Origin of the sequence: Kribbella sp. NPDC049174 (assembly GCF_043197365.1) — a bacterium.
Classification (GTDB): domain Bacteria; phylum Actinomycetota; class Actinomycetes; order Propionibacteriales; family Kribbellaceae; genus Kribbella.
The window spans coordinates 279,990-335,703 of sequence record NZ_JBICSZ010000001.1 but is presented as its reverse complement, the minus strand read 5'-3'; the positions used below and the strand labels follow the sequence as shown (position 1 = coordinate 335,703).

The following is a 55,714-nucleotide window of genomic DNA, read 5'->3' as shown; positions in this document are numbered from 1 at the left end:
CGCTCGCGGGCAGTGTCACCTTCATCGGGCAAGAGTGACACCTCCAATACCGTCGTCATAGCTCCTCTCTCATGCCCGCTCGAGTCGATCGGGCAGCGCAAACCTTGCCATACGGCACGGACGGTCCTCGAATATCCGTGCGAACAATATGGTAAAGAGTGCATCAAGCGCTCACGCATAGTAACCGATCGGTAGTCTCAGCCTGTGGAAAACTCTCCCGTGGCGAGGGGTCAAAACGCAGTGCCGGGCATAGGGTCGCCATAACCCTGCTACCCCTGGAGGACCAGGATGGAAACTCGCCGACTGGGCAGACTCGGGCACGACAGCTCGGTCCTCATCTACGGCGCCGCGTCACTCGGTGGGGTCGACCAGGATCGGGCCGATGCCTCGATCCAGGAGGCCCTCGATGCCGGTATCAACCACTTCGACGTCGCGGCCGACTACGGCGACGCCGAGATCCGGCTCGGTCCGCGGATGCCGGAGATCCGCGACCGCATCTTCCTCGCGACCAAGACCGGCCGCCGGACCAAGGAAGAGGCCTGGGCCGAGATCAACCGCTCGCTGGAGCGACTGCAGACCGACCACGTCGACCTGATCCAGATGCACGCGGTCTGCGATCTGGAGAATCTCGATCTCGTCACCGGCACGGGCGGTTCGCTCGAAGCGGCGATCCAGGCCAAGGAACAGGGTCTGGTCCGGGCGATCGGGATCACCGGGCACACCGCGCAGGCGCCGGCCGTCCACACCGAGGGACTGCGCCGGTTCGATTTCGACAGTGTGCTCACACCGCTGAACTACCGATTGTCGACGGATCCGCAGTACGCCGCCGACTACGCTGCCCTGGTGGACGCGGTGAAGGCGTCCGACGCCGCGCTGATGACGATCAAGATGATTGCCCGGCGCAACTGGCACGACGGCGAGGAGAAGGCGTACGACACCTGGTACCGGCCGTTCGACGAGCAGCGCTACATCACCGCGGCGACCGCGTGGCTGCTCAACGGGCACCCGGAGATCACCGGACTGGCCACGGCCGGCGAGACCCGGTTGCTGCGTCAGATGGTCGTCGCCGAGCGCGACCGGGCCGAGCTGACACCGGAGGCCGCCGCGTCGATCCTCGACGAGGTCCAGGACTATGCGTCACCCTTCGTGGACATGCCGATCTGATCTGGACGTGTGCCAGGTCACACCCGCTGCTCCGCATTTCGGTCACCTGCCGATACGGTCAAACGCTTGTACGTCGTACCTGCTGTCACCGGCCGGTACGACGTACCTCGGCCGGGAACACCCGCGGCCGGTTCGGTGTTGTAGAGGCTGTATTCGTCTAACTTCGGAGGTCGTAGTGGCAACGGTCGAGCTGTCCCAGGAGAACTTCAACGAGGTCGTCAGCGGTGACGGTCTCGTGCTGGTGGACTTCTGGGCGGAGTGGTGTGGCCCGTGCAAGATGTTCGGACCGGTGTACGAGAAGTCGTCCGAGGCGCACACGGACATCACCTTCGGCAAGGTCGACACCGAGGCACAGGTCGAGCTCGCCCAGGCGTTCGACATCCGTTCGATTCCGACCCTGATGGCGGTCCGCGACGGCGTCGTCCTGTACTCCCAGCCCGGCGCGCTGCCGGCGCCCGCCCTGGAGGACCTGATCGGCCAGCTCCGCGCTGTCGACATGGACGAGGTCCGGGCCCAGATCGCCGCTCACGAGGCCGAGCACGGCACCGAGCCGCACACTCACTGAGTCAAATACCTGTCTGACTGTGGGCTCAGCTCACAGCAAGCTGTCCAACGAATCCGGGCACTCAACGACTGAGTGCCCGGATTTGTTGTGCGATCTCAGCCCTTGCGCTGCCGTCCCTGAGGTTCGGACTGGCATCGATCGCCGACCGCAGGGCGGCATGGTCGACCGGCGACAGGCGGTGCCACTCGTCGCGGACCAGCCTGAGCGCGTGGTACTGCTCGTTGCCGGTCAGCGAGCGGCTGACGGCCTCGAGCAGGATCTCGCCGTCGATCAGGGAGGGATCGCCCTCCATCAGCCCCAGGGCGAGCACGCGCACGATCGGCGTACCTTCGCGGAACATCGCCTTGACCTCGTCCTGGTCGAACTTCTCGACCACCGCCGCGCTGGATACCCGCTCGATGATGCGGTCGAGCACCATCGCGCGGACGTTCCTCAGTTCGGGGCCACGTAGCTCGGTGTAGACCGTGGCGTACGCGTCGAGCTCGCGGCCGAGACCAAGTCGCTGCAGCGTGTTGGCAGCGTCGCGGGCGGTGGCGGCGACTTGGCGGATCAGTTGCACCTCGAACTGGCCGAGTCTCATCGCCCGGATCCGGTCGACGATCGACGGCGCGATGAGCAGCAGGACGCCGAGAGCCAGCACCAAGGCCAGAACGCTTTCGTCGACGTCGGAGAAGAGCCCCACAAGGCCGGTGACGAGCAGACCCACGCCCGCCAGCAGACAGACGACCCGAGCCGCGACGTCGAGAACCCGCGGTGCCTGGTCCAGCCAGGAGCTCCGCCGCGGAGCCGGGCCGCGCGGAACGGGCACCTGAGGAGCCATCTGGGGCTGACTGAACGGCTGTGGAGCGTGGCGGCCCGAACCTGACTGCCCTTCGTTGCTGTCGGACATCGCCCCGGCCTCCCAGGTCGTTGAGGGTGTCAACGATGGTGCTCCGCGCCGAGACGTTCGGCAACACCCCGGCCAGGCTCAGGTTGTCAGCCGGGCGTCGCTGGTACGGCGCATGAGGAGGGAGCGGCCGACCTCGTCGGTGAAACCCCACTGGCGGTAGAACGGGACCAGTTCTGGCTGGCAGACGAGTTCGAGGCTGCGGACGGTTGCCAGCGCGGGGTGGTGTACGACGGCATCCAGCAGCCGAGCGCCGAGGCCGGAGCCGCGGTGAGCCTCGGAGACGACTACGTCGAGAACCAGGGCGACGTACGTGTAGTCGGTGAGGACTCTCGCGAAGCCGACCAAGCGGTTCGTCGGGCGATCGGTCAGAACGGTGATGATGTCCGACTGCTGCAGCATCTGAGCCACCTCGTCAGCACCCCGGTCCGCCGTCCACCATGCCGAGCGGAACAGCTCGAGAAGGTCAGGCAGCCGTTTGTCCTCTACTGCCGATCCGATGGCGACGTCCATGGGCAAACACCCTGTCACAACGTGATGGGAGCGGGCCCTGGGCAGGAGAACGTGGCCAGGGCCCGCTCCGGGCTGACCGGAGGCGGCGGCAGGTGAGCCACTGTGGCGCAGGGCGGGTGAGGCAGAACCGCCCGGGTCACCTGGAGTGCCGCTCGAGGCGTGGGTCAGCGCAGGTGGAGGGACCGTGTCGTCGGGGTCCCTCCCGTTGTGGTCAGCGGAGTGGGTTGAACGGTGCCAGCTCGCGCGGAGTGCGGCCGGTGGTGATGGTCTCGGCCAGCAGCTGTCCGGTGATCGGGCCGAGGGTGATACCCCACATACCGTGACCGCCGGCGGCGAAGACGCGCGGTGACGCGGTGGCGCCGATCAGCGGGAGACCGTCCGGGGTGCACGGGCGCGGGCCGACCCACTCGAAGGTCCGGGCGTCCAGGTCGGCGTCGCGCAGCAGCGGCCGGGCCGCCTCGACGATCGCGTCGATCCGGCGCGGGTCAAGCTTCGCGTCCGGCTTGCGGAACTCCATCATCCCGGCGACCCGGAGCCGGTCACCGAGCGGCGTGCAGGCGATCCGCTGCGCCGGGAAGTACACCGGCCCGGCCGGTACGTGCGCGATCGGCACGCTGAAGCTGTAGCCACGACCCGCCTGGACGACAGTGCGAACGCCGTACTGCCGGGCCAGATCGCCGAGCCACGCGCCGGTCGCCATCACGACGGCGTCGAACGGGTCGGTCTCACCGTCGCCGGTGACGAGGCGCACGCCGCGGATCTCGTCGATGATGTCCTTCACGACCACTCCGCTGATGATCTGCCCGCCGCGGGCGATCACCGAGTCGGCCAGCATCTGCACATAATCGCCGGGGTTGATGAACCGCTGCCCGTGCAGCCGGATCGCGGCGCCGATCTGGTCGGACAGCGAGGGCTCGATCTCGCGGGCGTCGTCACCGCTGATCGGCTCGAACTCGATGCCCTGGCCGGCCGCGTGGATGTGCTCGATCTCCTCGAGCAGCACGCTGCGCTCGGCCTCGGTCCGGTACGCCGCCAGGAACGACTTGGCCTCGTACGTCTGCGCCTCGACGCCGGCCTTGGCCAGGAAGTCGAACGCGGTCAGGGCCTGCCGGTTGATCGGGACCAGCGACTCCATCGCGGTCTTCCAGCGTCCGGCGGTGCTGTTGCGAGCGAAGCGGGTGAGGAAACTGAGGAGCCGCGGGCTCGCGGTCGGTGGAACGTACACCGGTGAGGAGGGGCTCAGCACCGCGCGGACGCCGTACTTGAGGACGGCCGGTTCCGGCAGCGGGGTGGCCAGGCCGGGCGTGAGCCAGCCGGCGTTGCCCCAGGACGCGCCCGCGGCGACGCCTTCGCGATCGAGCACGGTGACCTCGACGCCGGCTTCCTGGAGGAACCAGGCGGTGGCGAGTCCGACCATGCCCGCGCCGACGACGGCGACGCGATCGGGAACGATGTGAGTGGAACCAGCAGCGACCATGTATCGATGGTGCGGCCGCGAACGGCCGCTGTCATGGTGCGATCACACCACAGAAGAGACAAATGACTGTGCGCAGAGCACAATAACCCCATGATCACCGCGCCTGACCTGATCGTCGCCGTCGGCCCTGCCCTGTTCGAGGTGGTGGTGACCGGCAAGGGCGACGGAGAGGTCCGTGACGTCTTCCTCGCCGACCCCCAGGAGCCCGCGACCGGTCAGCCCGGCGATCTGGTGCTCGGACTCGGTCTGCGTGACGCAGAGGACGCTGTGGAGCTGGTAGAGCGCTGCGCCGCCGGCAACGCGTCAGGAGTCGTTCTGCGTACGACGCTCGCCCACGAGCCCACTGTGGTCGCGGCAGCCGAGCGCTGGTTGCTCACACTCGTCGCATTGCAGCCGAGCGTCACCTGGGCCCACGTGGTCTGGCTGCTGCGCGGTGTCATCGACAGAGCCGGTGCACCCGACTCCCCTGTCGCTGGAGACGCCGGAGTGCACCAGGAGTTGTTCGCACTCGCAGACGCGGCCGCAGCGATCGTGGACGCACCCGTCACCATCGAGGACAACCAGTCACGCGTGCTGGCCTACTCCTCCGGCCAGGACTTCACCGACCCCACCCGTGTCTCCACCATCGTCGGCCGACGCGTCCCGGCCGAGGTGATCGCGCACTTCCGGGCCCGTGGCATCTTCCGCCGGCTGGCGCGGTCCAGCGAGCCGTTCCTGGTGCCTAACGGTCCGAACGGCATCCGCCCGCGTCTCGTCGTACCTGTGCGGGCTGGTGGTGAGTGGCTCGGGTCCATCTGGGCTGTCGTGGACGGACCGGTCAGTGACGAGGTGACGGCCGAGCTGAGCAACGCTGCGTCGGTGCTGGCACTGCATCTGCTGCGGCTACGAGCACAGGCGGACGTTGCACGGCGGAGTGCCATCGACCGGCTGCGGACGATCCTCCGGCAGTTCTCCCCCGACAATCCGATCGACGTACGGCTACCACCCCAGCCCTGGCGGGTTGTCGCACTCGGCTCGCCAGACGGGTACGACGTACCGCAGCAACTCGATCTGTGGGAGTCGACCGGTCGTCGGCACGGGTGGAGCGAGCCGCAACTCGCAGACCTCGACGGCACCGTGCTGGCTGTCGTCACAGACGCGGACGGCCCCGGCTCGTGGAACTGGCTGCGCAAGCTGGTCGCCGAGCAGGCCAGGACCGCTCCCGGCACCATCGCCGCGGCAGGCGGTCCCGCACGTGGTCCGGCCGACCTGCCGAGCTCACGCGCCCAGGCAGTCGAGTTGCTGGGCCTGGTACGGCGGGGAGCCGCACCCGGACCCGCATTACGCGTGGAAGAGGCCTGGCATGTGCTGACTGTTCACCGGGCCGTCACCTCGTTGGACACCAGCAAGCTGGACGGACCGCTCGCCACACTGCTGCGACACGACATCGAGCACGACACCGGGTTCGTCGACACGTTGCAGGCGTGGCTGGATTATCCGGGTCAGCCGCAGCGTGCGGCGCGAGAACTTCACTTGCACACCAACACATTGCGGCACCGGATGAAACGGATCGGTGAGATCGCCGCGTTGGATCTGTCGAATCCGCGCGAGCGGCTCGCCTTGCAACTGCAGATCGCGGCGGTGCGAACAGAGCACTGAGATGTTCGCCACAGCCCTCCGTAACAAGGCTTCACATTCCGGCAACTGTTGGGCAACATCCGCCTGATTAAGTCTTCCTCAGAAACACCGAGCAACACCCCCAAGGACTGTCCCAGCTTTTCACCAGGAAGCTGGGGCACCGTTCCAGCCTTTCACCAGGAGGCTGGACCGGCCGGTCCGAGCTTTTCACCAGGAAGCTCGGGCTTCTCGTGGGCCCGGCGGTTGTCTGAGCGATCGCCGGGCCCCAAGAGAATTCCCTGCTCCGACAGGGAAATCAGGACGACGGGGACATCAGGCCAGCCGGTTGACGATCTGGGCATAGAGACCCGGAAGCAGCGCGGCGGCCGGCACGATACGGGGTGCGAGCAACGATCTGTTGCGGGCCCAGAGCAACGATCCGGTCAGCAGCCGGCACTCCCAGGACACCCGTCGCCAGGCCGCTTCATAGTACTCCGGGCGATCCTGTTCCACACAGCGGACCAGCTCCGCGGAGGTTCGCAGCGCGACCGCGATGCCCTCACCGGTGAGCGCGTCGACGTACCCGGCTGCATCGCCGACGAGCAGCACCCGCCCGGCCACGCGCGCACGTACTCTCTGGCGTAGTGGCCCGGCTCCCATCACCGCGTTCGCGGGGCAGGCGCCGCGCAGCCGCCGCTTGAGCGCCGGGAAGGCGTCGAGGTGGGAGTCGAAGGTCCCCCGGGCTGAGGTGAGGATGGCGACGCCCACGAGGTCGTCGGCAACAGGTGTCACGTAGGCCTCCCCGAGCGATGACCAGTAGACCTCGACGAGGTCGGTCCAGGGAGACACGGAGAAGTGCTGGCGCAGTCCACGGCGTACGCCGCCTGCGGCGCCGGAGCTGGGGGCGAGGCGAGCGGCTCCGGGACGGCTAGGGGTGAGGGCGAGGCGAGCGGCCGCTGGAAGGCTGGAGGGGGTGGCGGTGAGACCTAGTTGGCGACGGATGCCAGAGTGCAAGCCGTCGGCAGCGGCCAGGTAGCGGGCGGTGTAGCCGGCGGCGGTGACCGAGGTGGTGTTCTGGGTGATGGGGCCGACACGAGCCTGGACGACCGGGATGTCCAGTTCGGCGAGGCGACGCATCAGCCCTTTGTGCAAGGTGGTGCGACGGACGCCCAGACCGGGGCCTGCCCGGAAGCGGGCATCGACCTGGTGGTTGGCGTCCAGGTATCTGATGCCGTGAAACGGACGGCCGGACAAGTCCACCCCCAACCGGCCCAGATACTCGACCGCGCTGTGGGCGATGCCTTCACCGCAGGCCTTGTCGATCGGGGCTGACCGCGGCTCGACGACCACCACCGACATGCCGGCCATAGCCGCCCGGATCGCGGTCGCGGCACCGGCCGGACCGGCGCCGGCCACCAGCAGGTCGATCACTTCTGCAGGGCGGAGTTCAACGCCGCCTCCTCGGCCCGGATGCGGACCGCCAGCAACGGGATGTTCAGCACGGTGAAGACCAGTGCCGTCACCCAGGCCGTGTGGACCAGCGGCAACGCGATGCCCTCGGCAACCACGGCGACGTAGTTCGGATGACGCAGCCACCGATACGGGCCGCCCGCAACCAGCCGCAGCCCTGGTACGACGATCACGCGCGTGTTCCACTGACGGCCGAGCACCGCGATGCACCACCACCGCAACCCCTGCGACAGCAGCACCACCACGAACATCGTCCACCCGAGCCACGGCACGAACGGCCGGTGAGCCGCCTCCACCAGACACCCGACCAGCAGCCCGGTGTGCAGCACCACCATGAACGGATAGTGCCCGCGCCCCGACTCCACGCCGCCCTGCGCGAAACTCCACCGCGCGTTCCGCAGCGACACCACCAGCTCAGCCACCCGCTCGAACCCGACCAGCACCACGAGTACGACGTACCAGGTCATGGGGCCTCCCGGCCTGGACTGAGGAGCGGAGGGAGCGCAGCGACTGGAGTGACGAGGGAAGGCCGGGAGCCAAGGCCCCATGACCACGCCGGCGCCGGAGGCCCGGCCAAAAGCACTGTCACGGCCACTCCAGTAGGACGAGTTCCGAGCAGAATCCCGGGCCCATGGCCAGTAGCAGTCCCATCCCGACAGGATCCCGTCGCAAGGTCTCACCCAGCACGTGCAACACCGATGACGACGACAAGTTGCCGACCGCATCGAGCGACTGCCAGGTCAGGTCCAGCGCGCCCGGCCGCAACGACAGCGTCTCCGCCACCGCCTCCAGCACCTTCGGTCCGCCCGGATGGCTCACCCAGGTCCCGATCTCCGGCACGGTCAACCCATGACCGGACAAGAACTCGCGCACGTCCCCGCCGAGGTACGTCCGCACCACGTCCGGCACGTCCGCCCCGAGCACGATCCGGAATCCGCCCGACCCGACATCCCACCCCATCACCCGCTCGGACTCCGGATACAGCCGGCTCCGCGTCGCCACCACCGACGGCCCGGACGCCAACGGATGCTCCGACCCGGTCATCACCACCGCAGCCGCACCGTCTCCGAACAGCGCCCCACCCACGAGGTTCGGCAACGAAGAGTCGTCCCGTTGCAGAGTGAGCGAGCACAACTCGACCGACAGCAGTACGGCGACGTGCGTCGGCCACGCCTTCAGATAGTCGTGCACCCGGGCGATCCCCGCCGCACCGCCCACACAGCCCAGCCCGAACAACGGCAGCCGCTTGACGTCCTCCCGCAACCCCAACCGCAGCGCGACCCGCGCGTCGATCGAAGGCGCCGCCACCCCGGTCACCGTGGTGAACATCAGCAGATCGACATCCTCGAGCGTCAGCCCGGCATCCTTCACCGCCCCCGCGACCGCCTCCGCACCGAGGTCCACGGCCGCCGCGATCCAGGCGTCGTTCGCCTCGCCGAAGTCCTTGAGTACGGCGTACTGCTCCAGCGGCAACGCCAGATGCCGGTACGACACCCCCGCGTTCGCGTGCAGCCGGCGGAGCAACGCCGTACCACTGCCGTCCGGCAGACAGATCGAGGCGAAGGCCTCGGTCAAGGAAGACTGCGGATACCGGTTCGGCGGCAACGCGGGCCGAACCGCGGCGATCCGCGTCATCGTGGCATCGTTACTTCGGTGAGCCCAGTCGTCACGACCGTGCGAGGTCTCGCGCTCGCCTGCCATCCCGGACCGACGGCCGCGGTCACCGCACTCACCACGGCCGTGGCCTGGTCGGCCGGGCGAAGTCCGGCCGGGTGTCTCCTCGTCGCAGCAACGATCCTCACCGGCCACCTCTCGATCGGCTGGAGCAATGACGCGATAGATGCCGCCCGCGACACCATTGTGAACCGCCAGGACAAGCCCGTGGTACGTGGACTGGTGAGTCGCCGCACGCTGATGGTGGGTGCGACGGTCATGCTCATCGTCACCATCCCGGTCTCACTGGCCAACGGGATCGCCGCCGGCCTGATGCATCTGCTCTTCGTCGCCTGCGCCTGGGCGTACAACCTCGGCCTCAAGTCGACCGCGATCTCCTGGCTCCCGTACGCCGTCGCGTTCGGGGCGCTGCCCTCGTTCGTCACCCTCGGCACGACCGGCACCTGGGCGCCCTGGTGGGCGACGGCCGCCACCGCCCTGCTCGGAGTCGGTGCCCACCTGGCAAACGTCGTACCCGATCTGGCCGACGACCTCGCCACCGGCGTCCGCGGCTGGCCGCAACGCCTCGGCAGCGCGGCCCGGCTGCTCGCCCCGGTCCCGTTGGCGGCGGCCACGATCCTGCTCGTCGTCGCCCCGCCCGGACCGGTCGGCCTGATCGGCTGGATCGTCCTGGCGATCGTCGCGGCCCTCCTGATCACCATTCTGAGCTGGAAGAACGCACCCTTCCTGGTCACCATCGCGGTCGCCGCGGTCAGCGTGGCAGCGCTCGTCATCCGGGGCGACGCGCTAGTTCCGTAGCTCCTGGAGCTTGGTCTTCACGCCTTCCTTCAGCACACCCCAGCGGTCCTCGTCGCCGCGCCACAACGACTTGGCCAGCTTCTGGATCTCGTCCCAGCTCGCATGCGGCGGAATCGGCGGTACGTCGGGATCGCAGTACACATCGAGCAGCATCGGCCGGTCCGAGGCGAGTGCGCTGTCCCAGGCCATCCCGAGGTAGTCACCGTCCCGGATCGTGATCGCCGAGAGCCCCACCGAGCGCGCGAAGGCCGCATAGTCGACGTCCGGCAGCGTCTGCGAGTCCGGGAACTTCGGCGCGCCCTGCAACGACCGCATCTCCCAGGTCACCTGGTTGAGGTCATTGTTGTGCAGGACGGCGATCACCAGCCGCGGATCGCTCCACTCCTGCCAGTACCGCTTGATCGTGATCAACTCGGCCAGCCCGTTCATCTGCATCGCACCGTCCCCGGAGAACGCGACCACCGGCTTCCCAGGGTGACCGAACTTCGCGCCGATCGCGTACGGCACCGCGGACCCCATCGTCGCCAGCGTCCCGGACAGCGAACCGTGGGTGCTGTCGTTGAACCGCACCTGCCGCGCGTACCAGTCGGCCGCCGAGCCGGAGTCCGCGACGACGGTGCAGTCGTCCGGCAGCCGTTCGGAGAACTCGTGGAACAGCCGTTGCGGGTTCACCGGGTCCGCCTCGACCTGCGCGGCCGCGGCCATCACCTCCCACCAGCGCTTGACGCCGTCCTCGATCCCGGACCGCCAGGACCGGTCCTCCTTCTGCAGCAGGTACGGCGTGAGCTCGCGCAGCGTGGCCCCGGCGTCGCCGACCAGGTTCACCTCGTACGGGTACCGCATCCCGATCATGGTCGGATCCACGTCGATCTGGACCGCTCGCGCAGTCCCGAACTCCGGCAGGAACTGTGAGTACGGGAAGCTCGATCCGACCGTCAGCAACGTGTCGCAGCCCTGCATCAACTCCCAGCTCGGCCGCGTCCCGAGCAACCCGATCGAGCCGGTCACGTACGGCAGGTGGTCACTCAGCACGTCCTTGCCGAGCAGCGCCTTGGCAACGCCCGCGTTCAGCAACTCCGCGACCACCTCGAGCTCACGCCGGGCACCACGCGCACCCTGCCCGACCAGGATGGCGACCCTGTCGCCACTGTTCAGTACGTCGGCCGCCCGCAGCAGCGCCTCCTCGTCCGGCACCTGCGTCGCCGGCGCGAAACCGAGACTCGACGGGACCATCTTGAAGTCGTGCGACGGCGGTGAGTACTCCAGCTCCTGGACGTCGGAGGGCACGATGATCGCGGTCGGTGCAGACCGGGCCAGTGCGGTCCGGATCGCCCGGTCGAGCACATTCGGCAGCTGCTCGGGCACGTTGACCGTCTCGAGGTACTCACTCGCGACGTCCTTGAACAGCGAGTGCAGGTCGACCTCCTGCTGGTACGAGCCGCCCATCGCGGACCGGCTCGTCTGGCCCACGATGGCGACCACCGGGACGTGGTCGAGTTTGGCGTCGTACAGGCCGTTCAGGAGGTGGATCGCGCCGGGGCCGGAGGTTGCCATGCAGACGCCGACGCGGCCGGTGAACTTGGCGTAGCCGACCGCCTGGAAGGCGCTCATCTCCTCATGCCGCGACTGCAGGAAGCGCGGACCCTCCTCGGTCCGGGTCCAGGCCGCGAGGATGCCGTTGATGCCGTCGCCCGGATAGCCGAAGACGGTGTCGACCTGCCAGTCCCGGAGTCGCTCGAGCAGATAGTCGCCAACCGTCGTCGCCATGTCAGACCTCCCTGGAGTCACCCCTCGGGTGCCCCCGGGCGGGTCCTTTATGCGGCGTCGGGCTTGAGGGGCGCGTTGCTGCCGAGGATGGCGGCAGTGAGGGCTTCGGCGGGTTCTTTCGCCGCGCGGGGGTTGGTGATCAGGACCAGGTCGATGGCCGGGAGCTCGGGCAGGCCGGCGCTCGGCGGCGGTTCGACCAGGTCGGCCGGCATCAGGGAGCGGGCGAAGATCGCGATGCCGAGGCCGGCCCGGACAGCCGCGAGTACGCCGTTCACGCCGCGGACGATGCAGGTGATCCGGCAGGACCGGCCGGCCTGCTCCAGCGTCTGCACACCGAGCGACCGGCTCAGGCTGGGTGCCTGGTACGCGACCAGCGGCACCGGACCGTCCGGCGCGATCCGGGTCCCGTTGATCCCGGCCCAGACGAGCGGATCCCGCCGTACCAGCCGTCCGTTCGGCTCGTAGCCGGTGCCGACGCTGTGCTTGACATAGGCGAGGTCCAGGTGACCGGACTCCACCCGGCGGAGCAGGTTGGGGCTCTGGGCAACTGTGAGCTCGAGGTCGATCCGCGGGTACAGCTGCCGGAAGTCGCGCAGGATCCGCGGCAGCGGGGTCAGGGCCAGGTCGTCGGTGACGCCGAACCGCAGCCGGCCGCGCAGCTCCGAGCCGGTGAAGTACCCGGCCGCCTCCTCGTGCGCGGCCAGGATGGTCCGGGCGAACCCGGCCATCGCCTCGCCGTCCGCGGTCAGGGTGACCGTCCGCGTGTCGCGCAGGAACAGCGGTCGCCCGACCGCCATCTCGAGTTTGCGGACATGTTGGCTGACCGTCGGCTGCCGGATACCCAGCCGGTCGGCCGCCTGGGTGAAACTGAGCGACTGCGCCACCGCCAGGAACGTGCGCAGCTGATCCGGATCGTACATCGATGGACCTCCCATTACGCGACGCTATAAGAGTAATAGGAGTAATTCGCTATCAGAATTCAGCACCGAACCGTGAGGATAGAGCTGTCCTCCCCTGACCAGCCACTCGTGTAGGGATCGCTCTTGACCACCCGGGCCACCGGTACTGTCCCATCCGCTCCCGACTTCCACACCCACCGCAGTACGAGTCCCTCCGAACCGCAGCGGCGCCCCGGCTTCCGGGACACCTTCAGCGCCCTGCAGGTCCGCAACTTCCGCTTACTGGTCAGCGGACTGCTGGTCAGCTCGACCGGCGGCTGGATCCAGCGCATCGCCCAGGACTGGCTGGTGCTCACCATCACCGGCAGCGCCACCGCGGTCGGCATCACCACCGCGCTGCAGTTCCTCCCCACCCTCCTGCTCGGCCTGTACGGCGGAGTGATCGCGGACCGCTTCCCGAAACGCAAGGTCCTGCTGGTCACCCAGACGACGATGGGCACGGGGGCCGCCGTCCTCGCCGTGCTGGCCTTCACCGGCCAGGTACAGGTCTGGCAGGTCTATCTGCTGGCGCTGTTCCTCGGTCTCGCGACGGCCGTCGACAACCCGACCCGGCAGTCCTTCGTCACCGAACTGGTCGGCAAGGAGCGGGTCCGGAACGCGATCAGCATGGTCTCGTCGACGTTCCAGCTGGGCAGCATGATCGGCCCGGCGCTCGGCGGCATCCTGCTCGGCACCCTCGGCACCGGCTGGGCCTTCGCGCTGAACGCAGCCACCTTCCTCGCGTCGATCTCCGCGCTGCTGATGATGCGTGAGCACGAGATGCCCGGTCTGCAGGCGGCCCGCCGGGCGAGTGCCGGGATGCGGATCCGGGACGGGCTGAAGGACGGCGTGCGGTACGCGTTCCACGAGCCGGCCGTCCGCTGGGCGATCGCGCTGGTCGGCATCTACGGCATGTTCGCGATCAGCCTGCCGGTCACGCTGACCGCCTTCGCCGACCGCGTCTTCCACACCGGCGCCACCGGGTACGGCGTACTGAACTCGGTCGTGGCGGTGGGAGCACTGACCGGCGCACTGTTGTCGGCACGGCGGGTCCGGACGCCCCGCCTGCGGAACCTGGTCGGGATCGCGTCGCTGCTGACCGTGACCGAGGTCCTGGCCGCGATCCAGCCGTCGCTGTGGACCTTCATCCCGCTGCTGGCCGCGCTCGGCATGGCGACCCTGATGTTCCTCACCGCCGCGCAGTCGATGGTTCAACTGACCACCCCCGACGGCCTCCGCGGGCGGGTCTCCGGGATCTACAACCTGGTGTTCATCGGCGGCGGTGCGATCGGCGGTCCGCTGGTCGGCTTACTGGCCCAGAACTGGGGTGCGCGCACCAGTCTGTTGCTCTCCGGCCTGATCCCGGCCGCGGCGACCATCGCCATCGCGCTCCGGCTCCGCCGAGACGGCCGCTTCCGGCTGGTCCTGGTCCGGATCCGCTCGCCCTGGCACCAGCCGCCGGTCCGGCTCAACCTCGAGCAGACCTCGATCCGGCTGTCGGCTCCGGCCAGCCACCCGACGACGCGGACCTCGCGGCCCTTCACGCTCGGACGGCGTCAGCACCAGCGCACCGATCCACACACCCGCCCGCTGCGCCCACGCCGTCGGCCGCAGCACCACTGAGCCACCGGGACAGGGCCGAGTAGCTGCCACTCGGTCCTGTCCCGGTCACCGCACCTACGGACAGTCATCGGGCTCGAATACTTGACGACGTAAATTAACCGACCCTAGGGTCGGACGGGTCCGCTCTCTCCTCCCCCGGAGGATCACCCATGTCTGTCTCCCCCCGGCGTACCAGACGCCGTACCGCAGCCGTCGTGCTCGCCGCCGTCGCCCTGGTGTCGACGGCAGCCGCGATCGCACCGGCCGACGCCGCCCAACCAACAGCAGTCCAGCCGGGTCCCAAGCCGACCCTGGTCGAGCCCGACTCCGCCTTCCAGGGCACCCCGGATCTGGCGCCGTCGGCGAAGACGCCGGCGAAGTACCCGCAGGTCGCGGCCAAGCCGTACATGGGCTGGAGCAGCTGGAGCCTGCAGTCCACCAACTACCCCGGTGTGAACCCGGACGGCCCGGGCAGCTTCATCAGCGAGAAGAACATCCTCACCCAGGCCCAGGCGATGGCCAGCAAGCTCAAGCCGTACGGCTACGAGTACATCAACATCGACGCCGGCTGGCAGCTCGGCGGTGACGAGTACGGCCGCCCGGTCGCGAACACCCAGCGGTTCCCGCGCGGGATGAAGGCGGTCGGCGACGACATCCACAAGCTCGGCCTGAAGTTCGGCATCTACACCGTGGTCGGCCTCGGCTTCGACGTCTACCGCGACGGCAACACGCCGATCTACGACGCGCCCGGCTGTTTCACCCGCGACATCGTCTACCCGGACCTGCGCACCACGAACGGCTGGGACCAGGCCTACAAGATCAACTACGAAAGCCCGTGCGCGCAGAAGTACGCGGACTCGATCGCGAACCTGTTCGCCGGCTGGGGTGTCGACTTCATCAAGATGGACGGTGTCGGCCCGGGCTCCTGGAAGGGCGCCCCGGACGACCCGAACCACAACAACACCGAGGACGTCGAAGCCTGGTGGCGCGCGGTCCAGAACTCCGGCCGCCCGATGATGTACACGCTGTCGTGGTCGCTCAGCCACCGGTACGCCGAGGTCTGGAAGCAGAACTCGAACGGCTGGCGGATCGACACCGACGTGGAGTGCTACTGCGACACCATCGTCCGCTGGGACGGCTCGGTGAAGCAGCGCTGGTGGGACCTGCCGCAGTGGGTCGACGACGCCGGACCGGGTCACTGGAACAACCTGGACGCGATCAACGTCGGCGTCGGGGAGATGGACGGTATCAACGATGCCGAGCGGCAGAGCTACATGACGTTCTGGGCGATCAACGCGGCCCCGCTGTTCGTCGGTGACGACATGACCAAGCTCGACGCGTACGGCCTGAAGCTGCTGACCAACCGCGAGGTCATCGCGATCAACCAGTCCGGCACCCCGGCCCGCCCGCTGAACCAGGACCAGCTGCAGCAGGTCTGGTACGCCAAGAACGCCGATGGCAGTGTCACGGTCGGTCTGTTCAACCTGGCCGAGACTCCTGCCACGGTGACCGGGAACTTCGACCAGCTCGGCATCACCGGTAAGGCGACCGTCCGCGATGTCTGGGCCGACCGGAACACGCGCAACGTGGCCGGCCAGGTCAGCGCGGCACTCCCGGCCCACGGCTCGAAGCTCTACAAAATCACGCCGAACAGCGTCGGCAGCCCGACCAAGCCGGCCGACCTGACCGCGACCGACGTGAGCCGTACGACGGTCAGCCTCGACTGGCAGCCGAGCACCGGTGCCACGTCGTACCAGGTGTTTGCCAACGGCAAGCAGGTGGCGACGAGCTCGAGCAGCAACGCTGTGGTGACCGGGCTGCTGCCGCAGACGCAGTACACCTTCACGGTGAAGGGTGTGAAGAGCGGTCGTACGTCGGAGGCGAGCGCGCCGGTCACCATGTTCACCGCGAAGTCGGGTGGACCGGTGAAGTACGAGGCCGAGGCGTCGACCAGCACGCTGACCGGCAACGCGGGCATCTCGGGCTGCAACCTGTGCTCGGGCGGTCAGAAGATCGGCAACATCGGCTACGACGCGTCGGTGACGCTGAACAACATCACCGTGCCCACCACCGGCACCTACCTGGTGAAGATCGCCTACACCGACGGTGACACCAGCCGGCAGAGCATGCTCACCGTCAACGGCGCCGACGACTACTGGGTGAACTACCACGGCCTCGGCGACAACGACTGGGGTACACCGCAGGTCACCTACCTGCCGATGAAGCTCCAGGCCGGAGCCAACTCGATCAAGGTGCACAACCCGAGCGGCTACATCGCCGACATCGACTGGATCACCGTCTGACGGTTGTCCACAGATCGCGGGGCCGGCCTTCCCCTGGGCCGGCCCCGTGCCTTTACTGGACGAATGAACGCGTACCCCGAAACTCTGGTCCCACCCGGCTCCACGGCTCCGGTCCCCCGCCGGATCCGCGCGACTCTCGACGGTCGCGTCGTCCTGGACACGATGGACGCGATCTATCTGTGGGAGTGGCCGCCGTACCCGCAGTACTACATTCCGGTCGCCGATGTGGCGGACGGCGTGCTGACCGACACCGGGGAGACGAAGACGTTCGACCACGGTGTCGCGCGGGTCCACACCGCCGGGTCGGGCAAGGCCTGGGTGTATGACGACGGGATCGCGAAGGACCGGGTCCGGTTCCAGTGGGACGCGCTGGACAGCTGGTTCGAGGAGGACGAGGAGGTCTTCGTCCACCCCCGCAACCCGTACGCCCGCTGCGACGCGATCAAGTCGACCCGTCACGTCCAGGTCGCCGTCGACGGCGTCGTCCTGGCCGAGTCGGCGTCGACCGTGATCGTCTTCGAGACCGGGCTACCGCCGCGCTACTACTTCCCGCGTACGGCGGTGAAGCTCGAGCACCTCACCCCGAGCAGCACCGTCACCGCCTGCCCGTACAAGGGCCGGACCTCGGCCTGGTGGTCCGTCGGCGAGCACGCGGATCTCGCCTGGTCCTACGACTTCCCCACCGCTCCACTCCTGCCGATCGCCAGCCATATCGCCTTCTTCGACGAGAAGGTCGACACCACCGTCGACGGCGTACCGCAAGCCCGCCCGATCACCCCGTTCTCGGACTGAGCTCCGCGATCATCGACTGGAAATGGGGGCATTCGGTGAAGTCGGGGGCTTCGCAGGTCAGGGCGTGGGCGATGAGGCGCTTGGACTCCTGGGCCTGGCGGATGTGGTCGTCGAGGGCGGCGTCCTGCTCGACCAGGACCTGCTTGCGTTCCCGACCGCTCGGCGCAGCGAACATCCGGCGGATCTGGTCGAGGCTGAGGCCGGCCGCCTTGGCCCGCTGGATCATCACCACGCGGGCCGCGTGGGATTCGTCGTACTGACGTCGTCCGCCGACGCGGCCGGCCGGGGTGAGCAGCCCTTCGTCCTCCCAGTGCCGGAGGACATGCGTCGCGAGCCCGAACCGGCCCGCCAGTTCGCCGATCTCGAACATCAGATCGCCGACGTGACGCCGCCGTCCATGGTAATGATCGCGCCGGTGACATAACTGGCCAGCGGGGAGGCGAGGAAGACCGCGACGTTGGCGACCTCGGCGGGTTCGCCGGCGCGACCCATCGGGATCTCGGCGACCATCTCCGCCAGCAGTTCGTCCTTCGGGCGACCGCTCGCGCGGACCGCGGCCTCGAGTCCTTCGTCCACCCGGGCGGTGCGGGTCATGCCGGGGTTGATCACGTTGACCCGGACGCCCTGACCGGCGTACGCCTTGGCGTAGCCGACCGACGCCAGCATCAGCGCCGCGTTGGCCGCGCCGCCGCCGATGTGCAGCGGGTTCGCCGCGCGGCCGCCCTGGCCGACCACGTTCACGATCGCGCCGCTGCCGCGCTCGGCCATGGCGCGGATGATCGCCTCGGTCGCGTGCATGTAGGTGAAGTACTTCGTCTCCATCGCCGCGTGCAGCGCCTTGCTGTCGAGCTCGTCGACCGGGGTGCGGCGGGCCGCTCCCGCACAGTTGATCAGGATGTCCGGTACGCCGATCCGCCCGAACGCGGCCCTGGTCGCGTCGGCGTCGGTGAGGTCCACCGCCTCGACGTCGTACTGCAGCCCCTTGGCCGCCAACTCCTCCTGCGCCTTCGCCAGATTGCCGGGATCACGGGAGATTCCGGTCACCTTGGCGCCCTCGCGCGCGAGCGCCTCCGCACAGGCCAGGCCGATGCCCTTGCTGGCTCCGGTGACGACCGCGGTCCGGCCGGACAGTTGCAGGTCCACGTGACTCCTCAGGGTTTGGCGTCGTACTCTTCCCGCGCCGCGATGATCTCGTCCATGTGGTCGTAGGCCCAGGTCCGCATGGTCGCGACGGCCGCGGCCAGGCTCAGGCCGAGCGGTGTCAGCGTATAGCTCACGGTGACCGGGACCGTGGGGACGACCTCACGGTGGACAACGCCGTCGCGTTCGAGCTGGCGCAGGGTCTGGGTGAGCATCTTCTGGGTGATGCCCTCGATCCGCGCCTTGAGCTGACCGGACCGCAGCGTGCCGTGTTTCTCGAGCGTGCTGATCACCAGCATCGTCCAGGTGTGGCCGATCCGGCCGAGCACCTGACGCGTCGGGCAGGCGCCTTTCGTGGCGTCCCACCTGCTTCTGACCTGGTCGGTATCCATGAGGTGCCTAGAGCAGTAATAAGTGCTGTCTTCCGCTCGCCACGAGGGGGTTCGTAGCGTCGTTGCCGAGTCTAGGTGAGGGAGCAAGAGGGAAATGAGAGCAATCGTTCCGGTGGACAACGGCAAGGTCGCGGTGGCCGATGTCGACGAGGTCGCCGGGGACCTGATCATCGAGGTGGCCGCGTTCTCGGTCAACCGTGGTGAGACCTTCCAGTTGGAACGGCCCCGCGACGGCTGGCGGCCGGGAAAGGACATCGCCGGTCGAGTCGTCGAGTCGACCGGCGAGGGCCCGCCAGTCGGATCCCGGGTGGTCGCACACCTGCCGCACTCGGGCTGGGCCGAACGGGTGGCCGCGCCGGCCACGCAGGTCGCCGTACTGCCGGACGACATCTCCTTTGCGCAGGCTGCCGCGCTTCCGCTGGCCGGGCTGACCGCACTGCGTTTGTTGCGTACGGCGGGCAGCGTGATCGGACGGCGGATCCTGCTGACCGGCGCATCCGGCGGAGTCGGCCACTACTTCACCGAGCTCGCGGCCGCGGCCGGCGCGTCCGTCACCGCCGTCGTCTCGACCCCCGAACGCGGCGAGCGACTGCTCGACCTCGGCGCCGAGACCCTCGTGTACGACGTCTCGGACGCAAGCGGACCGTTCGACCTGGTGCTCGAATCGGTCGGCGGTTCGAGCCTGCCGATCGCACTGTCGAAGCTCACCGCCGGCGGTCAGCTGATCTGGTTCGGAGAGGCGAGCCGGCGATCCGTCGAGCTGGACTTCTTCAACCTCTTCGACGGGCCGGAGAACACGACCATCCGGCACTTCCACTACACCGACGGCCGTGACGACGAGGATCTGGCCACGCTCGTTCGGCTGGTCGCGGCCGGCCGGCTGCACCCAGAGCTCGGCCGGGTCGAGGACTGGTCGCAGACCGACGTCGTACTTGATGCCCTACGCAACCGTCGCATCCGCGGCAACGCCGTACTGACTCTGCAGGAGGAGACACCACCGATGGACCCGAAGACAGTAGTGACCAAGTACGTCGAGGCCGCGGCGGCCGGGGATCGGCCGACGATGCGGGACAGCTTCGCACCGGACGTCGTGTGGACGTACCCGGGCGATCTCCCGTTGTCCGGCGAATGGAAAGGGCGGGACGCGGTCCTCGACGAGTTCCTCGGCGCCGCGGGCGACCTGTTCGCACCGGGGACGCGGGTGACGATCACGTTGACCAATGTCATCGCCGACGGCGAGCAGGTGTTCGCCGAGTGGACCTCCCGGGCGACGGCGCGAGCCGGTGGTGCCTACGACAACAAATGTGCGGCGGTCTTCACTGTTTCCGGCGAGCGGATCGTCGCGGTCCGCGAGTACACCGACACCGACCACACCCGCCGAGTGCTGTTCCCGCAGGGGTAGATGCCCTGAGCAATCGTCACCTTCCGGCGTTCCCGGGCCTTCGGCAACGAATTGGAATTGTCGCTACTCCGGCCTTGAACGGGCCGCTACGATGGGTAATCAGATCGACACTCTTTGTTTCGACGCCTGATGCCCAGAGCACCGACGCCGGAGGGACCCGTGCCGACCATGTCAACATCCCACTCCCCGCCAGCTACCAGTCCTGCGCCCGAACGCAGTACCTGGCGGTCGATTCTCCACCATGACCTACCGGCCTCGCTGGTGGTCTTCCTGATCGCCATTCCACTCTCCCTGGGGATCGCCGCCGCGTCCGGCGCCCCGCTGATCGCCGGCCTGGTGGCCGCGGTGGTCGGCGGTGTCGTCGCCGGCGCGCTCGGCGGCTCCCCGTTGCAGGTCAGCGGTCCCGCCGCCGGCCTCACCGTTGTCGTCGCCGGCCTCGTCGGCCAGTACGGCTGGGCCGCGACCGCCGGCATCACCTGCGCCGCCGGCCTGTTGCAGATCCTGCTGGGCGTCACCCGGATCGGGCGGCTTGCCCTCTCTCTTTCTCCCGCCGTGGTGCACGGCATGCTCGCGGGGATCGGCGTCACCATCGCCGTCCAGCAGCTGCAGGTGGTGCTCGGCGGGCAGGCGCAGAGCTCCTTGATCGCCAATGTGACCGCACTGCCCGGCCAGCTCGTGGCCCATCACCCCCACTCGGTGCTGGTCGGCGTACTGACCGTTGTCATCCTGCTGACGTGGCCCAGACTGCCCAAAGTAAAGGTGATTCCGGCGCCGTTGGTCGCGGTCGTCGCCGTGACCGCACTGGCCGCTGTCTTCATGGCCGACGTCACCAGGGTCAACCTGCCGGACCAGCCGCTGCAGGAGCTGATCCTGCCGGCGATCCCCGACGGTGCTCCGCTGGAGATCTTTACCGCCGTACTGACCGTGGCGTTGGTCGCGAGTGTGGAGTCACTGCTGTCGGCCGTTGCCGTGGACAAGCTTCATCGCGGCAAGCGAAGCAATCTGGACCGTGAGCTGATCGGCCAGGGCGCCGCGAACGCGGTGTCCGGCGCACTCGGTGGCATGCCGGTGACCGGCGTGATCGTGCGCAGCTCCACCAACGTCGCGGCCGGTGCACGCACCCGCGCCTCGGCGATCATGCACGGCATCTGGATTGCTGCGTTCGTCCTCGCGGCCGGCGCGATGCTCGAACTCATCCCGATGGCCGCGCTGGCCGGCGTACTGCTCGTCACCGGGTTGCGGCTGGTTCAGCTCGCGCACATCCGCACCCTGCGCCGGCACGACGAGTTGCTCGTGTACGTCGTCACTGCGGCCGGTGTCGCCGTGCTCGGACTGGCCGAGGGCGTGCTCATCGGGTTGATACTGGCACTCGCCCGCGTGCTGTATCGGTTGGCCCGGGCAACTGTCACCGCGACCGAGCAGGACGGACTGTGGACCGTGCGGATCCGCGGCACGCTCGTCTTCCTCGGCGTGGCGTCACTGGTCCGGACCCTCCGGACCATCCCGGTCGGCACCCGGGTCCGGGTCGAGCTCGAGGTCGACCACCTCGACCACGCGGCCTACGAGGCAATCGAGGACTGGCGGCGCGGACACATCGCGCGCGGCGGTTCGGTCGAGCTGAGCCGGGCGGCGTTCCGGGCTGCGATGCACACCGATCCGACCCGCCGGCTGCTGCCCTGGCAACGCCACGTGATCCCCGAGCCGGATCAGCGGGTGTCGATGCTGGACGGAATCCGCGAGTTCGAGGCGTCGGCCGATCTGATCCGGCCGATGCTGGCGAGACTCGCGGCCGACGGCCAGCGCCCGGCGCACTTGTTCATCACCTGCGCGGACTCGCGGATCGTGCCGAACATGATCACCACGAGTGGTCCCGGCGACCAGTTCTGCGTCCGCAACATCGGCAACCTGGTCCCGCCGAAGGGGTCGAACAGCAACTCCGTCGACGCCGCGATCGAGTACGCCGTGGAGGTGCTCGGGGTGCGGTCGATCGTGGTCTGCGGTCACTCGCACTGCGGTGCCGCCGCGGCCGCACTGGAGGCGAACATCCCGGCCGGCTCTGGCCTCCAGAACTGGCTGCGTCATCTCGAGCCGTCGATCCGCCGTGCCGTCGGGCTGCCGGACATCGTCGACCCGGCGACCGGCGCGACGCTGTCTCCGGCCGACAAACTGTCGGTCGCGAACGTCGGCGTACAACTCGCGAACCTGCGCAGTTTCGCCTGTGTGCGGACGGCGGAGGACGAAGGACGGCTCGAGCTGATCGGGCTGTGGTTCGACATCGGTGCGGCCGCGGCCCGGCTGGTCCTCGACCGCGAGCCCTACCTGGTCCGCGCCGACGAGGAACTCGCCACCGCGGGCACTCTGTCCAAGCGCTGATCCTCGGCGGGTGCGTCCTTCGGGCGCACCCGCCGGGCGTCGAAGATCAGCAGCAACGGCAGGGCCAGCGCGATCGCGACCAATCCGTCCAGCCAGTAGTGGTTGGCCGTCACGACGACGACGGCGAACGTAAGCACCGGGTGCGCGATCCACAACCAGCGCCAGCGCGAGCGGGTCGCCCGGATCAGGAACACCGCGACCATGAACGACCAGCCGACATGCAGACTCGGCATCGCGGCGAACTGGTTCGCCACGCCGGAGTCCGTGGTCGGGCCGTAGACGGACTGGCCGAGCAGTACGCCGGTGTCGATCCAGCCCTGCATCATCCGCGGCGGCGCCAACGGGAAGAACATGTGCCCGATCAACGCCAGCCCGGTCAGTGACGCGAGCGCCCATCGCGCTTTGCCGTACTCGGCCGGTCGCCGGATCATCAACCACAGCAGGACTGCCGCGGTCAGCGGGAAGTGCACACTCGCGTAGAAGACGTTGGCGGCCTCGGCAAGTCCGGGGACCTCGAGCGCCTGGTGCTGGACGGTCGCCTCGCTCGGCAATCCCAGCCAGGACTCCCAGCCGATGAGCTTGTCGGCGTGTTCGTACGCCGACCCGGCGTGCTCGGCGGACAGGAAGCGGCCGAGGTTGTAGACGCCGAACAGGACCGCCAGCAGTACGACTTCGCGAACGATCCGCCGTACGCCGGTGTGCTTCCTGACTTGTGTCTTCGCTGGACGTGCCGGTTGCTCGATCCGCTCCAGAGTCATCTGCGCCACGCTGACCCCCACCTCAAACCGAACGCTCGTTCTCTGAAATTCCACCCTGCGCCTGCTGGCTGCGCGAAATCAAGAACGGTTGTTCGTTTTGCACTGTGATCCTGACCGCATCGAGCCACCGTTCCAAATTATCGCAACTTGCTTATAGTTGCGAAGAATATGAAGCAACTCACATGGTGGCGGGAAAAGGCGTTGCTCTGAAGACCTGCCTCGTCGAGGGTTCTGGCATGGTGACCGTCTTCATCCGGTGGACGTGGATGCGGGCGGTGCTGCACAACGGGTGGTGGCTGGTCACCAGCGTCTATCTCGTGGTCGACGCCGGCCTCTCCCCCGCCCAGCTCGTGCTGATCGGTTCGGTGCAGAGCGTCTTCGCGTTGCTGTGCGAGGTGCCGGCCGGCGTCTTCGCCGACACGATCAGCCGCAAGTGGTCGCTGGTGATCTCGCAACTCCTGATGGGTACGGCGATGCTGACCACCGGGCTGGTCTCCTCGTTCCCGTTGCTCCTCGCCACCCAAGTCCTCTGGGGCATCTCCTGGACGTTCGCCAGCGGTTCCGACGTCGCCTGGATCACCGACGAACTCGATCAGCCCGACGGCATCACCGCCGTACTCGCTCGTGCTGCTCGTGCGCAGCTCACCGGTGCGGCGACCGGCCTGATCGTGCTCGGTCTGCTCGCCTGGGCGACGCGGCGCGATGTCACGATCGTCGTCGCCGGTCTCGCGATGATGTCGCTCGCGCTCTACATCGCGTTCCGCTTCACCGAGCAACGGTTCGTCCCGGTGCGGACCGCACGCTGGTCGACCTCGTGGACGACCTTCCGCCGGGGTCTCACGCTGGTCCGGCGAAGTCGCGAGATCCTGCTCATCTTCGCCGCGACCTTCCTCGTCAACGGCGCCTCCGACGCGGCCGGGCGGCTGACCCAGAAGCAGCTCCTCGACCTCGGGTGGCCCAGCGAACCCGATCCGGTCATCTGGTTCACCGGTCTCGGCGTCGCCGGTCTGATCGTCGGTGCGCTGACCTTGCGCGTGTTCGGCAAGCGCATCGACGGTGACCACGCCCGCACGGACTACGCCTGGGCGGCCGTCGCGGGCGTGGTCAGCATGCTGATGCTCGCGCTCGCCCGGGATCCGGTCGTCGGTGCGATCGCCGTCGTCCTGGTCGCCGGGATCGTCACGCCGTTGACCCGGGTGATCAGCACGATCTGGGTCAACGCGCGGACGACGGCCGACATCCGGGCGACCACGCACTCGTTCCTCGCGCAGCTCGAGTACCTGGGCGAGATCGTCTGCGGGCTGGGCATCGCGGCGATCGCCCGGCTGACGAACCTCCCGCTGGCGCTCGGCGCGTGTGCGGTGCTGTTCGCGGCGACCGCCGTACTGATGAGGCGTCAGCCGACCAAGGACGAGGCCGCGGTGTAGGTCTTACCAGGTGATCGTGGCGTCGAGCGGATCGGCTTCGACGCGCAGGAGCCGGTCGGTCGGCAGGTCGTCGTACGCGGGCCGATCGACGACGATCACCGGAGTCGCCAGGCCGTAGAGCTCCTGGGCGACGAGAGCGCCAAGGGCAATGATCGTGTCGGGGCGGGCGAGGATGATCGCGGCCGGAGCGGTGTGGGCACGGATCTGCTCGGCGAGCACGCTGGACGCGGAGCTGGAGCCGCGGCCGGACTCCATCACCAGCACGCGACCGGCCAGGATCGCGCCGCACTGCGGGTGATGCGCGTCGACAATCCGACCTTGCTCGTCGGTCCCACCCCAGAAGGACAGCGGCGCGGTCAAGCGGACCGGCTCGCCGGACGCGCTGCCGGGATGAAGGGTGCGCGCGGGGATCACCATGCGTTGAGCACGACCTTTCCGGCGCGGGCGGAGGCCACACACTCCTCCAGCGATCCGAGGACGACGTCGACGCCGATGTTGCCGGGAGCGTAGTGCGCCCACTTGCCGGAGTTCGTCATCACGTTCTTCCAGGCCGGCGACAGGATCGAGGTCACGTACGTGCAGGTGTCCACGACCACCGTGACACCAGCGGCTTCGAGCGTCCGCAATACGCCGGACTCCTCCGCGCGAGCTCGTGTCCCCCGCCCGGTGGACAGGTAGAAGGGCACCTGGACCGGCGGTCCGTCCTGGAGAAGATCGGCCAACAGTCGGCATTCGTCGTACGACGCATGCGGCGTCCCGACACTCACCGCGTCGAGCCCACCCGAGGTGATTGTCGACAATCGACGCCGAGTGACGCGCATCGTCTCGAGGTCGACGTCGTACCGCGGCAGGTGGTCAAGTGAACCGGTCGGCGCCTCCGGGGTGACACCGACAACGTGGAAGAGCGCGACTCCCCCGGCCGACGCGGCCGCGGCACCGAACGCCTTCAGCTTGTCCTCGCTCACGTCCGCGGGAATCCCTACCAGCACAGGGATTTCGCTCCCCACCAACGATCCGACGTGATGCCCGAGCAGCGGATACGCCAGGTCCGACCGCAGGAACTCATCACCGAGCGAACGGCAGTCGAACACCACAGTCCCGCGCCGCGCCTCGGTCGTCTGCAGTCCGGAGTACGGCGCCCGTCCGGTGATCGCCGCGCAGATGTCGAGGAAGTCGCCGTACCGATCCGTCCTGGCACCGAGGACCGAGTTGGCGAACACGATCGCGTTCGACTCCGCCCAGGCGACATGCTCGCCGAGACCGGGACGGTTCGGGAGTTGGTACGGCGCGCACGTCCACGTCGGCGTGCAGCCGAGGTCGACGTACGCGGACATCAACTCGCGGCCGCGCAGCGCGATCTCGCGTTCGGCCTCGGTGCCGGTGCGGACCAGGCCGGGATGCAGGAGGTCCATCGAGCCGACGTTCAGGGTGGTCGGGACGCGGACCTTCGCGCCGAGCTCGACCAGCTTGTGGGCGAAGTCGAGGCTGACCTTGCCGTGGTACAGGCACGAGTCGACATGGGCCGAGGTGATCTCGACCAGCCGCGGTGCGCTGTCGATCCGGGCCAGGCTGACGATCACTCGCATCGCGAGTGCGACACCGTCGCCGTCCTGACCGCCGAGCATGCGTTCTTCCTCGGCGGTCAGGCGCAGATTGTCCACAATCCGAAAGTTACATCCTCAGCTGATCGACGATCTCCGGACGGCTCGATATTCAGACGGTGTGGCGGCGCGAGGCCACCAGGGCACCCGCCTTGTACCCGTCGGCCCTGAGCAACTGACCCGGCGTGACCTCCAGGATGTCGATGCTGAGCGGCGCGCCGGTGAGGTCCTCGGAGCTGATCGGCCGGCCGTCCAGGTACAGGTCGACCCGGTCGATCCCTTCCACGTTCAGCGTGACCGTGAGCGTCGTACCGCTGAAGGACGTCGTCACGCCGAGGCGCCGGACCGGCATCGCCGCCAGCAGCGAACCGGCCTTGGCCAGCAGGTCGACGTTGCCTTCGAGCAGGTCGGCCTGCGTCATCTTGTGGGTCTCGTGCGGCCGGATGCCGAGGTCTTCCACCGGGGTGCCGGACAGTTGACCGACCCGCAGGGTGCGGCGGATCGAGACCCGCAGGTTGGCGCCGTTCGGCAACGCTACGTACGGCGAGGTCGGATCCGGTGGCGGTGGTTCGTTCAGCAACGCGGCGAGCAAGCCGTGCGTCCACACGTTCGCACCGCCCGCGCCGGTGTTGTCGTCGACGCCGAGGATGGTGCCGATCTCGTGATCGGCGAACCCGGCGGCGAAGATGTCGGTCGCCGAGTACACCCGGGCGTCGGTGATCAGCACCACCGGGCCGTGGTACGTCTGACCGATGTCGTTCGCGCCGTCCTCGGGTGTGATCGGCTTCGCGGCCGAGTACGCCGCACCGGTCTCGGTCGCCAGGTCGAGCGAGTCGAACCACGGGCCGAGGTCGATCCCGGCCGGATTGTCCTTGTGCCGACGGCAGATCCTCAGGTTGAGCGGCGTACTGATGAACTGCACCGGCTCCGGCGAGATGTACCGCGGGGTCAGCGTCTGCAGGGTGAACTCGCTGGCGTAGATGTGGCCGCCGCCGTTGTCCCGAACGTCGACAATCAGACCACGCTGCGGCAGCAGGCCGGCCAGCCGGACGAACTCGTCCCGGAACGCGACCGGGTTCTGCACGCTGAAGGTGAAGATCCGCAGATGCCCGAAGGTCCCGGACGGTGTGACCACCTCGCGAGCCCGGAACACACCGGGCATCGTGGTCGGCAGATCCTCACCGCCGACCGCGGCCGGCGTCGCCAACTCGGCCGAACTCTGGCCGTCTTCCAACTCGACCACGTCGCGCACGTACAGAGCCTTCTTCGCCCGGGCCTTCTCGTCCGAGTCCAGGTCCAGGCCCATCGATGCGGACGTCTCGCTGAGCGCATCCAGGTCCGTCATCGGTGGAAGGTTGGTGGTCACCTTCCACTGCTCGCGCAGTTCCTGGGTCGAGCCGTCGAGACCGATGTAGGTGAGGTTCACCCAGTCCTCGTCCGGCGGCGACTGGATCACCAGCGGTCGCAGGGTGAGCGACTCCAGACCGCGCGCGAGGTTGGCCGCGTCGTTGCTGCCGGCGAACCGCGCGCCGTTCAGGGCGACGGCGCGGGCGATCGGCGTACCGTTCCAGTGCGTCACCTCGGCACCGGCACCGAACTGCGGAGCCGAGAAGCCGGTGACGGTGCGGGTGATCAGGTAGTGCTCCTGGCCGGCCGCGTCGTAGCACTTCTCGATCATGAACGGCAGGTAGGCGATCTTGCCGGCGAACGGGACCGGCAGCAGGTAGTTGGTGTGCAGGTCGCGGACCGAGTGGAAGATGCTCGACATCTGCCGGTGGAACATCCACTCGGGTTCCATCGTCTCGGCGTTGTGGCGCTCCATCCGCGCCCGCATCACCCGCAACCGCTGCAGCGGGTTGACCGCGTGCATCGCGGCCTTCAGCGGCAGGTGCACGTAGTTCTGGTCGAGGATCAGCAACGCCTGGTCGACGAGCAGCTTCCGCTGCTGGAGTGTCAGCGTGCCGGCCGAGGCGAGGAACTGCGGCAGCGGTACGGCGGCCGCACCCTCGACGTCGGCGGCCCGGGTCGCACGGGTCCTGGTCGCGCGGGTCCCAGTGGTCCGGGTCCCGGTGGTGCTCGCGAGGGTCTGCTTGGCCGCCCTCTTGGTGGCGGTAGTCCGCTTGGCCGCCGCCTTCTTGGCGGTGCTCGTCTTCTTGGCGGTGCTCGTCTTCTTGGCGGTGCTGCTCTTCTTGGCTGCACTGGTCTTCTTGGCGGTGCTGGTCTTCTTCGCCGTCGTCTTCTGGGCAGTGGACTTCATGGTGCGTGGCTGTGACATCTCTCCCCCAACTCGGCAGCCCCTCCCCGGGCCACGATCCCTCCACCGTCGTCCGCGCACTGCACGATGTCAACGCCCACAGGTCTCGCATTTCGCGCGCACCGAACCCTCGCATTTCGCGCGCTGGTGAATGACTATCGAGGACATGCGGATCAGTCGTTTGTTGTTCACCGCCGCCCTGCTGATCGGCGTCTGTCCCCTGCCGTCCGCCGAGGCCGCGGCCACGTTTCCACGCATCGACGCGACCGGCTTCCAGCTGGTCTCCGGTGACACCTTCAGCACGTACGCCGCTCGCGTCGCGCAACTGGAGACGAAACCTCAACTCGCACCGGTCGGGGTCACCGAAGTCCTGGCCGCGTCCAACCGGACCGGCCGGAATCTGTGTCATCCGACGTACCTGACCGCCTCGCTCGATCCGCAGGGATTCTGCTGGCAGGACGGTGAGGACGACGACGCGAATGTCTGGATCCCCCAAGGCTTCAGCGGTTCCGGCGACGCACAGCCGGCCGGCGGCGCCCGACGCGTCGTGGTCGCGAGCTGGCACAACAGCGGTGACACCGCGATCCGCGTGTCGTTCCTCGACCTGGCGACGTACAAGTATCGGCACGTCCTGCTGGTCGAACCGACCGCGGACGGCGACTTCGAGGCGATCGCGGGGCACGGGCACGGGCTGTTCTGGTCCGGGAACATGCTGGTGGTGGCGACCAGCGGGTCGGTGCCGCGCGTGTTCGACCTACGGCACCTCTGGTGGACCGACACCAGTACCGGCGAGGTCGGATTAGGTGCCGACGGCAAGTATCACGCGCTCTGGCACGCCTTCGCGCTGCCACAGCTCGGGGCCTATTGGTATGCCGGCGGCGGCTGCGCCTCGTCGACCGGGGTGAAGCCCTGTTTCGCCAGTCTCGGCATCGATCATGCCGGGGACGGTTCGTTCGTCGCGGTCGAGCACACCGTCCGCGGCGGTGGCCGGATCGTGCGCTGGCCGCTGAACGAGTCCACCGGGCTGCCACGAGCCGGTACGGATGGTGTCGTCCGCGCGATCGAGGCGTTCAACTCGCCGGTGTGGGGTATGCAGGGCGCGGTGTCGTACGACAACAACTTCGTCATCGCCGGGGTCTGTCCGGAGTACGCCGACAACATCGGTGACGGAGTCGATTACCCGAGTTGCCTGCACCGCGGCACCGGTGGCGTGTCCACATCGGTCTGGACCAAAGCCCCGAAGAACACCGAGAACCTGTCCTACTGGCCGGCCACCGGCGAACTCTGGCTGATGAACGAGCAACTGAGGGAGCGCGTGACCGTCCACATCCCCTTCCCCTGAGAGCGGTTGACCACCCTCCTGTCAGGATGGGGCGGTGAACGAGGTCTGGGACAGCTTGACATCGGTGCAGCCGGAGCCGTCGCTCAGGGTGGTGATCGGCACCGGGATCGCCGCGCTGCTGCTGATCGCGTGGCGGCCCATCTGGCGGCACACGCGGCAGGTGGTGACGATCGCGCACGAGGGCGCGCACGGTCTGATCGCCGCGCTCGTCGGGCGGAAGCTGGCCGGGATCCGGCTGCACTCCGACACCTCCGGGGTCACGGTGTCGCGTGGTCATCCGACCGGCCCGGGCATGATCGCCGTACTGCTGGCCGGGTATCCAGGACCGGCGCTGTTCGGGTTGGCTGCCGCGTTCGTGCTCAGCCGTGGGTACGCCGTTGCGCTGCTCTGGGGACTGTTGCTCGCCTTGGTGATCCTGCTGCTGCAGATCCGCAATCTCTACGGTCTGTGGTCGGTCCTCGTCTTCGGCGCGGTCGTCTTCGCGGTGTCCTGGTGGGGATCGCCCGACGTGCAGTCCGCGTTCGCACATCTCCTGACGTGGTTCCTGCTGCTGGCCGCGCCACGCGCCGTACTCGAGTTGCAGCACTCGCGCCGGGGTGGTGGCGGTCGCAGTTCCGACGCCGATCAGCTTCGGCGACTGACCGGCGTACCCGCGTTGATGTGGGTCGGAGTCTTCGGCCTGGTGACGCTCGCGTGCTTGGCGCTCGGCGTCGTGTGGTCGGGGGCCCTACCGGGCTAGGCCGGTGGAGGGAGCGTCACGCCGAAGCCGGTGATGGCGAGGCGGAGCAGCACCTGGCCGGGGCGGAGGAGGTCCGCGATCTTGGCAGCGCTGAGGAGTTCCAGCTCGGCGAGACGGGTCGCGTACGCCGTTGGGCCGTCGAGTCGGGCGCGTTGCAGCTCGGCCGTGTTGTGCCAGACCTTCTGACGGGATTCGCGGAGGAACCGCTGCGAGGAGAGTCGGTTGAGCGGCGTGAGGACGCGGTCGACCAGGCTCCTGGCGCCACCGAGTGCGTTGTCCTCTGCACCGACCCGTTCCGCGAGGACGCCGTCGATTCGTTCGTGATCGCGGCGGCGCCGGTCCATCAGGCCGGCATCCGTGAAGTCCTCGTCGCTGATCACGGCAAGCAACGCCTGCGGTAGGTCGTAGTTGACGTGCGCGTTGATCCCGAGCAGAACGTGCCGCAGCGGCGGCAAGTCCGCCGGCGCGTCGAACGCCAGCCGCCAAGGCCGAGCGGTGCTTCGGCCGGCCAAATCTGCGTCGTGCGCGTCCAGGTAGAGCTCGGCGAACTTCACGTCCCAGTCCTCGACCCACTCCGGATCCTCGAAGCACGCCCGCTCGATCGCCGTCCCGACCGCCTGGGTCGTGCGAAGGTAGGTGCCCAGGAAGATCCGCCGATGCTCGAACTCCGTCGGCAGCTCATCCAGCCGCTGCCGCATCAGGGCAACGACGCCGGCAATTCCATCGTTCATCGGATCTCCTCAGGGGGAGGGATCATGGGGACCACTGGACCACGATCGTTCGACCCGGTTGTCGTCGGCAACCGCGAGACCGACGCCTGGGCCGCGTACTACCTGCACGACTGGCGTCGCTTCCTCGTCGCCTCCGTCGGGCTGGTCGCCGCCGCGTTCGGCATGTCATGGCGCAGGACCCTGCTCGGAGCCTGGTACGTGCTGCGCGCCAACCAGGTGTGGGCACCGTACCCCGACAACGAGCCGGACGCGGCGCGCACGTACATGCGCCGGTTCTACGAGCTCGTCATCCAGGAAGGCGGGCTCGCGCTCGACCCCGCGCAGGCGGCCTGGCTCGAGGTCGAATGGTGGCGCATCCACCGCGATGGCCCCGCGGAGCAACTCGAGGACGCGCTCATCGACCTCTACGCCTACGCGTACGGCGCTGAGCGGGACGCGATCCGCCCGGCTGCGCGCAAGCGGGTGGAGGCGATGGACCTGTCCGACCGTTGGGTCAAGGGAGGGTGCCAGCGCGACGACCCCCTGCTCGCCGGAGAGCGGCAGGCGCTGGTGGCGTCGTACGCCGCTCTCCGGAAGGCAGTCGAGGTCAGGCCCGGCCACCCGTGATCGGGCGGGCTCGCTGGGTCGTGCCGGGGCCGCCGTACGGGTAGTCCGCGGCACCTGGATCGCTGGCCTCGTCGAGCTTCGCCGTCTCGTCCTCGGTGAGGTGGAGGTCGGCGGCGGCGAGGTTGTCGTCGAGCTGCTCGAGGGTGCGCGCACCGAGGATGACCGAGGTGATCGCCGGCCGATCGACCAGCCACGCGAGCGCAACCTGTGCCATCGAGATACCCCGGGCCTCGGCGATCTCGCGGACCGCGTCGACCACGTCGCGGACGCGCTGGTTGCGGCTGCGCCGGTGCCAGGACTCGACGCCGCGGTCCGGGTTCTCACCCAGGCGGGTCGCGCCGGTCGGCTCCTCGTCGAACGAGTACTTCCCGGTCAGCCAGCCACCTCCGAGCGGTGACCACGGCAGCAGACCGAGCCCGTTGTCCTGCGCGGCCGGGACGATCTCCCACTCGATCTCACGCACCAGCAGGTTGTACTGCGGTTGCAGCGTGACGAGGCGTGACCACCCGCGCCGGTCGATCAGGTCGCACGCCTTCTGCAGCTGCCACCCGGTGAAGTTGGACAGACCGGTGTACGAGATCTTCCCTGCGCGTACGGCGTCCTCGAGGAAGCCGAGCGTCTCGTCGAGCGGTGTGACCGGGTCCCACGCGTGCAGCTGGTAGAGGTCGATGTGGTCGACGCCGAGGCGGCTGAGCGACGCGTCGAGGGCGCGGCGCAGGTGCCGGCGGGAGGTGCCGACGTCGTTGGGTGAGTCGCCGGTCGGGAACCGGCCCTTGGTGGCGAGGACGACGTCGTCGCGGGCGGAGCTCTTCGCCAGCCAGCGGCCGATGATGTCCTCCGAGACTCCGGCGGTGTAGACGTCCGCGGTGTCGATGAAGTTGCCGCCGACCTCGACGTACCGGTCCAGCTGCGCGTGTGAGCCGGCCTCGTCGGTCTCGTTGCCGAACGTCATGGTGCCCAGCGCGTAGGTGGAGACGACGGCGCCGCTCGCGCCCAGAGTGCGATATTCCACGGTTGCTCCCTTTCTCAGAACTGTCCCAACCGCAGACTACGGTGGCGGTCATGAAGACGAGTGAACTGCTGATCGACGCACACAGCCGGATCCAGGAGATCGTGCACGACGTCGTGGCGGGTCTCGACGACAAGTCGCTCGCGACCCGGCCGGGTGAGACGGCCAACTCGATCGCGTGGCTGGTCTGGCACCTGACCCGGGTCCAGGACGACCACCTGGCCGACGCCGGTGGGTACGAGCAGGTCCACACCGCGGACGGCTGGCACGCACGGCTCGGACTCCCGCTGGAGCCGGCCGACACCGGGTATGCGCACTCCTCGGAGCAGGTAGCCCTGGTCCAGCTCTCGGCCGAGCAACTACTCGGCTACTACGACGCCGTGCACGCGCGCACGGTCGAGTTCCTGAAGACGGTCACCGACGAGGGTCTGGACCGGATCGTCGACCGCCGGTGGAACCCGCCGGTCACGCTCGGCGTCCGGCTGGTCAGCGTGATCAACGACTGCGACCAGCACGCGGGCCAGGCGGCGTACGTGAAGGGTCTGCTCAGTTGAGCTTGGTCTCCCAGAGGAAGGTGCCGGCGATCAGGTAGATCTTGCCGGAGTCGGTGAGCGCGGCGTCGGTGACGGGCCCTTCCGGGCCGCCGGTCGACTCCCGGACGCTCCAGCTGCCGTCGTGGCCGCTGATCACCTTGACCTTGTTGTCCTGGGCAACGATCTGGACGAACTTGTCACCGACGACCATCGGCCGTGGCAGCTTGTCCTTGTCCCCGACAGCGATGTCCGGCAGGCCGGCCATCCGTTTGGCGGGGCCGCTCCGCTGGACGTACCACAGGGCCAACTTGTTGTCGACGTGCCCGGACACCAGGCAGCCTGACGGATCACAGGATGCCGTCATCGCTTGACTGCGGTTGCCCGGATCAGGCAGCGCGATCGCATGCCACCCCTGGTTGAGCTTGGCCGATCGCCAGAGCGCGGCCTCCTGGGCGACCACGTTCGGCGCGAGCCGGACCTGCGATCCGACGAGCACGATGCTGTCGCCCAGCGTCGTACCGAAGCTCGGCCCCACCAGCAGCGACGGCGTACTCTGCAGCGCCGTCTTCGCCGGGTTCTGCCGGACCCATTTGGCGTCGCTCTCCGGCAGCCAGACGGCGGCGTCGTTCCCGGTTTCCACGCCGCCCCACGAGCCGAGCAACGCGCGGCCGCCCGGCGTGATGACCGCACTGTAGAGGACACCGGCGGTCTGGCCGCCGAATGTGTTGAACTCCTGTGGATGCTCGACCAGACCGGTCTGGACCGAACCTGTCCACACCGTCCAGCGCACGTTCGAGTGGGCGCCACCGGCCGCTCCCCCGAGGGCGAGCAGCTGCTTGCCGTCGTACGCGATCGAGTACCAGATCGCTTCGAAGGCATACGGGCTCGCGGGGTTCGGCTTGACCGCGATCGGCGTGCGCTGGTCGCCGTCGAGCAGGACGAGCTCGGGGACGACCTTGGCGCCGCGGTGACGCAGGCCGACCAGAACCTGATCGCCGTGTTCTGTGAGTACGACGGGCTCCGCGCCGACGTCGACCTTCGTCCAGTTGACGGGCGGCGTCGACGACCTGCCATCGCTGCAGGCGGCAAGGATCGCCATCGCGCCGGCCAGGGCGGCGACCGCCAGACGACGCATCAACGGTTCTGCGGGAGTTTGGTGGTGGTCTTGCGACCCTTCCGTGGTGCGGACGGCGGCGGTACGACCGGGCCGATGTCGCCGTCCGGAGCAACGTCGAGGTCGAGCATGACCGGTGCGTGGTCGCTCGGGCCGGTTCCCTTGCGGGCCTGGCGATCGATCCACGCCGCCTTGACCCGCTCGGCAACCGGTTCGGTCGCGAGCATCAGGTCGATGCGCATGCCGAGATCCTGGTGGAACATGCCGGCGCGGTAGTCCCAGTAGCTGAAGATGCGGTTGTCGGGCCAGCGGTCGCGGACGACGTCGTGCAGACCCTTGGCCGACATCAGATCGGCCAGCGCCTGCCGCTCCGGCGCGGTCACATGCGTCTGACCGACGTACGCCGCCGGGTCGAACACGTCGGCGTCGGTCGGGGCGATGTTCATGTCACCGCAGACGATCTGGTCGGCCGGTCCGGCGGCGATGACCTCACGCAGCGCCGCGAGCCAGGCGAGCTTGTACTGGTAGTGATCGGAGTCGGGGACGCGACCGTTCGGCACGTAGAGCGAGTGGATGCGGATGCCGCCACAGGTCGCCGCGACCGCACGAGCCTCGGGATTCGGGAAGCCGGGCGCTTCGGCCACGCCGGTCACCACGTCCTCCAGCCCGACCTTCGACAGCAGAGCGACTCCGTTCCACTGCACCTCGCCGTACAGAGCTGTCTCGTAGCCGCGGGCGGACAGCTCTGCACCGAGCAAGTCGGTGAATGCGTCGTCCGCGAGCTTCGTCTCCTGCAGGCACACCACGTCCGGCTGCCGCTCGTCCAACCACCCCAGCAACCGCGGGAGGCGCTGCTTGACCGAGTTCACATTCCACGTCGCTACTCGCACCCGACCACGGTAGACCCCAGCACGGACCATTTCATGTGCTTATGGGCTCACCGCCTGCTTATGGGCTCACCGCCTGCTTCGGTGCTCGCCAGATGAGGGTGTTGCGGAGGTCCTCCGGCGGGCGCTCCACGCTGTTGTTGTGCTTCGGCTTGTCCTTGCGGCCCCAGGCGTCGTCCCCCAGCCACGGCGGTACGCCGAACGGCAGGTCGCGCGCCGGGACGGGGGCGTAGTCGGACTCGAGGAACTTCGGACCGTAGTTCGGCACCGAGGGATCACCGTCGGCGTCCGGCGTGACGATCGTCCGCAGCTCCGTGACCGCCTCGCGCCAACTGTCCACCAATGCCGTTGGATTCCTGCTCGACGGATGCGGCACCTCGAAGACCGGCACGTCCGGCTTGCTCTCCCACAACCTGAGCGCCGATCGTGCCTGGGTCCCGAACGCGACGATCGCCTGCAACTGCGGACCGGTGATCATCTCCAGCAAGGTGTTGCGCCAGGCCAGGTGATCGGGTTGCGACAACAGCGGCGCCGCCTGCTGAGCCCGCGACGGCAACAACGCGTACGCGTAGGCGTTGACGAGTGCGTAGCTGCGGGTCAGACCGACTTTGGTCAGGAACCCCTGCACGCGCTGCCCGGCGTCCCCCACCAGCGTCCGGGCGGCGATCCGCTCGGTCGGCCCGGGATCGGACGCGATCGCCAGCAGCCGGGCGGAGCGGTTCAGCCTGCCGCGGTAGAACACCGGGCCCCAGTCGTGCCAGAACAATTCGCGGTACTCCGCATAACTGGGCACTTGCGCGAAGTGTCGCGCCACCGCGGCCGGCGGACCCGGATCGAAATCGGCCATCGCGAATACCTCCCCCTCATCGATTCGTGACCTACGCTCGTGAACAGGGCGGCACGGGGATTGTAAAACGGGAGGGGCCATGTTTGTACTGCGCGGAACCGTCGTGACGATGCGATCTGACGGAGAGGTGCTCGATCAGGGCGCGGTGTACGTCGGCGACGACGGACTGATCGCGGCGGTCACCCCTACCGACGCCATACCGAGCGGTTTCGAGAACGCGCCGCACATCGTTGCGGGTGGCCTCATCTATCCCGGCCTGATCGACCTGCACAACCACTTGATGTACAACAGCCTGCCGCTGTGGACCGAACCGTCGCGCACAGAGCCGTGGACCTCCCACAATCAGTGGGGTCGCGCACCGACGTACAGCGCGCAGATCAGCCAGCCCGCCCGACTGCTCGGCGCCGCGGCCGGCCGCGCCCTGCTGCGGTACGTCGAGACGCGCGCCATCGTCGGCGGTACGACGTCGATCCAGGGCAACCCGCGGGGCGCCGTACCACCGGACAACGACCTGATCCGCAACATCGACTCGGAGAAGCTCGGCACCCGCGACGACTTCATCCGGGTCAGCACCCTCGTTGCCGACAGCAAAGAAGCGCTCGAGCCGTACGCCGCCGCCGTCAAGCTGGGCCGTGGATTCATCGCGCACTCGGCCGAGGGGTCGGATCCCAAGCTGCGCAAGGAGTTCCAGCTGCTCGACGAGGTCGGCGTGGTGACACCGCAGCTGGTCGCCATTCATGGCGGTGCCTTGACCGCGGCCGATTTCGCCCGGATGAAGGCTGGTGACTCGAGCCTGGTCTGGTCGCCGTTCTCCAACTACTGGCTGTACGGCGCGACCGCTGATGTGGCCGCGGCGAAAGCGGCCGGAGTGCGACTGTGCATCGGCTCGGACTGGGCACCCTCGGGCACCCGCAACGTCCTGTGGGAGTTGAAGGTCGCGGACCTCTGGAACAAAGCACAACCTGCGCCGGTCTTCACCGACGAGGAACTGGTGCGGCTGGCAACTGCCAATCCCGGCGAGGCCTTGTCCGGCGTCTGGCCGCATCCGCTCGGCCGACTCGAACGCGGCGCGCTGGCCGACCTGATCGTCGTACGACGAGATCACGCCGACGTCCATCGCAACCTGATCGCGGCGACGGAACCCGACATCCGCCTGGTCGTGATCGGCGGGCGAGCCCGCTACGGCCTCCGCTCGTTGATGAAGCCCCTGGCCCCGGGCGCGACCGCCATCTCGGTCGGCCGCCTGTCCCGCTCGATCGACTACGGCGACCCTTCGGTCACCTGGAAGTCAGTTCTCACCGAGCTCGAACAGATCCGCCAGGACCCCTCCGCGGCCGCCACCCGGGCCGCCGACACGTTCGCCGCGCTGGCCGCCGCCGACGAAGCAGCCTTCAACGCTCTCGTCACCGCCGACGGCCGCGCGGATCTCGTCGGCAGCGACACCTTCGTCCTCCTCCCCGACATGCCGGCCCCGGAACTCGACACCGAACTGCGCCGCCGAGGCCCCGCCGGCGCCACTCCCCCCGCCGTCACCATCCCCCCGTTCGAACCCCTCACCACCGACCACACCTGGTTCGACACCGTAGACGCCAACCCCTTCCACAACGGCTTGCTGTCCGCCCTCCGCACCTACGCCTGAACCCGTACAGCTGCGCCAGACTGCCCTCACCCCGCCACCCACCCATCCGCCATCCGCGCCGCCCCACCCGGACCGGGTATGCCCACCCCGCCGCCGGCCCAAAGCTGCCCCGGCCCGCCACAACCTCTCGCCCGACTCGGTCCCGCCCCCACGCCGCCGTACCGAGCCTCATCCACCCCACTCACCCCGCAGCCGGCGAACCCTACACCCAACCCAGCCGGCAAACCCGTTATCCACAAGGGCAGATCCGATGACCTCGGGTAGTTATCCACCGACAGAAAGTCAGTCCGCCCCGGGCCACCCGTTCACGGCACTCTCTTAGAAGAAGAGAGGGGAACGGATGGCCGAGCTCGACTGTGAACCCGCCGACGTGACCGCGCTGGTCGCCTACCTGCGCGACATCGGGCATCACGAACTACTAACCCTGGAGGAGGTCAACGAACACTCGTACTGGATCGAAGCCGGACTCCTGGCCGCCGAGCAACTGGCTGCCCAGCAACTAGCCGGCGAGCCAGGCAGTCACGACCCCACCGACCTGCAGCAGGTGGCAGCCCTAGGGAAGCAGTCGCGACGCCGCATGATCGAGGGCAACCTCCGCCTCGTCGTGTCCCTCGCCAAGCGCTACACCGGCAAAGGCATCTCCCTCCTCGACCTGATCCAAGAGGGCAACATCGGGCTGATGCGCGCCGTCGAACGCTTCGACCACCGCCTCGGCAACCGCTTCTCGACGTACGCGATCTGGTGGATCCGCCAATCAATCGGCCGAGCCATCTCGGACCGCTCCCGCCTCGTCCGGATGCCGGCCCAGGCGTACACCGACGCCTGCCGCCTGGCAGCCATCCGCCACGACCTCACCCAACGCCTAGGCCGTGAACCCACCGTCCCGGAGCTCGCCAAGTCAGCCGGCCTCACCATCGCCCGAGTCGAACGCGCCCAAGCCTGGCGCATCCACCCCGAAACCCTCGACGTGGACGACGCGGAACCACTCATCGACGACGACGCCGTCGTACTCCGCGCCGCCCTCCGCCGAGACATAGCCCACCACCTCCAGTTCCTCGACGACCTCCACGTCCAAGTCATCCACCACCGCTACGGCCTCAACGGTCTGACTCCCTCCACCCCGGAGGAAACCGCCGCCACCCTCAACCTCACCCCCGACCAGGTCCGCACCCTGGAACGAGAAGCCCTCCGCCACCTCCGCCGCCGAGCCACCCACCACCTCCGCGACTACGCCGCCTAACCCCCACCGGCACCCCGCCCGACCGCCCTTGGCCCAACTGGAATGATGGGAGCGTGAGACTCAGGCGCACCACCTGGCCCCGCGAACTGACCGAGTCAGTGACCGCCACCTCGAGGCACGCGGCCGGCGGCAAGGAAGACATCCTCGCCGCGGTCCAGCTGACCGACGGTCACTGGGTCGCCGGTACGCGCTCCGCCGTCTACCTCCCCACCGACTCCCCCGACGCACTACGCCGGGTCGGCTGGGAGCAGATCGAGCGCGCCGGCTGGGACTCCGAGGCGTCGCTGATGCACATCTACGAGACCACCGCGTTCGGCACCCCGCTCCGCACAACCGAGCTGAAAGTCGAGGACCCAGGCCGCTTCGGCCAACTCCTCCGCGAGCGGGTCGACGCCAGCATCGTCGTCCAGCGCCACGTCCCACTGTCCGGCAAGCGCGGCGTCCGCATCGTCGGCCGCCGCAACCCGGCCGACACCGACGCCCCGGTCGCCTGGAACTTCGTTCTGGACAAGGGATTGGAGCCCGACCAGCCCGGCGTCGTCGACGCCGCCGAAGCCGCTCTCAAGTCCGTCCGCGAGGAGTTCGGCATCTGACCCTCAACCGGCGCGGAAGCCCACCGGAAGCCGCGCCGAACCCGCCTCGGAGGCGGCCCAGATCCTGCCCCGGAAGCCAAGGTCCCTGCCCCGGAATCCCGTTTTTGTAGTTCGACCTGGGGCTGCTAATCTACTCAGGTCCTCGGGGATCGGGGGCAAGATACACACCGATCCCGCGTAGCTCAATTGGCAGAGCAGCCGGCTGTTAACCGGCAGGTTACTGGTTCGAGTCCAGTCGCGGGAGCAACACGAAGCCGGTTTCCGTCCATGAACCGGCTTTCTTCATGCCCAGCCGCGGTACGACGTACGCCGTACCGCCAACACCTGTCCACCGCCGGAGGACAGACTGAACAGCCCTCAACCGATCACGGCTGAGGGCTGCTGAACGCGCGGAAAACCCCACCTGGCACGCAGCGTGACGAGCCCAGACCGCTTCCAGGCGGCCAACTGCCGGCAGGACCTGCCGACAGACCCAAGCTCAGATCAGACGCCCGTACTCAGTTCTTCTCCTTGCGGCGGTCGATGGCACGCTGAATCCGGTGCTGCGGCTGCCCCGTCAGCTTCGCCAGCAGCGGGACGCGGTACTTGTACGCCGCGATCGCCCCCACCACGAGCACGAGGATGATGAACCAACCCATCGGTCTTCCCTTCGTCGGGACCTGCCCCCATCATGCCCGGTGCCCGGTAACCACCCCTCAGTCAAACCCCTGACCCGCCCCTGGTTTTGATCCCCACCCACCCACACCCGATACGATCTCCCGGACATGGGGCGGTAGCTCAGCTGGTTAGAGCAGGGGACTCATAATCCCTGGGTCGCGGGTTCGAGTCCCGCCCGCCCTACAACACAAAACCGCAGGTCAGGGGAACATTCGGTCCCTTGAGTCGCGTGTTCGACCCGGATCCGTGACATGGCTCGTGACATAGAAGCGCGCTGGCGTCCGACCATGGCCGGGTCGTCGAAGCCGCGGCAGCGGCAACGAGGGAACGTCACAGCGCTGCCTTCTGGTGCGCTTCGAGTGCCGGTGTATGCCGGCCAGGACCCAGTCACGAAGAAGCTCTTCTACTTGACGCAGACAGTGCCTCCAGGTCCGCGGCAGGCGCGAGGCAGATCAGCTGTCTCCTCAATCGGATCGACGAGAAGCGGAACCCCAAGACGCGCTCAACGGTCGCCCAACTCATGGCCAGGTACCTCGATGTCGTCGACGTGCTGACCAAGAGGGGGTACCGCTCGAAGTACAACAACCACATCAAGCCCCTGCTCGGCGCGTCACAGCTTGCGAAGCTTGATGTTGCGGTGCTCGACTCCTTCTATACCGAGCTCCGGCGATGCCGGCACCACTGCCGACGCAAGACGTTCGTTCAGCACCGAACCGCGCGACCACACCAATGCGACGAACACGAAGGTGATCGCTGTCCGCGCAACAATCCTGACGGGTGTCCCCGCCGCCGTCGGATGTGCAAACCCCACGTCTGCAAGGGACTGTCCGACTCCACCGTCCGCCAGATTCACTGGATCCTGAGTGGCGCACTGGATCGCGCGGTCGCCTGGCAATGGATTTCCGTCAACCCGGCCGACCACGCGGACAAGCCCGGCGTGCCGACTCCGAATCCGCAGCCGCGCACCGTGGACGAAGTCGCCCTGTTGATCAACGAGGCCTACGAGCAAGACGAAGACTGGGAAAGGTTCCTGTCGACCAAGACCACAACAGGCGCCGCGGCGAGATGTGCGCATTCCGGTGGACCGACAGAGAGCGCAGGGAAGGCGCGACATCCGTCCTCAATATCGCGCGTGCGATCTTCGTCAACGACGACGGCGAACTCGAGGAGAAGGACACCGAGACACATCAGCACGGGCGAGTGATCTTGGACCCAGAGGGTGACGCGGTCTTGGACGAGCAAGTCCGTGGCCCACCGGCGACACCTTGCCTGGATCGCGGCCCTGTCCGGACCTGTCGCGTTGGTCGGGATCTTGGTTGAGCAGGATTGGCCCTTCGTCCTCGGCGTCGGACTGTTCATCGTTGGTGAGTTCCTGTACCAGACCAACGATGAACTCAGCCCGGCTGGCTTCAAGAAACTCCGCGAGGATGTTCAGACAGGTAGCCGGCGTCAGCGTCGGCGAACAAGTCGAAGAGGCAACACATCCAGCAGGCGCAGCAACATTGACCACGATGCACGAGGCTAGGGCTGATCGACTACCGGCAACGGCTAGTGCAGCCGGACACCCTCGCCGTTGCCTGGCCACCGGTCGACAGCCGCGGGTGCGTCGCAATCCCGTGACTGTGACGTCCGACGGCAGGTCTATCGGGGGATATTTCACCCGCGACTCGTGGCCCGTGCCGATCCCACCGGAGGACTCGGTCCCGCTGCCCGAAATCTCGACCGCCTACCAAGTGACGCGAGAGAAACTGACGCTCAACAACCTGCTGAAGGTGAAGGCCGTCTACACCGCCGGATGCATGACCGACCTAAACCGGGCCTCCCGGCGGACGTGGAGATCTGGGCACCCTGGGACTGGGAGGCCGACCTGTAGCGACCAGCAGGGATGTCCAGAGGCGCTGGAGCGAGCGGTTTCCGGAGCCGCGGCCGCCTGAAGTTGCCCAGTCAGGCGGGGTTGGTGAGATCTCATAATCCCTTGGCCGTGAGTGCGGCTTCTTTCCTGTTGGCCGCGTAAATCCGAACTGGCGCCGCCTGACTGGCTGACTTGGCTCCGGCTGGGAGCGGCCGTTATCCGACGAATGCGGTCATCCGGATCGAGACGAGCAGTCCAGGCAGGTCGACACCGAGCTTGGCGACGTAGCGAGTCGGCGGCTCGGACGGGAACCACCGCGCGTATTCCTCGTTCAGGCCGGCGAAGTCGGCAGGGTCTGTGAGCAGTACGCCCACCTCGATGACGTCTTCCAGGCTGGCGCCGCCGGCCTGGAGGATCGCCTCGCAATTGGTCAGCGCCTGTCGTGTCTGAGCTTGGATTGTGTTTTCGGCGAGGCTGCCGGTGCTCGGGTCGATGCCGACGATGCCCGAGACGAGCACGTGCGGTCCGGCCTTGACTCCCTGGCTGTAGAGCGGCGAACTCGGCGCGTTCGCGGTCGTGATGATCTGCCGTGCCATGACGGTCCTCCCTGTTTCTCCCGCATTCCATGCGCCAAGGCAGCATCGCAGGTTCGGCGTCCCAGCGTCGCCAGATGCAGGTGCACGCGGTTAGTTGTTCAGATTGCCGCGGGCTACGTCGACGCACTGAGCGGCGGGTGTGGGCAAGCCGGTAGCTGGTGCGGGGTTGGCGCTCGCTACGACCTGAGCCGCAGGTCCACAGCGTGCAGACCCGATAACCAGGTCTCCTGTCATCTAGTTGGCGGCGTCGAAGGCCTCGCGAATGTGGGCCGGGACTCGTCCTCGGTGATTGACCTCATACCCGTTCGCACGAGCCCACTCCTTGACGGTGCGAGCATCTGCATCAACTGTGCTTCGGCTGACCCGCCTGCCGCGTGCCTGGTGCGGAGGTCGATCTCGTACGACGTGCCGTCGAGCGCGAAGGGCACGGTTTCCCCCTTGCCCGCAGAGATCACGCTGCGTCGAGGTCATCGGTCAGCTGGATCTCGACTCGTTGGACCATGGGTCGCCTCCTGGCGGTGTGATGCAGGTGTAGCAAAGCATCGCTCACCACTCCACACGGAGGCGGTACACCCCGGCGGGGGGCCTACTGGGCCCCTGGCAGCCTTGAGGAACTGACGGGCGACGCCTTTTGTTGCCGAGTTCGAGCTGATCACTATCTGGGATCAGGAGACGCGAGCCTTCGACTCTCACTATGACCACTGCGAGTGGTCATGGTGGAGCGCAGACGTCAACTACTGACTCGCCGTCGGGGCAGGCCCCGCTCCCTGCCGTCCCGGAGTGGGGCGCACCTGCACCTGTCGTTGAGCCAGCTCGGCCTCAGTTGGCTCGCAGGTCGGGCTGTCGGGCTGTCGGGCTGTCGGGCTGTCGGGCAGAATCCCCGTGTGAAGAAGCCCGAGGCTGACCCTGTGGTCGCGCGTAACCGCAAGGCTGCGCACGACTACCATCTGGGCGAGTCCTGGGAGGCGGGGATTGTGCTGCAGGGTGCGGAGGTGAAGGCGCTCCGTGCCGGGCGGGCGTCTCTGGTTGGCGGCTTCGCCATTGTCGAGGACCGGGAGATCTGGCTGCACGGCGTGCACATCCCGCAGTACACCCAGGCCCGCTGGTTCAACGACGGCTCACGCCGCAAGCGGAAACTGCTGCTGCATCGTGCCCAGATCGACAAGATCGAGCGCAAGGTCAACGAGAGCGGGCTGACGATCGTCCCGGTGACCCTGTACTTCAAGGACGGTCGCGCGAAGGTGGAGATCGCCCTGGCCCGCGGCAAGAAGACTTGGGACAAGCGGCAGGTGCTCGCCGAGCGCGAGGCAGGCCGGGAGGCCGAGCGTGCGGTCAGCCGCCGGCTGAAGGGTCGCCGGGACTGATTCAGCGGTGCGTAGGGCAGTTCTTGCGGACCGCCACAGCCCCTGGGTGCTCATCCCTGAGAACCCAATGCGCGGGCCCTCAGATCACCTGTGACCTCCGCATCGGGAGCGCGGGTAGCTGCGGCCGAGCCCGATGCCGCCTGCCGCGCACACGCGATTCCGCGTGCTCCGGTCAGCGCCCGCGACTCGTATGTGTACGACCTCACACCCAGTCTGTTTGACCTTCACATCCATGTGATGGTTCGAGCATTGGTGCCATGCGAACGAGAGGGCACGGCTCGCTGACGACCTGGAAGGAAGCAGGCTCCCATTGGGGCTGCCAGGCGGATGGCTGCCTGCACTGAGCACCCGGCCGCGGTGCATCTCCGGCCGGGTCCTGGCATCGGTGACTCGTCGGGACTGCGATCTCTGACAACCCGTTGATGAACTTCACCTGATGGAGGACCCATGGAACTCGGTCTCGCGCTGCCCACTGCTGGGTCGCAGGCCTCGCCGGAGACGATCGTCAAGGTTGCCAAGGAGGCCGAACGGCTCGGTTACTCGGCCTTGTGGACGTTTGAACGCCTGCTCCGCCCGCTCGACAAGGTCGTGCTGTGGACTGGGGGTGAACCCGAGATGTTGCCGGAGTTCTACGGCTCGACGTACGAGCCGCTCGAGACGTTGAGCCATATCGCCGCCGTGACTGAGCGGATCAAGTTGGGCACCGCCGTCCTGGTGGCGCCGCTGCATGTGCCCGTGATGCTCGCCCGCCGGCTCGCCACCCTGGACCGGTTCAGCGGCGGCCGGGTGATCGCCGGTCTGGGACAGGGCTGGCAGCACAACGAGTTCGAGACGGCGAACGTGTCGAGCAGCCGCAAGGGCGCCCGTACGGAGGAATTCATCACGGCGATGCGGGCCGCGTGGGGCCCGGACCCGGTCCGGCACGAAGGCGAGTTCTACCGGATCGCGCCGTCGCAGGTGAACCCCAAGCCGGTCCAGGCCCGCATTCCGGTGCTGCTGGCCGCGAATTCGCCGGCCGCCGTCAAGCGCGCCGGCCGGATCGCGGACGGCCTGATCCCGATCACCTCCTCGGCGCAGGAACTGCGCGGCGTCGTGTCCACGTTCCATGACGCCGCCCGGGAGGCGGGCCGCGACCCCGCGGACCTCATGGTGGTCAACCAGGTGCCCTGGCCGACTCCGATCACCCGTGATCCGATCGGGGACGGCCGGCCCTTCCTCGGCGGATCGCCCAAGCAGATCGCCGAGGACCTCGTGGCCGCCAGCGAGAGTGGTGTGACCCAGGTGTACCTCGCCGGCGGCCAGGGCCTCGGGCTCGACGTGGGCCTGAAGGCCGCCGACGTAGACCAATGGCTCGGGCTGCTCGGTGAGGTGATCGAGGCGGCCGACTGCCGCGGCCTCCTCGCGCCATGAGGATCAGTGAGCAGCCGGCGCCAGCCGCCTTCGATGCGGTGCTGGCCGACCGGACGGCCACATCAGGCCGAGATTCTGCTCTTGTTGTTCGCATCCTTAACGCTGATGACCTTGTCGAGGTAATCGGCGATCGCATTCCTGTTGCGCGCCAGACAGTCGATGCGCTCGGTCAGCCGGGTCTGCTCCCGTTGCAACGTGGCGATCATCTCGGGTGTCACGTCAGGGACGTAGATGCTCTGCGACTGATCGAGGCACGGGAGCAGCTGCTGAATGATTCGCGTCGGCAGACCGGCATCGAGCAAGCCTTTGATCTGCAACACGATGTCGACGTGTGATTCCTGGTACTCGCGATAGCCGTTCGGGCCTCGGCTCGGCGTGATCAGCTGCTGCTCCTCGTAGTAGCGCAGCAACCGACGCGACACACCGGTCCGGTCTGCGAGTTCTCCGATCCTCACATGCTTCAGCGTACAACCTGAGCCTCACAACGATGTGAAGGTTCAAGACCCGTCGCGATACCTGGGCCGCCGCGTCGCGAGGAAGGCCAAAGAGTTCTTGCACGTCCGGGACATGCGCAGGCTCAAGGTCGATTGGCGGTTCAGCTGACCGAGGGCGTCGAAATCATCGCCCACTGGCATCTGTGCTCGCTGATGGGCAGTTCCGTACCAACGCGATGCCGGGCACGGGCGTCGGCGAGTCCGGCATAACGCGTAGCAATGTGAGGGCCGTGGAGCAGCCGGACGCAGCTCGTCTCGCCACATCGCCGGAGATACTGTGGAACGGTCTGCGGAACGAACTGGCGGCTAACAGAGTTGCCCAGTCGCTCAGGCCCACAGTCAAGTCGCCTCTTGAGCGCTCAACTCGGCCGTTGACGACTCAGTCCGGCGGCCTTCTGATCCGACCGTCAGTGCTTGAACCTGCGTGCCGCCGCGCGAGTCAAGGTCGACCGCCGACTACCACATGACTCACCTTCTCGGCCCCAACCGCAGGCTCTCCTCGGCTGCGGCAACCGACGGCGGTCGAGATCGTGGGGCGGAGTGTGGCAGCGAGGGCACCGCTCGCTGGGCCGTCGCCCTTCGGGTCGCGGGAGCCGCAGATGACCACCGCCCGTCGGAGATCGTAACGTTCGGTCGTGACCGTCCGATAACCCGTGGGGATGGTGATCCTTGTGGAAGATCCGGTGCTATGGAGCGCAATCGCGGCTCTGTCGGCTGTGATGGGCCTCGTCGTCGTGGCGGTAGCAGCCGCGATCGCGCTAAGCCAGCTCAGGGAATTGGTTCGCGCTCGACACCTCGATGCGATGTTCCGCGTCTATGAACTCATTGGCAGCGACGCGGCCCGCAGAGCCCGAAGGTACGTATATGCCGAACTGACGGCTGCACCGGCTGACGCGTCAGCGGTCGATCGTGAGAACGTTGAGACCGTCTGCATAACCTACGATCGCGTCGGCGCGCTCATAGCAGCAAATCTCGTGCCAGAACGAGAAGTGATGGCCAGCCAATCCAAGGTCATCCTGCGAACGTGGAACAGTGTTGAGCCCTACGTGAACTTTCGAGAGGCTGAGTTTGGCATCCCGTTCGCGCCTCATTACAGAGAACTCGCTGAGCGAGCCAGCCGATACGAGAAGGCGCGCCCGAGCTCATCGCGCGCTGCGCTGGGCAAGGACCTCTACCGCTCCAAAGCGCTCGGGCACGACCCAGACCCTGATGCCAGTCCCTCTCCCCCGTCGCGCTGAGCTCGCTCCAATCAGAGGCAACGCGCCTGGCGTCCGCCTCCCGCGGCTACACCAACGGTCAAAAGCAACCCGTCCCTGACTGCCTTCGCTCTGCCGGCCGCGCAATCCGCCTCTGGCGGCGGTTCGGCATCGAACGACTGACCGGCCATCGGCAGGACAGACGCGTGCCATGGTTCGTGCCATTGAAACGCGTCTTGAGGAGAGTCCCAAGATGGTTAGAGGATGTCGGATGCCGGACCCCTGCCGGCTGAAGTTGGCCATTGTGGCAAGTGGCGTGGCTCTCGTGATCCTTCGAGTTCAAGGCTGGCCGATCCGCCCAAATCGAGCCGAGGAGGGGGCATGGAGTCTCGCCAGTGCTCGCGACCCGCTGGCCGATGGGCGGCGGGATCAATTCTCCAGGGCCTGCCGGATAGCTTCAGGGTTTCGACCGCAAACGTTGCCGGGCATGCAGCCACTGCTGGGGAGAAGTGCCATCACGGTTACGGATTGGCTCGGAGCTTCGAGAAGAATCTTGGCGACCCATCGTCCGTCCTGGTCTGGTTCGATGGGCTCGGAGACGAACCATTGAGTAGTAGCTCCGGAGATTCGGTGTATCGCGATCGCGAACAATTAGCCGTCCGCTCGAGTGGGTTTGTACGTCCCGCGGACTTCTATCTGCCAGGCTGCGCCCTGTCGTGAGAACGAGACCGTGTCCACAGTGATCCGGTGCCTGCTCGGTCGGGGTTCGCCATCCGCTGGCGTAGCAGCTAAGCCGATGACGGCAACTGCGATGGTCGCGCATGCGCCGATGAGCGCGACCAGAACCGTCTGCCAGCGCTCAACGCGGCCACCGGCACGCGTGATGCGAGCGCATCGTCTTTGACGACTGTCTGCTTGTGCGTGCCGGGTGCAGACTGTTGGAGAGATGGGGTCAGGGGGAATGATGAGCACGTTCGTTCTAGTGCACGGATCGTGGGGTGGCGGGTGGGAGTGGCGAGGAGTGGCGAGCGAGCTGCGCCGTTCGGGACACGAGGTGCACGCCCCGACGCTGAGTGGGCTCGGCGAGCGCGCCCATCTTTCAGGTGTCGGCGTTGGGTTGACCACGCATATTGAGGATGTCGCGAGTCTGCTCTGGTTCGAGGATCTCGAGGATGTGGTGCTCGTCGGCTGGAGCTACGGCGCGGCCGTGTGCGAGGGAGTCGCGGATCTGACGCCGCAGCGGCTCCGCCTCGTGGTCAACCTGGACGGACCGCTCATCCAGGACGGGCAGGCAGTCGTCGACTCCTGGGATGCCGACGATCCCGACCGCGCCCGCCTCAAGGACACGCACGTGCCTCCTCCCTCCGAGGAGGATATGGGTCTGGCGCTTGCGGACGCCGATCTCTGTCACTGGGCCGCAGCGCGTCTGCGCCCCCAGCCGACGCGGTGCTGGACCGAACCACTGCCTGCCCGCGGAGGTCGCCGAAACACGGTCGCGCATGCCTACCTCGCGTGCACGGAGCAGCAGGACGATGAGTCGGCGTCACAGGTTGCTGCGCTTCGATCCGACCCCGCGTGGGAGGTTCATGACGTCCCGCTCAACCACCTCGGCCTGGTCTATGACCCACGGAGGATCGCCGCGGCCCTGCACAAGATCGCCCCCTGATCCGACGCGAGGTCGGCACCTGCTCGCGAACCTCGGCCTCGCCACCGCGCCATTTCCGCGCTCAGAATGAGGGTGGTTGGGGGTTGGTCTGGCGCCGTTCGGCAGGCGGCCGGCTGTCTGCGGCAGTGCGGCGCTGTGTGTGCGCAGCTCGGCTCAGCGCGGCCGCATCTATGCCGGTCGCTCCATCTGCGCACTACCGCACGTAACGAGGGCACCGTCACCGGCCTCCGGCCTCCGGCCTCCGGCCCAAGCCAGGGGAGCTGATCTGGCCACGTCAAGTGGCACGGTCTGATGGTTGCGGGGATGGGTTGGCGCGGGTTCGGGGGCGTGAGACGGTGGGGTGATGTCGAGTGCGCTGCTGATTGTGGGCGGTCTCGTCGGCCTGCTGGGTGGGGCCGAGTTGCTGGTTCGTGGTGGGACGGGGCTGGCTCTGCGGCTGGGGATCGCGCCGATTGTTATCGGGGTGACGGTGGTGTCGCTTGGCACCAGCATGCCGGAGCTGGCTATTGGGATCGACGCCGCGCGGCAGGGCAGCGCCGGGCTGGCTGTCGGCAACATCGTGGGCACGAACCTGGTGAATCTGCTGCTGATTCTTGGCCTCAGCGCGTTGATCAGCCCGCTCACCCTGGACACACGCACGGTGCGGTTTGATCTGCCGTGCATGACCGCGGCGTCGCTGGTGCTGCTGGTCGTCGCGCTCGACGGCAGCCTCGGCACGCTGGACGGTGTCGTGCTCGTTCTACTTGGAGTCGGTTACACACTGGCGGTACTGCGCACCAGCCGGCAGGAGTCACCGGCCGTCCAGGCGGAGTACCAGGCGAACTACGACGCGCAGCGGGCCCGGCCCTGGCTGCCTGTGGTGAGTCTCCTGGTGGGGATCGCGGTCATCGTGATCGGTGCGACGCTGCTCGTCGACGGCGCGGTCGACGCGGCTAGGGCGTTCGGTGTGAGCGATGCCGTCATCGGACTGACGATCATCGCGATCGGTACGTCGGCTCCCGAGCTGGTGACCACGATCGTCTCGACGCTCCGAGGGGACCGGGATATCGCCCTGGGCAACCTGCTGGGGTCGAGCGTCTACAACATCGCGATCATTCTCGGGGTCACGATCCTCGTCGCGCCCGGCGTCGTCGAGGTGCCCGACGAGATACTCGGCGGCGATCTCCTGCTGATGGTCGGCGCGGCGGTGGCCTGTGTACCGGTGTTCGTGTCGGGTCGCCGGATCACCCGTCTCGAGGGCGGTGTGTTCGTCGCGGCGTACGTCGCCTACCTCGCCTGGCTGCTCATCTCCCGCGCCTGACGCGCTGACTGAAGTGTTCAGGAGGCCGTCTCGGCTGCTTGGCGGCGGAGTTGCTCCAGGACGACCGGGTCGAGTTTGCCGGGCACAAGGCGCTCCTCGAAGTTCTCTGTGCTCGCCCAGGTGTCGAGCGCCTCGACCAGTCCGGCCGCCCGATAGCCGAGCGATGCCAGGCAGGCGGCCACCTCAGCAGCCAACGTTCCTTCCAACGGAAGGAGGCTCCCCGGATCCGGCTTGCCGAAGTACAACTCGTGGAGGTCCAGCAGACGGCCCAGTTCATCGATTGGCGCGCGATGGTCGTCGACGCGCAGGTCGATGGCGATGTCGAGCACGCCGCCGTACGCGGACCCTTCGCGCCACACGCGGAGCGCCGCGCTCTGGCGGCCGCGGCGGTCTCCCCCGGCCTGGTCGCCGGCCGCCAGCGCTGCCACCAGCCGCCGCTCGAACGCCTCACCGGCGCGCTCCTTCCAGGCGTCGGCCATGGCCTCTACTACTTGCGGGCCGGCCAAGATGTTGCCCTGGATCGCGAACCCGTCACCGGCCTGGCCGCCGGCCCAATCCATGCAGGATGCACCTGTGAAGGTGGCGCCCCGCCCATGGGCGTCGACCACGCCGATCTGGCGGTGCTCGCGCTCTTCGTCGGCGTCCGTCAACTGTGCCACCGCTTGGTCAGCGGACAGGCCGTTGGCGAGCAGATCGAGGCCGTCCGGCCCGTACGAGAGGTTGGCCATCGCCTGGGTGGCGACCGCACCGGCGGCGGCCCGTCCCCAGGGCACCACAGCGCCCACCGCCAGGAACTTCGATGCGACCGCGATCCCCGAGGAACCGGAGTCCGGATCGAACGCCACGATCGAGAAGGTCATCGCACTCTCCAGCCTGCCGCATCGGCTCAGGTCAGCCCGCGCGCTCAGGTTGATCGTGCCGGCTCAGCAGACGCGTAGCAGTGTAGATCGCCACATGTCGCGCGGGTGGCGAACCAGCGGTGTGACCGGCGACGGATTCTTTACTTCAGCCGCTGGACACCTGTACGTCGCAGCCGGCGAATTCAGCGAGATAGACCTTGGAGCTGCCGTGGGGGTCCAGTCGTAAGGGGCCGGCACCGGGCAACGCCGTACCGAAGTCCAGGTCGCGTCCGTCCGTGGCGTCGCGCAGCACGAACTCGCAACGACCGTAACTGTGGAAGTCGACGACCTGTACGACGACCTTGCTGCCGGCCGGCACCGTGAACGCCTCGCTGTCGCCGGTGATGGCCTTCTGCGCAAAGGGAATGGCGATCTGACCGGCGCCTGCGGAGTGGGTCGCCGTGCAGATGGGGTCGCTGGTGCTCACCCTGAACGTGCCGGTGTCCGCAATCTGGAAGGTCCTGCTCTCGAAGAGACGCTCGAACACCTTCTGTTCACCGCTGTCGACATTCACCACGGTGACTGTGCAGCCGTTGTCGACAGTGTTGGTACCGCGGACGTTGAGCCGCCACGGGGAGGACTCGGTGAACTCACCGGCCGCCGATCCACCGCCGCCGGGCGAACCATTGTCGTCAAGCAACTGCAGCGCGACCACGGTCCCGGCTGCGAGGATCACTCCGGCTCCGCCCAGGTAGATCAACCGCCGGCGCCAGGCCCGCCCGGACCGGTCCGGGCGGGCCGGCTCGGACTCGGACTCCGGCTTCGGCTCGGGCTCCGGCTTCGACTCGGGCTCCGGCTTCGGCTCGGGCTGCGGCTCGGACTGCGGTATCGGCTGTGAACGCGATCCTGAATCGGCGGCGCTCAGGGCTGCCGACGCCGCGGCGGCCACAGAACGGCTGTCGTCATCAGCCAGACGCTCCAGGACCACCCTGGCCGCCAACGCCAGCCCGGCATTCCTGCCTTGCAGCAGCCCGACGAGGTCTGGAACAGCGCCGACCCTGACCGCGGCCGACGGATGGTCGATCAGCTCGCGAAGCTCGGCAGGCAGCGGCGCCGGCACGGTGACCGGATGGCTGCGCCGGGCAAGATACAGCTCACCCTGCATCTCCACGTCGCGGCTGGGGGTCTGGTGAGGATTCTGTTCGCGGACCCGGTCGAAGACGTAGTCGTACAGCTCGTTGAGCGACACCCAGCCGTCCTGGTCGAGGTCCGCGTCCCCGGTGGCCAGACCTTCCACCAGGGCTGCGGTGAACACCGACGGACTGCTGTGGTCATCGGCGAGCCGATCACCTTCGAACGCGTACTCCGTCGCGCTGGAAGCCGTGATCACCGCTCGGCCGCGGCCGCCACCCAGCCTCCCGCTGGAGAAGCTGTCGAGCACGTTGGCGTCGCCGGCGGCGCGCACGGTCACGCCCCGGCCGAAAGCGCCGCCGTAGCAACAGTCCAGCAGTAACACGATGCTGCGCGATCTGCTCATCCGCAGGCAACGCTGCACGAAGTCGGCCGCGACAGCGGTGGAACCCAGCCGGTTCGGGAGAGTGTTGCTCGCCGCGAAGAACAACTCGCCGGACTCGCTCTTGAGGCCGTGGCACGAGAAGTGCAGAAGCAATACGTCTTCGGGTCGGCTGTCCGCGAACAGATCCTCGATCCGCCCCTGAATGACATGCGCCGACTCGTTGCGAACAATCTGAACGTCGAAACCACCGATCCCGGGGTCGCCGAGAACGCCGGCCAGAGCCTGCGCGTCCGCTGCCGGCGCGCGAAGCTGTCCAAGCCCCTCGTGCTCGTAGACGTCGTTAGCGACGATCAGCGCCTTGCGTCTCCCAGCCATCCAGCCGCCCTCCCCGGCGCGGACTGCCCTCACCCTCAGTGTCGGTCAAGATCCACTGGCCAACTAGCCTTCGTGACTGTCTCGCCGCGACCTTTCGCCGAGTCTCCAGGGGCTGAACAAGTGATGGGAGGAGGGGCGGCCCCCGCCCCTCCTCAGCTCGCCAGACGCCGTTCGTCCTGCCGGCCAGCGCAGTGAAGACGCGGAGAGGTCAGGTTGTGGACTTGGCCGGTGTCGGTGTCGATGCCGGAGGTACGACGGCTTCGTAGGGCAGGAGGTGGTGGAGTAGCAGGCCGGACAGGGCGGAGAAGGTCAGTGCTCCGTAGGCGCCGAAGATTGTGAACTGGTTGTCGACGCTGATCCCACCGAGGGTGGTGACGGTCCAGCCCAGGGACCAGAGGACGGGAAGTGCGGCGGCCCATAGCCAGCGCAGTCGGGTCTGGCGTGGCAGGGCCAGTGCCTGTGCCAGGCCGAGGACGATGCCGGTGAGGAAGCCCATCAGAGCGAGCTCGCCCAACGACGTGCCGTAGTCGACGGCGACGGCGCCGACGAGAAGCCCAACGCCCATTCCGATGCCGGTGGCCGGTATCCATCTGCGCGGGTCGAGTCGTCTGCGGCTCACCAGCGTCTGGGCGGCGCCGAGGACGACCCCGGTTGCGGTACCGCCGAGCAACGCGGCAAGTGGGTCGTTGACGCGGCCAACGACTGCGGTGCCGGCAAGTCCGGCGATGGGAAAGGCGAGGAACCCGGCGGTCCAGATCAACCAGGTGCGCAGGAAGGAAGATTGCGGTGTCATGGTGCTCAACTCCTGAGGTCGGCACAGGCCGACCGACTGGTACTACGGTGCTCAGGAACCAGTGCGGGTGATTACGAGGCGGTCGCTGGTGTGGTGAGGCCGACCAGGTCGGCGCTGGCCTGCCAGAGTCGTACGGCGACGGACTCGTCGTAGCTTCCCTTGGACGATCTCTTGGCTGCGCACTTGGCGAAGTAGCGACCCGTCACGTGGTGCAGATCGGGGTCAGATGCCAGATGGATCGATGTGGCGGCGCCATGCCGGGGCGACTTCATGAAAGGTCGCAGCAACGGAACCAGCAGTTGCTGAGCGCGTCCGGGGTCCTCACCTCCGAAGGCGGTACTCACCAGACCGGGGTGCAAGACATTCGCCGTGACTGAGGTGCCGCACAGTCGCCGAGCCAGCTCGTAGCTGAACAGGACGTTGGCGAGCTTGGACTGGCCGTACGCCGCAGAACCCGAATAGGCGCGCTCTTTCTGTAAATCGTCGAAGTCGATCCGGCCCCGGACATGCGCGTTGGACGCCACCGTGACGACACGAGCCGCGTCGCTCTGCTGCAATCGGTCGAGGAGCAGCGCGGTGAGCAGGAACGGCGCGAGGTGGTTCAGGGCGAAAGTCCGCTCGAGCCCGTCGGCGGTGACGTGCCGGGTGCTCCAGTACCCGCCGACGTTGTTCACAAGTACGTCGAGCCGCGCATAGCTCCGCAGTACGTCGGCAGCGACCCGCCGTACCTCAGCTTGTGAGGACAGATCCGCGACGAAAGCATCCGCCTGCCCACCAGTTGAACGGATTTCGCGTACTGCGTCCTCGGTCCGACCGTGGTCCCGGCCGATGATCGCGACGTGCGCGCCCATCGATGCCAGGCCGAGCGCGGTGGCCCTGCCGATACCTCCGGTTCCACCGGTGATCAGCACTGTCCGCCCGGCCATCGGCCCGCCCTGGCTCCGCTCCACGGTGATGCTCCTGTCTCGAACACGCCGAGACGTCCGCATACGCCCTGGGATCCTCACCATCCTCGGGAGTACAGCCCCTGTCAATGCAAGCGTCCGGTGACCGAAGCCGCCTGACCACGGATCATTGACTTCAAGTTTACTTGAAGCACTTGACTGCTTTCATGAGCACAGCAGAACTGGCACGTCAGACCGACCTCGAAGCGATCAGTCAGGTGGTTGCCGCCGTCGAGCACTCCACCCGGAACGAGCTTCCCGATGAGTTTCTCGGGTTGTTTCGCGATGATGCGATCTGGACGACCGGCGGGGGCAAGAAGCTGTTCGGGCTCGAAGCGATCTCGGCATTCACCCGTCAGGTGCTGCCCGGCGGGATGAAGGGACAGGGGTTGTCGGTCGAGATGAAGGTGGAGCATGTGCTGTTCATCCGTCCCGACGTCGCCGCCGTGAAGGTCCGCCAGCAATACAGCAAGCTCGACGGCCGGCCACTCGACGACGAGAGCATCGTGTTCAACCAGGGCACTCCGCTGTTCGTCATGT

General features: G+C 67.7%; 52 protein-coding genes and 2 tRNA genes (1 of these 54 running past the window's edge). 26 read left to right on the top strand and 28 right to left on the bottom strand.

The window, feature by feature from the left end; all coding sequences use genetic code 11:
* The first annotated feature begins 288 nt into the window (after nt 1-288).
* Both ACGFIF_RS01630 and trxA read left to right on the top strand, forming a co-directional pair.
* Entirely contained in the window at nt 289-1,164 is an 876-nt protein-coding gene (locus ACGFIF_RS01630; RefSeq protein WP_393150254.1) for an aldo/keto reductase, read from the top strand.
* Nucleotides 1,165-1,339: 175 nt separating this feature from the next.
* Entirely contained in the window at nt 1,340-1,729 is a 390-nt protein-coding gene (trxA, locus tag ACGFIF_RS01625; RefSeq protein ID WP_393150252.1) for a thioredoxin, read from the top strand.
* Between the two features lie 61 nt (nt 1,730-1,790).
* On the opposite strand, the gene ACGFIF_RS01620 is transcribed toward trxA, so the two are convergent.
* From ACGFIF_RS01620 to ACGFIF_RS01610, 3 genes are all read right to left on the bottom strand, one after another.
* Complete coding sequence (locus ACGFIF_RS01620; protein WP_393150250.1) at nt 1,791-2,549, bottom strand: hypothetical protein; 759 nt, start codon at nt 2,547-2,549, stop codon at nt 1,791-1,793.
* Between the two features lie 147 nt (nt 2,550-2,696).
* Nucleotides 2,697-3,128: a GNAT family N-acetyltransferase gene (locus ACGFIF_RS01615; protein ID WP_393150248.1), complete on the bottom strand. Its 432-nt coding sequence runs from the start codon at nt 3,126-3,128 to the stop codon at nt 2,697-2,699.
* Nucleotides 3,129-3,339: 211 nt separating this feature from the next.
* On the bottom strand, nt 3,340-4,605 hold the full coding sequence (locus tag ACGFIF_RS01610; RefSeq protein WP_393150246.1) for an NAD(P)/FAD-dependent oxidoreductase: 1,266 nt from the start codon (nt 4,603-4,605) through the stop codon (nt 3,340-3,342).
* A 90-nt stretch (nt 4,606-4,695) separates the two neighbouring features.
* Here ACGFIF_RS01610 and ACGFIF_RS01605 point away from each other — a divergent pair, with 90 nt between their 5' ends.
* Complete coding sequence (locus tag ACGFIF_RS01605) at nt 4,696-6,243, top strand: helix-turn-helix domain-containing protein (protein WP_393150244.1); 1,548 nt, start codon at nt 4,696-4,698, stop codon at nt 6,241-6,243.
* 291 nt (nt 6,244-6,534) lie between these two features.
* Here ACGFIF_RS01605 and ACGFIF_RS01600 read toward each other — a convergent pair whose 3' ends face one another.
* The 3 genes from ACGFIF_RS01600 to ACGFIF_RS01590 form a co-directional block, all read right to left on the bottom strand.
* The gene (locus tag ACGFIF_RS01600) at nt 6,535-7,632 is read right to left on the bottom strand and encodes an NAD(P)/FAD-dependent oxidoreductase (protein ID WP_393150242.1); all 1,098 of its coding nucleotides are present in this window, start codon (nt 7,630-7,632) and stop codon (nt 6,535-6,537) included.
* Nucleotides 7,629-8,138, bottom strand: coding sequence for an isoprenylcysteine carboxyl methyltransferase family protein (locus ACGFIF_RS01595; RefSeq protein ID WP_393150240.1), 510 nt, complete (start codon nt 8,136-8,138; stop codon nt 7,629-7,631). Before ACGFIF_RS01595 ends, ACGFIF_RS01600 begins: the two co-directional genes overlap by 4 nt.
* Nucleotides 8,139-8,256: 118 nt before the next feature.
* On the bottom strand, nt 8,257-9,306 hold the full coding sequence (locus ACGFIF_RS01590; RefSeq protein ID WP_393150238.1) for a type III polyketide synthase: 1,050 nt from the start codon (nt 9,304-9,306) through the stop codon (nt 8,257-8,259).
* 18 nt (nt 9,307-9,324) lie between these two features.
* On the opposite strand from ACGFIF_RS01590, the gene ACGFIF_RS01585 reads away from it, so the two are divergent.
* Nucleotides 9,325-10,143: a UbiA family prenyltransferase gene (locus tag ACGFIF_RS01585; RefSeq protein WP_393150236.1), complete on the top strand. Its 819-nt coding sequence runs from the start codon at nt 9,325-9,327 to the stop codon at nt 10,141-10,143.
* Here the strand turns inward: ACGFIF_RS01585 and ACGFIF_RS01580 are convergent.
* Both ACGFIF_RS01580 and ACGFIF_RS01575 read right to left on the bottom strand, forming a co-directional pair.
* Nucleotides 10,132-11,910, bottom strand: coding sequence for a thiamine pyrophosphate-requiring protein (locus ACGFIF_RS01580; RefSeq protein ID WP_393150234.1), 1,779 nt, complete (start codon nt 11,908-11,910; stop codon nt 10,132-10,134). The genes ACGFIF_RS01585 and ACGFIF_RS01580 overlap by 12 nt on opposite strands.
* 47 nt (nt 11,911-11,957) lie before the next feature.
* The gene (locus ACGFIF_RS01575) at nt 11,958-12,830 is read right to left on the bottom strand and encodes a LysR substrate-binding domain-containing protein (RefSeq protein WP_393150232.1); all 873 of its coding nucleotides are present in this window, start codon (nt 12,828-12,830) and stop codon (nt 11,958-11,960) included.
* A 123-nt stretch (nt 12,831-12,953) separates the two neighbouring features.
* Here ACGFIF_RS01575 and ACGFIF_RS01570 point away from each other — a divergent pair, with 123 nt between their 5' ends.
* From ACGFIF_RS01570 to ACGFIF_RS01560, 3 genes are all read left to right on the top strand, one after another.
* Complete coding sequence (locus ACGFIF_RS01570) at nt 12,954-14,471, top strand: MFS transporter (RefSeq protein WP_393150230.1); 1,518 nt, start codon at nt 12,954-12,956, stop codon at nt 14,469-14,471.
* A 149-nt stretch (nt 14,472-14,620) separates the two neighbouring features.
* On the top strand, nt 14,621-16,753 hold the full coding sequence (locus ACGFIF_RS01565) for a fibronectin type III domain-containing protein (protein WP_393150228.1): 2,133 nt from the start codon (nt 14,621-14,623) through the stop codon (nt 16,751-16,753).
* Between the two features lie 63 nt (nt 16,754-16,816).
* Nucleotides 16,817-17,545 carry a DUF427 domain-containing protein gene (locus ACGFIF_RS01560; protein ID WP_393150226.1) on the top strand — a complete coding sequence of 243 codons (729 nt, stop codon included), beginning with the start codon at nt 16,817-16,819 and terminating at the stop codon, nt 17,543-17,545.
* On the opposite strand, the gene ACGFIF_RS01555 is transcribed toward ACGFIF_RS01560, so the two are convergent.
* Genes ACGFIF_RS01555 through ACGFIF_RS01545 form a run of 3 tightly spaced genes read right to left on the bottom strand, consistent with a single transcriptional unit; the run spans nt 17,526 to nt 19,077 of the window.
* Entirely contained in the window at nt 17,526-17,915 is a 390-nt protein-coding gene (locus ACGFIF_RS01555; protein WP_393150224.1) for a MerR family transcriptional regulator, read from the bottom strand. The two genes, ACGFIF_RS01560 and ACGFIF_RS01555, sit on opposite strands and share 20 nt — an antisense overlap.
* On the bottom strand, nt 17,915-18,688 hold the full coding sequence (locus ACGFIF_RS01550; RefSeq protein WP_393150222.1) for an SDR family NAD(P)-dependent oxidoreductase: 774 nt from the start codon (nt 18,686-18,688) through the stop codon (nt 17,915-17,917). The genes ACGFIF_RS01555 and ACGFIF_RS01550 overlap by 1 nt, the downstream gene beginning before the upstream one ends.
* Nucleotides 18,689-18,696: 8 nt before the next feature.
* Nucleotides 18,697-19,077 carry a winged helix-turn-helix transcriptional regulator gene (locus ACGFIF_RS01545; RefSeq protein ID WP_393150220.1) on the bottom strand — a complete coding sequence of 127 codons (381 nt, stop codon included), beginning with the start codon at nt 19,075-19,077 and terminating at the stop codon, nt 18,697-18,699.
* Nucleotides 19,078-19,171: 94 nt separating this feature from the next.
* On the opposite strand from ACGFIF_RS01545, the gene ACGFIF_RS01540 reads away from it, so the two are divergent.
* Nucleotides 19,172-20,479, top strand: a complete 1,308-nt coding sequence (locus tag ACGFIF_RS01540) for a nuclear transport factor 2 family protein (RefSeq protein ID WP_393150218.1) — start codon at nt 19,172-19,174, stop codon at nt 20,477-20,479.
* A 129-nt stretch (nt 20,480-20,608) separates the two neighbouring features.
* Complete coding sequence (locus ACGFIF_RS01535; RefSeq protein ID WP_393150216.1) at nt 20,609-22,852, top strand: bifunctional SulP family inorganic anion transporter/carbonic anhydrase; 2,244 nt, start codon at nt 20,609-20,611, stop codon at nt 22,850-22,852.
* On the opposite strand, the gene ACGFIF_RS01530 is transcribed toward ACGFIF_RS01535, so the two are convergent.
* On the bottom strand, nt 22,795-23,610 hold the full coding sequence (locus ACGFIF_RS01530) for a phosphatase PAP2 family protein (protein WP_393153607.1): 816 nt from the start codon (nt 23,608-23,610) through the stop codon (nt 22,795-22,797). The two genes, ACGFIF_RS01535 and ACGFIF_RS01530, sit on opposite strands and share 58 nt — an antisense overlap.
* A 236-nt stretch (nt 23,611-23,846) precedes the next feature.
* Here ACGFIF_RS01530 and ACGFIF_RS01525 point away from each other — a divergent pair, with 236 nt between their 5' ends.
* Nucleotides 23,847-25,037, top strand: a complete 1,191-nt coding sequence (locus ACGFIF_RS01525; protein WP_393150214.1) for an MFS transporter — start codon at nt 23,847-23,849, stop codon at nt 25,035-25,037.
* Nucleotides 25,038-25,040: 3 nt separating this feature from the next.
* Here ACGFIF_RS01525 and ACGFIF_RS01520 read toward each other — a convergent pair whose 3' ends face one another.
* The 3 genes from ACGFIF_RS01520 to ACGFIF_RS01510 are packed head-to-tail and all read right to left on the bottom strand — an operon-like array spanning nt 25,041 to nt 28,895.
* Nucleotides 25,041-25,454 carry an aconitase X swivel domain-containing protein gene (locus ACGFIF_RS01520; RefSeq protein ID WP_393150212.1) on the bottom strand — a complete coding sequence of 138 codons (414 nt, stop codon included), beginning with the start codon at nt 25,452-25,454 and terminating at the stop codon, nt 25,041-25,043.
* Nucleotides 25,448-26,698: an aconitase X gene (locus ACGFIF_RS01515; RefSeq protein ID WP_393150210.1), complete on the bottom strand. Its 1,251-nt coding sequence runs from the start codon at nt 26,696-26,698 to the stop codon at nt 25,448-25,450. The genes ACGFIF_RS01520 and ACGFIF_RS01515 overlap by 7 nt, the downstream gene beginning before the upstream one ends.
* A 52-nt stretch (nt 26,699-26,750) precedes the next feature.
* Nucleotides 26,751-28,895 (bottom strand): S41 family peptidase, encoded by a 2,145-nt coding sequence (locus tag ACGFIF_RS01510; protein ID WP_393150208.1) that lies wholly within the window; start codon nt 28,893-28,895, stop codon nt 26,751-26,753.
* Nucleotides 28,896-29,058: 163 nt separating this feature from the next.
* Between ACGFIF_RS01510 and ACGFIF_RS01505 the strand changes: the two genes are divergently transcribed.
* Together ACGFIF_RS01505 and ACGFIF_RS01500 are read left to right on the top strand one after the other, a co-directional pair.
* Entirely contained in the window at nt 29,059-30,234 is a 1,176-nt protein-coding gene (locus ACGFIF_RS01505; protein ID WP_393150206.1) for a hypothetical protein, read from the top strand.
* Nucleotides 30,235-30,268: 34 nt separating this feature from the next.
* A complete protein-coding gene (locus ACGFIF_RS01500; protein WP_393150204.1) occupies nt 30,269-30,973 on the top strand; it encodes a M50 family metallopeptidase in 705 nt (234 codons plus the stop codon).
* On the opposite strand, the gene ACGFIF_RS01495 is transcribed toward ACGFIF_RS01500, so the two are convergent.
* A complete protein-coding gene (locus ACGFIF_RS01495) occupies nt 30,970-31,704 on the bottom strand; it encodes a DUF5995 family protein (RefSeq protein WP_393150202.1) in 735 nt (244 codons plus the stop codon). The genes ACGFIF_RS01500 and ACGFIF_RS01495 overlap by 4 nt on opposite strands.
* A 24-nt stretch (nt 31,705-31,728) precedes the next feature.
* Here ACGFIF_RS01495 and ACGFIF_RS01490 point away from each other — a divergent pair, with 24 nt between their 5' ends.
* Complete coding sequence (locus tag ACGFIF_RS01490) at nt 31,729-32,310, top strand: hypothetical protein (RefSeq protein ID WP_393150200.1); 582 nt, start codon at nt 31,729-31,731, stop codon at nt 32,308-32,310.
* Here the strand turns inward: ACGFIF_RS01490 and ACGFIF_RS01485 are convergent.
* Nucleotides 32,291-33,322 carry an aldo/keto reductase gene (locus tag ACGFIF_RS01485; RefSeq protein ID WP_393150198.1) on the bottom strand — a complete coding sequence of 344 codons (1,032 nt, stop codon included), beginning with the start codon at nt 33,320-33,322 and terminating at the stop codon, nt 32,291-32,293. The genes ACGFIF_RS01490 and ACGFIF_RS01485 overlap by 20 nt on opposite strands.
* Before the next feature lie 50 nt (nt 33,323-33,372).
* Between ACGFIF_RS01485 and ACGFIF_RS01480 the strand changes: the two genes are divergently transcribed.
* On the top strand, nt 33,373-33,873 hold the full coding sequence (locus ACGFIF_RS01480) for a DinB family protein (protein ID WP_393150196.1): 501 nt from the start codon (nt 33,373-33,375) through the stop codon (nt 33,871-33,873).
* On the opposite strand, the gene ACGFIF_RS01475 is transcribed toward ACGFIF_RS01480, so the two are convergent.
* From ACGFIF_RS01475 to ACGFIF_RS01465, 3 genes are read right to left on the bottom strand one after another with little or no spacing between them, the layout of a single operon-like run.
* Nucleotides 33,866-34,987, bottom strand: a complete 1,122-nt coding sequence (locus tag ACGFIF_RS01475; RefSeq protein ID WP_393150194.1) for a hypothetical protein — start codon at nt 34,985-34,987, stop codon at nt 33,866-33,868. The two genes, ACGFIF_RS01480 and ACGFIF_RS01475, sit on opposite strands and share 8 nt — an antisense overlap.
* Nucleotides 34,987-35,856, bottom strand: a complete 870-nt coding sequence (locus ACGFIF_RS01470) for an exodeoxyribonuclease III (RefSeq protein WP_393150192.1) — start codon at nt 35,854-35,856, stop codon at nt 34,987-34,989. The genes ACGFIF_RS01475 and ACGFIF_RS01470 overlap by 1 nt, the downstream gene beginning before the upstream one ends.
* 58 nt (nt 35,857-35,914) lie before the next feature.
* The gene (locus tag ACGFIF_RS01465) at nt 35,915-36,700 is read right to left on the bottom strand and encodes a uracil-DNA glycosylase family protein (protein WP_393150190.1); all 786 of its coding nucleotides are present in this window, start codon (nt 36,698-36,700) and stop codon (nt 35,915-35,917) included.
* Nucleotides 36,701-36,809: 109 nt separating this feature from the next.
* Here ACGFIF_RS01465 and ACGFIF_RS01460 point away from each other — a divergent pair, with 109 nt between their 5' ends.
* The 4 genes from ACGFIF_RS01460 to ACGFIF_RS01445 all read left to right on the top strand — a co-directional run bounded on the left by ACGFIF_RS01460 (nt 36,810) and on the right by ACGFIF_RS01445 (nt 40,416).
* A complete protein-coding gene (locus ACGFIF_RS01460; protein ID WP_393150188.1) occupies nt 36,810-38,339 on the top strand; it encodes an amidohydrolase family protein in 1,530 nt (509 codons plus the stop codon).
* 340 nt (nt 38,340-38,679) lie between these two features.
* Nucleotides 38,680-39,579, top strand: coding sequence for an RNA polymerase sigma factor RpoD/SigA (locus tag ACGFIF_RS01455; protein ID WP_393150186.1), 900 nt, complete (start codon nt 38,680-38,682; stop codon nt 39,577-39,579).
* A gap of 53 nt (nt 39,580-39,632) precedes the next feature.
* Nucleotides 39,633-40,172: a hypothetical protein gene (locus ACGFIF_RS01450; protein WP_393150184.1), complete on the top strand. Its 540-nt coding sequence runs from the start codon at nt 39,633-39,635 to the stop codon at nt 40,170-40,172.
* A 171-nt stretch (nt 40,173-40,343) separates the two neighbouring features.
* Nucleotides 40,344-40,416 (top strand) — tRNA-Asn (locus ACGFIF_RS01445).
* A 253-nt stretch (nt 40,417-40,669) separates the two neighbouring features.
* On the opposite strand, the gene ACGFIF_RS01440 is transcribed toward ACGFIF_RS01445, so the two are convergent.
* Nucleotides 40,670-40,810, bottom strand: a complete 141-nt coding sequence (locus ACGFIF_RS01440; RefSeq protein ID WP_393150182.1) for a hypothetical protein — start codon at nt 40,808-40,810, stop codon at nt 40,670-40,672.
* A gap of 128 nt (nt 40,811-40,938) precedes the next feature.
* Between ACGFIF_RS01440 and ACGFIF_RS01435 the strand changes: the two genes are divergently transcribed.
* Both ACGFIF_RS01435 and ACGFIF_RS01430 read left to right on the top strand, forming a co-directional pair.
* Nucleotides 40,939-41,012, top strand: a tRNA-Ile gene (locus ACGFIF_RS01435).
* Nucleotides 41,013-41,349: 337 nt separating this feature from the next.
* Nucleotides 41,350-42,033 (top strand): hypothetical protein, encoded by a 684-nt coding sequence (locus ACGFIF_RS01430; RefSeq protein ID WP_393150180.1) that lies wholly within the window; start codon nt 41,350-41,352, stop codon nt 42,031-42,033.
* Between the two features lie 863 nt (nt 42,034-42,896).
* Here ACGFIF_RS01430 and ACGFIF_RS01425 read toward each other — a convergent pair.
* Nucleotides 42,897-43,277, bottom strand: coding sequence for a RidA family protein (locus tag ACGFIF_RS01425; RefSeq protein WP_393150178.1), 381 nt, complete (start codon nt 43,275-43,277; stop codon nt 42,897-42,899).
* A gap of 234 nt (nt 43,278-43,511) precedes the next feature.
* A complete protein-coding gene (locus tag ACGFIF_RS01420) occupies nt 43,512-43,748 on the bottom strand; it encodes a histone-like nucleoid-structuring protein Lsr2 (RefSeq protein ID WP_393150176.1) in 237 nt (78 codons plus the stop codon).
* Between the two features lie 413 nt (nt 43,749-44,161).
* Here ACGFIF_RS01420 and smpB point away from each other — a divergent pair, with 413 nt between their 5' ends.
* Complete coding sequence (smpB, locus tag ACGFIF_RS01415) at nt 44,162-44,641, top strand: SsrA-binding protein SmpB (protein WP_393150174.1); 480 nt, start codon at nt 44,162-44,164, stop codon at nt 44,639-44,641.
* A gap of 447 nt (nt 44,642-45,088) precedes the next feature.
* On the top strand, nt 45,089-46,051 hold the full coding sequence (locus tag ACGFIF_RS01410) for a TIGR03619 family F420-dependent LLM class oxidoreductase (RefSeq protein WP_393150172.1): 963 nt from the start codon (nt 45,089-45,091) through the stop codon (nt 46,049-46,051).
* Nucleotides 46,052-46,113: 62 nt separating this feature from the next.
* Here ACGFIF_RS01410 and ACGFIF_RS01405 read toward each other — a convergent pair whose 3' ends face one another.
* Nucleotides 46,114-46,506 carry a MerR family transcriptional regulator gene (locus ACGFIF_RS01405; RefSeq protein ID WP_393150170.1) on the bottom strand — a complete coding sequence of 131 codons (393 nt, stop codon included), beginning with the start codon at nt 46,504-46,506 and terminating at the stop codon, nt 46,114-46,116.
* A 698-nt stretch (nt 46,507-47,204) separates the two neighbouring features.
* On the opposite strand from ACGFIF_RS01405, the gene ACGFIF_RS01400 reads away from it, so the two are divergent.
* From ACGFIF_RS01400 to ACGFIF_RS01390, 3 genes are all read left to right on the top strand, one after another.
* Nucleotides 47,205-47,783: a hypothetical protein gene (locus ACGFIF_RS01400; protein WP_393150168.1), complete on the top strand. Its 579-nt coding sequence runs from the start codon at nt 47,205-47,207 to the stop codon at nt 47,781-47,783.
* 904 nt (nt 47,784-48,687) lie between these two features.
* On the top strand, nt 48,688-49,407 hold the full coding sequence (locus ACGFIF_RS01395; RefSeq protein WP_393150166.1) for an alpha/beta fold hydrolase: 720 nt from the start codon (nt 48,688-48,690) through the stop codon (nt 49,405-49,407).
* Nucleotides 49,408-49,750: 343 nt separating this feature from the next.
* Entirely contained in the window at nt 49,751-50,707 is a 957-nt protein-coding gene (locus tag ACGFIF_RS01390) for a calcium/sodium antiporter (RefSeq protein ID WP_393150164.1), read from the top strand.
* Between the two features lie 17 nt (nt 50,708-50,724).
* Here the strand turns inward: ACGFIF_RS01390 and ACGFIF_RS01385 are convergent, their stop codons facing one another.
* From ACGFIF_RS01385 to ACGFIF_RS01370, 4 genes are all read right to left on the bottom strand, one after another.
* The gene (locus ACGFIF_RS01385) at nt 50,725-51,567 is read right to left on the bottom strand and encodes a DUF1028 domain-containing protein (protein WP_393150162.1); all 843 of its coding nucleotides are present in this window, start codon (nt 51,565-51,567) and stop codon (nt 50,725-50,727) included.
* A 145-nt stretch (nt 51,568-51,712) separates the two neighbouring features.
* Entirely contained in the window at nt 51,713-53,437 is a 1,725-nt protein-coding gene (locus ACGFIF_RS01380) for a caspase domain-containing protein (protein WP_393150160.1), read from the bottom strand.
* A gap of 208 nt (nt 53,438-53,645) precedes the next feature.
* Nucleotides 53,646-54,230, bottom strand: a complete 585-nt coding sequence (locus ACGFIF_RS01375) for a hypothetical protein (protein WP_393150158.1) — start codon at nt 54,228-54,230, stop codon at nt 53,646-53,648.
* Between the two features lie 71 nt (nt 54,231-54,301).
* Nucleotides 54,302-55,180: an SDR family NAD(P)-dependent oxidoreductase gene (locus ACGFIF_RS01370; protein WP_393150156.1), complete on the bottom strand. Its 879-nt coding sequence runs from the start codon at nt 55,178-55,180 to the stop codon at nt 54,302-54,304.
* 161 nt (nt 55,181-55,341) lie between these two features.
* On the opposite strand from ACGFIF_RS01370, the gene ACGFIF_RS01365 reads away from it, so the two are divergent.
* Nucleotides 55,342-55,714, top strand: partial view of an SgcJ/EcaC family oxidoreductase gene (locus ACGFIF_RS01365; RefSeq protein ID WP_393150154.1) — the 5' portion only. The gene runs 62 nt beyond the window's last position; only the first 373 of its 435 coding nucleotides appear in the window; it begins with the start codon at nt 55,342-55,344; the stop codon falls past the right edge of the window.

What these genes read in the sequence shown, in the direction of transcription:
- ACGFIF_RS01630 (WP_393150254.1), top strand. Translation starts at nt 289, where the DNA reads ATGGAAACTCGCCGACTGGGCAGACTCGGGCACGACAGCTCGGTCCTC.
- ACGFIF_RS01620 (WP_393150250.1), bottom strand. Translation starts at nt 2,549, where the DNA reads ATGGCTCCTCAGGTGCCCGTTCCGCGCGGCCCGGCTCCGCGGCGGAGC.
- ACGFIF_RS01615 (WP_393150248.1), bottom strand. Translation starts at nt 3,128, where the DNA reads ATGGACGTCGCCATCGGATCGGCAGTAGAGGACAAACGGCTGCCTGAC.
- ACGFIF_RS01610 (WP_393150246.1), bottom strand. Translation starts at nt 4,605, where the DNA reads ATGGTCGCTGCTGGTTCCACTCACATCGTTCCCGATCGCGTCGCCGTC.
- ACGFIF_RS01605 (WP_393150244.1), top strand. Translation starts at nt 4,696, where the DNA reads ATGATCACCGCGCCTGACCTGATCGTCGCCGTCGGCCCTGCCCTGTTC.
- ACGFIF_RS01595 (WP_393150240.1), bottom strand. Translation starts at nt 8,138, where the DNA reads ATGACCTGGTACGTCGTACTCGTGGTGCTGGTCGGGTTCGAGCGGGTG.
- ACGFIF_RS01590 (WP_393150238.1), bottom strand. Translation starts at nt 9,306, where the DNA reads ATGACGCGGATCGCCGCGGTTCGGCCCGCGTTGCCGCCGAACCGGTAT.
- ACGFIF_RS01580 (WP_393150234.1), bottom strand. Translation starts at nt 11,910, where the DNA reads ATGGCGACGACGGTTGGCGACTATCTGCTCGAGCGACTCCGGGACTGG.
- ACGFIF_RS01575 (WP_393150232.1), bottom strand. Translation starts at nt 12,830, where the DNA reads ATGTACGATCCGGATCAGCTGCGCACGTTCCTGGCGGTGGCGCAGTCG.
- ACGFIF_RS01565 (WP_393150228.1), top strand. Translation starts at nt 14,621, where the DNA reads ATGTCTGTCTCCCCCCGGCGTACCAGACGCCGTACCGCAGCCGTCGTG.
- ACGFIF_RS01560 (WP_393150226.1), top strand. Translation starts at nt 16,817, where the DNA reads ATGAACGCGTACCCCGAAACTCTGGTCCCACCCGGCTCCACGGCTCCG.
- ACGFIF_RS01555 (WP_393150224.1), bottom strand. Translation starts at nt 17,915, where the DNA reads ATGTTCGAGATCGGCGAACTGGCGGGCCGGTTCGGGCTCGCGACGCAT.
- ACGFIF_RS01545 (WP_393150220.1), bottom strand. Translation starts at nt 19,077, where the DNA reads ATGGATACCGACCAGGTCAGAAGCAGGTGGGACGCCACGAAAGGCGCC.
- ACGFIF_RS01540 (WP_393150218.1), top strand. Translation starts at nt 19,172, where the DNA reads ATGAGAGCAATCGTTCCGGTGGACAACGGCAAGGTCGCGGTGGCCGAT.
- ACGFIF_RS01535 (WP_393150216.1), top strand. Translation starts at nt 20,609, where the DNA reads ATGCCCAGAGCACCGACGCCGGAGGGACCCGTGCCGACCATGTCAACA.
- ACGFIF_RS01530 (WP_393153607.1), bottom strand. Translation starts at nt 23,610, where the DNA reads ATGACTCTGGAGCGGATCGAGCAACCGGCACGTCCAGCGAAGACACAA.
- ACGFIF_RS01525 (WP_393150214.1), top strand. Translation starts at nt 23,847, where the DNA reads ATGGTGACCGTCTTCATCCGGTGGACGTGGATGCGGGCGGTGCTGCAC.
- ACGFIF_RS01520 (WP_393150212.1), bottom strand. Translation starts at nt 25,454, where the DNA reads ATGGTGATCCCCGCGCGCACCCTTCATCCCGGCAGCGCGTCCGGCGAG.
- ACGFIF_RS01510 (WP_393150208.1), bottom strand. Translation starts at nt 28,895, where the DNA reads ATGAAGTCCACTGCCCAGAAGACGACGGCGAAGAAGACCAGCACCGCC.
- ACGFIF_RS01505 (WP_393150206.1), top strand. Translation starts at nt 29,059, where the DNA reads ATGCGGATCAGTCGTTTGTTGTTCACCGCCGCCCTGCTGATCGGCGTC.
- ACGFIF_RS01495 (WP_393150202.1), bottom strand. Translation starts at nt 31,704, where the DNA reads ATGAACGATGGAATTGCCGGCGTCGTTGCCCTGATGCGGCAGCGGCTG.
- ACGFIF_RS01490 (WP_393150200.1), top strand. Translation starts at nt 31,729, where the DNA reads ATGGGGACCACTGGACCACGATCGTTCGACCCGGTTGTCGTCGGCAAC.
- ACGFIF_RS01480 (WP_393150196.1), top strand. Translation starts at nt 33,373, where the DNA reads ATGAAGACGAGTGAACTGCTGATCGACGCACACAGCCGGATCCAGGAG.
- ACGFIF_RS01475 (WP_393150194.1), bottom strand. Translation starts at nt 34,987, where the DNA reads ATGCGTCGTCTGGCGGTCGCCGCCCTGGCCGGCGCGATGGCGATCCTT.
- ACGFIF_RS01465 (WP_393150190.1), bottom strand. Translation starts at nt 36,700, where the DNA reads ATGGCCGATTTCGATCCGGGTCCGCCGGCCGCGGTGGCGCGACACTTC.
- ACGFIF_RS01460 (WP_393150188.1), top strand. Translation starts at nt 36,810, where the DNA reads ATGCGATCTGACGGAGAGGTGCTCGATCAGGGCGCGGTGTACGTCGGC.
- ACGFIF_RS01455 (WP_393150186.1), top strand. Translation starts at nt 38,680, where the DNA reads ATGGCCGAGCTCGACTGTGAACCCGCCGACGTGACCGCGCTGGTCGCC.
- ACGFIF_RS01440 (WP_393150182.1), bottom strand. Translation starts at nt 40,810, where the DNA reads ATGGGTTGGTTCATCATCCTCGTGCTCGTGGTGGGGGCGATCGCGGCG.
- ACGFIF_RS01430 (WP_393150180.1), top strand. Translation starts at nt 41,350, where the DNA reads ATGGCCAGGTACCTCGATGTCGTCGACGTGCTGACCAAGAGGGGGTAC.
- ACGFIF_RS01425 (WP_393150178.1), bottom strand. Translation starts at nt 43,277, where the DNA reads ATGGCACGGCAGATCATCACGACCGCGAACGCGCCGAGTTCGCCGCTC.
- ACGFIF_RS01420 (WP_393150176.1), bottom strand. Translation starts at nt 43,748, where the DNA reads ATGACCTCGACGCAGCGTGATCTCTGCGGGCAAGGGGGAAACCGTGCC.
- ACGFIF_RS01410 (WP_393150172.1), top strand. Translation starts at nt 45,089, where the DNA reads ATGGAACTCGGTCTCGCGCTGCCCACTGCTGGGTCGCAGGCCTCGCCG.
- ACGFIF_RS01400 (WP_393150168.1), top strand. Translation starts at nt 47,205, where the DNA reads ATGGTGATCCTTGTGGAAGATCCGGTGCTATGGAGCGCAATCGCGGCT.
- ACGFIF_RS01395 (WP_393150166.1), top strand. Translation starts at nt 48,688, where the DNA reads ATGGGGTCAGGGGGAATGATGAGCACGTTCGTTCTAGTGCACGGATCG.
- ACGFIF_RS01390 (WP_393150164.1), top strand. Translation starts at nt 49,751, where the DNA reads ATGTCGAGTGCGCTGCTGATTGTGGGCGGTCTCGTCGGCCTGCTGGGT.
- ACGFIF_RS01385 (WP_393150162.1), bottom strand. Translation starts at nt 51,567, where the DNA reads ATGACCTTCTCGATCGTGGCGTTCGATCCGGACTCCGGTTCCTCGGGG.
- ACGFIF_RS01380 (WP_393150160.1), bottom strand. Translation starts at nt 53,437, where the DNA reads ATGGCTGGGAGACGCAAGGCGCTGATCGTCGCTAACGACGTCTACGAG.
- ACGFIF_RS01375 (WP_393150158.1), bottom strand. Translation starts at nt 54,230, where the DNA reads ATGACACCGCAATCTTCCTTCCTGCGCACCTGGTTGATCTGGACCGCC.